Below are 57,671 nucleotides of genomic sequence, written 5' to 3'. Positions count from 1 at the left end.
AGGCGACGGCCGTGTCGGCTGCATAGTGCATGGCCAGCACGACGCCGGTCAGGATCTGGACGATCAGCATCACCGACAGCATCGCGCCGAAGGTGTAGGCATAGTTCAGGTTGCGCGGTACCGGATAGGAGACGAACGAGTCGTGGACGAGGCGCGGCAGCGGGAGACGGGAATCAACCCACTTCTCGATGCCTGTCGTTGGCGTGTAGGTTGAATGATCAGCACTCATTATCAGTAGTCCCCTCAACCGATCTTGATAACTGTGTCGGAAACGAACGAGAAGGTCGGCACGGGGAGGTTTTCCGGTGCCGGGCCTTTGCGGATACGGCCGGCCGTATCGTAGTGCGAGCCGTGGCAGGGACAGAACCAGCCACCGAAATCACCGGCCTGGCCGAGCGGAACGCAGCCGAGATGGGTGCAGGAACCGATCATGACGATCCAGTTTTCCTTGCCCTCGCCGGCCGAGCGGTCGAGATCATTGGCCTGGGCGTCGGTGGCGAGATTGGCGTTGCGCGCGACCGGATCCTTGAGGTCTTCGAGCGGAACGGCTTTGGCGTCTTCCACTTCCTTGTCCGTGCGGTTGCGGATGAAGATCGGCTTACCGCGCCACTTCGCCGTCAGCGACATGCCGGGCTGGAGGCTGGAAACATCGACCTCGATCGAAGCGAGCGCGAGCGTCGATGCGTCGGGACGCATCTGGTCGATGAACGGCCAGGCGGCGGCAGCGGCGCCGACGACGCCGGCCATGCCAGTGGCCAGGTATAGAAAATCGCGGCGAGTGGGCTCGCCCAAGGTCTCGCTTGAAGTGTCGTGTTCGCTCACGGCTAAACCATCCTCTCACGCAATATTGCGGAAACCGCATCCGGCCCGGCGCGATTCCTGTTCAGGCCTCCGCCCAAGCCAAGGAACCACGCCCTCTGAACTCGCTGGCGCCTAGCCGGCCTGCCGAGACAAGCATGGACCGGACACCAGTATCCGGAAAACTCTACGTGCGCACTGCACGCAGATTCCCCGTCAATCGGGCGCGTTCTATGCCTGATCGCAAATTATGTCCAGCCTTGACAAGGGGATGTGGGCAGATTGTCGCGGGTAAAAGCGCGACCAATTGGCACAAGGATTTGACGGGTTTGCGGGCCGTCTCCGGGATGGTGTCGCGGATGGCCCGCGAGCGGCATTCAAGCGCCCTATTCCGCCGCGTCTTCGCGCGCCAGAAACCCGCCCGACTGTCGCGCCCAGAGGTCGGCATAGAGCCCGCCGCGGGCGATCAGCTCCGCATGGGTGCCATCCTCGACGATGTGTCCCCTGTCCATCACGACAAGCCGGTCGAGCGCGGCAATCGTGGAAAGCCGATGGGCGATCGCAAGCACCGTCTTGCCCTCCATCAGGCGCTCCAGATTTGACTGAATGGCTGCTTCCACTTCGGAATCGAGCGCAGAGGTCGCCTCGTCGAGAACGAGAATCGGTGCATCCTTCAGCATCACGCGGGCAATCGCTATTCTCTGCCGCTGGCCGCCGGAAAGCTTGACACCGCGTTCGCCGACATGCGCGTCGAAACCCCTTCGACCACGCTGATCCTGCAGGTTCACGATGAACTCGTATGCCTCTGCCTTGCGGGCCGCTTCAATCAACTGCTGTTCATTCGCGCCGGGCCGGCCGAAGAGGATGTTGTCGCGGATCGACCGGTGCAGAAGCGAGGTGTCCTGGCTGACCATGCCGACATGGGCGCGCAACGATTCCTGACGGACCCCGGCGATATCCTGGCCGTCGATCAGAATGCGGCCACCCTCGAGGTCGTAGAAGCGCAGCAGCAGGTTAACGAGCGTCGACTTGCCGGCGCCGGACCGACCAACGATGCCGACCTTCTCGCCTGGCCGAATGGTGAGCGAGAAATCGTCGATGACACCGCCGCCTTTTCCGTAGTGGAACTTCACGTGCTCGAAGCGGATCTCCGGCCGGCTGATCTCCAGCTTCGGCGCGCCCGGTTGATCGACGAGGCCGATCGGCTGCGAGACGAGTTCGGCCGAATTCTGGATCGTGCCGATATTGCGCATGATTGCGTTGAACTGCGACATCATGCGGCCGAGCAGCATATTGAGGCGCAGCACCAGCGCCAGCGTGAACGCTACCGCGCCGGAGCTGACGGAGCCGGCGAGCCACAGATGGATCGAATAAACGGCGATCGCCGTGATCATCAGCCCGGAAAGCAGCGCCAACGACGACCGCACAGCCGTCAGCAACCGTGTGAAGGGGATCACCGCTCCCTGGAACCGGTCGAAGCCGGCGCGAATATAGCGGTCGTTCTCCTCGTCACTGCCGAAGAGCTTCAACGTCTGGATGTTCGAGTAGGCATCGACCATCCGGCCATTGAGCATCGACGCCATCTCGGCCGTGTCACGGGCATGCTTGCGCACCCGGGGGACGAAATATCGGGCAAGCGCCAGGAAGACCACAATCCAGAACGCCACCATTGCCGCGAGCCGCCAGTCGAGCTGGGCGATCAGCGCCATTGTCGAGGCCGTGTAGATGACGATGAACCAGACGACTTGCAGGAGCGAAACGATGAGGTCGCTCGTAGCCTGCGCGCCGGACCAGACCTTGGTGACGATGCGGCCGGAAAAGTCGTTCTGGAAGAAGGTCAGCGACTGGCGCGCCACGTGGACGTAGGATTGCCAGCGCACCAGGTTGAGGAAACCGGTGATGATCGCCTGTTCCTCGACGAGCGCGGCGAGCGCAACCGCAAGAAAGCGGAACACCAGCACCGTCAACAGCATGAAGAGCAGTTCCGGTCCATTGGCGGCAATCAGCCCGCTCCACCCGGCCTCCGGCTTCACCGTGTCGAGGACATCGACGAGGCGGCCGACGAAATAGAAAAGCCCGGCCTCCAACATCGCCACCAAGCCGCCAAGCGCTGCCATGGCCAGGAACGGCCCCTTTGCCTGGCTCGCATAAAACCAGGCGAACGCCCATAGGGATTTTGGTGGCTGCAGCCTCTCACGCGGCGCGAACGGCTTGATCCAGTTCTCGAAAATGGTGACGATCGCGCGCAGCATGTTTTCCGATATAGGTGGTTATGAAACAGCGGCAAACGATTTCCGGTGCCCGCTACATTACAAATGCGTAAGTTCCGCAGCGCCACACGCGCAACGAGCTTGAGAAAAACGCTTTAACCAATTGCTATCAAACGGCAATGGAAGCGGCGGATTATTCCGCCGCTTCTTCCTTCTCCAGATCGTCGGCAATGAAGCCGCCGGACTGGCGCGACCAGAGGTCGGCATAGAGTCCGCCCTTGCCCACGAGCTCTTCATGCGAGCCGGTTTCGACGATTCGTCCGGCCTCCAGGATCACCAGGCGATCCATCTCGGTCAACGTCGAGAGCCTGTGCGCGATCGCGATCACCGTCTTGCCGGCCATAAGCGCGAACAGGTTTTCCTGGATCGCGGCCTCGACCTCGGAATCGAGCGCCGAGGTCGCCTCGTCCAGGATCAGGATCGGTGCGTCCTTGAGGAAGACGCGCGCGATGGCGATGCGTTGGCGCTGGCCGCCGGAAAGTTTGACGCCCCGCTCGCCGACCTGTGCATCGAGGCCGCGCCTGCCTAGGTTATCCTCCAGCGTCTGGATGAAGTCCCAGGCATTCGCCTTCTTCGCCGCCGCGATGATGTCCGCGTCGCTGGCTTCCGGATGCCCGTAGGCGATGTTGTCACGTATCGAGCGATGCAAGAGCGACGTGTCCTGCGTGACGACGCCGATCTGGGAGCGCAGGCTATCCTGGGTGACGGTGGAGATATCCTCGCCGTCGATGAGGATTGAACCGGACTCCAGATCGTAGAAGCGCAGGAGCAAGTTCATCAGCGTCGTCTTGCCGGCGCCAGACCGCCCGACGAGGCCGATCTTCTCGCCCGGGCGAATGTCGAGCGACAGCCGGTCGATCACGCCCTGCGCCTTGCCGTAGTGGAAGCGGACGTTGTCGAAACTGATCGCGCCCTTGTCCGCCTTCAGCATGGTCGCATTCGGCTGGTCCACGATGTCGTGCGCCTTGGTCATCATGCCCATGCCGTCATAGACCGTGCCGATATTCTCGAATAGTGCCGAGACCTCCCACATGATCCACTGCGACATGCCGTTGATGCGCATCGCAAGGCCGATCGCGATGGCGATCGCGCCGACGGAAATCGCGCTCGTCAGCCACAGGTGGATTCCAAGGGCGCTGATCGCGAAAAGCGCCAGGCTGTTATTCGTATAGACGAACACATGAAACAGCGTGACCTTACGCATCTGCCGGTGAACGGTGTCGAGGAACTCGTCCATCGCCGCGCGGGCATAGGTCTCCTCGCGGCCTGCGTGCGAGAACAGCTTGACTGTGCCAATGTTGGTATAGCTGTCGACGATACGGCCCGTCATCATCGACCGCGCGTCAGCCTGTTCCTTCGAAATCCTCTGCAGCCGTGGCACGAAGTAGGTGACGATGGAGATATAGACCACGAGCCAGACAGCCAGCGGCATTACCAGCCGCCAGTCGGCCGTTGCGACGACGATCAACATCGTCACGAAATAGCTGACGACATAGACAAAGACGTCGAGGATCTTCATCACCGTCTCGCGCACGGCAAGCGATGTCTGCATGACTTTCGTCGCCACGCGTCCCGCGAACTCGTTGGCAAAGAAGGTCATGCTCTGGCGCAAGAGGTAGCGGTGCATCTGCCAGCGCGCGATCATCGGGTAGTTGCCGAGCAGCACCTGATGCATGACGAAGGAATCGAGAGCGACCAGACTCGGCAGGCCGATGAGGACGAGCGCCGCCATCCAGAAGAGCTTACCACCCTCGGCAGCCAGGAAGGTTTCGCGGTTGGCGCTGGAAAGCCAATCGACCATGTTGCCGAGGAACTGGAACAGTGCCACCTCGCCGATCGCGATCAGCATCGTGCAGACCGACATGATCAGGAGCCATGGAACCGCAGGCTTCGTGTAATGCCAGCAGAATGCAAAAAGACCCTTCGGCGGGAGCGTCGGCTCTTCCGTCGGATAAGGATTGAGGCGGGATTCAAACCAGCCAAACATTGTCGAGCTCCTTCAGAGTATTTTGAAGGAAGGCGGGTCGCCCCGCATTCTTATCTTGAAAAATTGAAACCGGAAATGGTCCTGCAAAACAGGCTACGACCTCCGGAGAACCGGAGCGCGCGTCAATCGATCGATAGAAAGAAAAGGCGCGGAACCGGTCAGACCAGGAAAGACCCGGCCCAGAGGCGTGTCATCACGGGAATATGCATGCATGCCTCCATCGGTTCGCGTTGAAGATGAGTGAGCTTTAAACCCATTCGCGCGCCCGCGCCAGATTGTCGCGGGCATTTTCTTGCCCATTTTGTGATCATCGTGCCGGCTGTTGCCGATACGGCACAAATTAGCGAGCGCAAATCGAGCGACATGAAATGTACCCTCCGATGGCGTGGCCGCGGGTGGATCGCGGCGCGATTCACTGTCATAGAAGCCGTCGCTTTTCCACGTTCGCTTAGGTTCCGGTGAAGGCCCATGAACAATCTCCGTATCGCGCTCTACCAGCCGGACATTCCGGGCAATACCGGCACGATCCAGCGGCTCGCCGCCTGTCTCGGCCTCGCGGTCGACATCATCGAACCAACCGGCTTCGATCTGTCGGACCGCAACCTCAAGCGCGCCGGCATGGACTACATTGCGGCCGTCACCCTCACCCGCCACGTCAACTGGGAGCGCTTCGAAGCGTGGCGTGCGACCACCGGCAGGCGGCTTGTGCTGGCCTCGACCAAGGCGGCGCGGCCCTATACGCGCTTCAGCTTTCGTCCGGACGACATCCTGCTGTTCGGACGTGAAAGCGCTGGCGTGCCGGACCACGTGCACGAGCGGGCCGACGGCCGCGTCGTTATCCCGATGGCGCCAGGCCAGCGCTCGCTCAATATCGCCATCTCGGCCGCCATGATCGTCGGCGAAGCGATCCGCCAAACCGAGACTGAGTGACCGGCCGGCGAAACGCGTCATACCCTGTCCTCCTGTTGCCGGAGACGCACGGCGAGCAGCACCCGGCTTACCAGGCAGATCAGGCCGAGCGCGCCGAGCAATGCGCCAGCGCCGGTGAAGGCGGCCGCATAGCCCCAGTCGCGGATAAGCGGCTGACTTGCAAGCGGTGAGACGAATTGGCCGGCAAAGATACTGGCTATCAAGGCGCCCGAAAGTCGCCCGCGTAGTGTCGGCGGCGCGATCGCCAGCAGCGAAGCCGAGAGGTTCGGCGTCATCAACCCCATGCTTATCCCGGTAATCGCCGTTGCGACAAGGATGCCGGCATAGGATTGGGCGCTTCCCAATCCGATATAACCGGCGCCAAGCGCTGCGAAACCGAGGGCAAAGACGCCCATTCGACCGATGCGGCCCCTCACCCGCGAAAAGGAAAGCGCAGCCAGGACGCCGACGACCTGCCCTGCTCCGATTGCGATACCGGCGCGGCTTGGCTGGGTGATACCGAGGCTTTTCAGATAGAAGGGCAGCTGTGTTGGCAGCATGTAGAAGATCGCAAAGTGCAGGCATGCCGCCAGCAGCACGAGGACAAGCGGCAAAACGAAACCGGAACGTGGCTCCTGTTTGACCCCTGCAACCGGCGTAGCACCAGTTCTGCGCGGCTCCGGGATCAGCGCCAACACGGCCGGTAACAGCACAAAAGCCAAGCAATAGATCGCAAACGGCCCGCGCCAATGGATGTCGGCGAGCAGACCACCGCCCGAGAGGAAGATGGCACCACCGATACCAACGAAGGCAGCCTGAAACCCCATGTAGCGGTCGCGCGCGGCTCCTTCGAAGAAATCGCCGACAAGCGCGGTCGCCGTCGTCATGATGCCTGCGACGGAGATGCCGAGGACCGCACGGCCGACAAGCAAGGCCGGCAGGCTGTCAAGCATGAGGCCGGATGATCCAGCCAGCGCGAAGACGACGAGTGAAAGAAGCAGCAGCCGCTTTCGGCCAAACCGGTCGGCAATGACGCCGGCAACGGGCGCGAGTCCGGCGATGAAGATCGCCGGGAGCGTCAGCATCATGCGGCTAAGCAGCGCCGCGCCTTCAGTGTCGGCGAAGCGAGCCTCGATGCCGGGCAAGGATGCGGAGATCGTGGCGCCCGACATGATCGTCAAGGCGCTCACGCACAGAAGCGTGAGATTGCGCCCGCGGGTGCCGGGGGAAAGAACCCCCTGGGCGCCAGCCGCCACGTTGAAGGTTGGACCGCTCATGCTGCGATCTCGCTGTAAGGTGTCGTCTTGCGGGCGGTCTTCAATGTCCGTGCCCACCAGGTCAGACGATCCATCATCAGGAACAACGGGGCGCGCATTTCATCGGGCTTGTAGAGATTTCCAGCCGCATCGAATTTCGACCAAGCTTTCGGGAAAGTGATGCCGTCGCGCAAGGTGACCGTATGCAGTTCCCCAAAAACTTGGCGTAGCTGCTCTACGGCTCTGATGCCACCCGATGCGCCGCCATAGGAGACGAAGGCAACCGGCTTGGCGTGCCACGGCTCATAGACCGAATCGATCAGTTCCTTCAGCGCGGCGGGATAGCCGTGGTTGTATTCGGGCGTGACGACGATGAAGGCGTCCGCCTCGGCGACCTTTCGCTCCATCCATTCCGCCGGATCGAGCGCCTTTTCGGCGCCACGAGAGGTCTTGAATCTCACTGGATCTATGATCGTCAGACTGAAAACGCTGGATTCCGAAAGCTCACGGATAAGCCAACTCGCGACGGTATCGCAAAACCGGCCCTGCCGCGCGCTGCCATAGATCACGGCGAGGGTCATTTTCTCTGTCATGGGGAATCAGCTCCTTGTTGTCGCTATCAGGGAGCTCATGCTATAGAACCTCAACCATAGTTGAGGTCAATAGCATCCATGGAAAAAGGCAAGGTCGGTGATATTTCGCGCGAGTTAACGGTCGGCGAGGTCGCGGAACGAAGCGGTCTAGCGGTATCGACGCTCCATTTCTACGAAACGAAAGGGCTGATCCGAAGCAACCGGAGCCGCGGCAATCAACGGCGCTATCCGCGTGCGGTGCTGAGGCGCGTGGCCGTCATCAAGGTGGCTCAGCGCACTGGCATCCCGCTGGCAGAGATCCAGTCGGCGCTCTCGGTCTTGCCGCATGATCGACCTTTGACCGTTGAGGACTGGACGAAACTCTCCATGACTTGGCGGCACCAACTGGACGAGCGGATCGCCAAGCTGACGGCGTTGCGCGACCACCTGACTGGATGCATCGGCTGCGGCTGTCTCTCGATGCGCGAGTGTCCCTTGCGCAATCCTTTCGACGTGCTCGGCGGCGAAGGAGCCGGCCCGCGCCTGATCGATCCGATGGAGGGAACGGGTTAGCGCTGCGCCGGTCTCAGGCGTTCGAGAGTAACCATGCTTGCCAGCGTGCCAAGGGAGCAGAGAAGCGCGAAAGACAAAGCCCACCAGTTTCCCGCCGTGCCGAGAATGAAGGAAAAGAAGGGTGGAGCGGCGGCGAAGGCGAGATTGAGGGGCAGACCCAGGCGCGCCATGACCGACGCGTACTGTCCTGAGGTGAAGAATACGAGCGGCATCGTCGCCCGGCTGACCGACATGGCGCCGCTCGAAAGGCCATAGAGCACGAGAAACAGAATGATCGACCATTCGGCTCCGTTGCCGAAAATCAATGCTAGCAGGGCGAGAGGCATGATTGCCGCCGCGACGAGGCCGGTCGTCAGGCCATCCCAGCGGTTACCGCCCAGAAAATCAAAAAGCCGCGCGGACAATTGGACGAAGCCGATCGCCGAACCAAAGCCAACGGCGAGATATTCCGGCAATGCGAAGCTGCGGAAAAGGTCGATAACCACCAATTGGAAACCCCAGGTGACGAATCCATTGAGTGCAACAGCGGCCGTAATCAGCGTTGCGACAAGCCGGTCGCGCGCGATTTGCTGCCTGGTCGAAACCTGCGGCGTTCGGCTTCTGGGTGTGTTGGCATGTGCCACGGTTCTTGGCAGAGCAAAGAAATGCAGCGGCGCGCAGACAAGCAGCATCACCGCGCCATATAGCACGAACGTGTTGCGCCAACCGAACAGCCCCTCAAGATAGACGGTGGCAGGCCAGGAAAGGCTCGGCGCGAGTGCCATGGCGAGCATCTGTGCCCCGATCGCTCGCCGGGCACCCTCGCCCGCCACCTCGTTCAGGAAGACATGGGCGGAGGTCGTCAAGGTTGCTGCGCCCGCCATGCCAAGGATGGCCCAGGCGGCAAAATAGGAGAGCGTTCCTTCCGCTCCGGCAAGCAGCCAGAGACCGGGTGCTGCGAAGAGCGAGCCGAGCGCCAACACCTGCCGAGCACCGTGGCGGGCATAGAACCCGGCGAGTGACGGCGAACACAGCGCCATCGCCACCAGCATGACCGTTGGCCCGAGATAGACGCTCGACGGGTTGAGGCCGAGATCACCGGCCATTTCTGCTGCCGTCACGGAAACGGCCATGAACATGGCGCCCCAGGCAATGATCTGCGTTGCGGACAGAACTACGACTGAGCGGAAGACGAGCATGAAATAACGACGCCGGAATGAGCGAGGACGGAACGGCCCTGAGTAGGTGCCGCCTGGCCTTGTAGCGTACTGGTTGCGTCATGGCGACCAGTTTTCCCGGATGCGCTCCGACCCCGCCACGAGCGGAATATGCGAGGAAAGCAGCGATCTCTTCGATGCAAAGCGCAGTCGCGGGTGATCAGTCTGCGCTTGGCAGCCGGCGCATGGTGAATTCGATTTCATCGCCATCGAGCTGGCGCCAGCTTTCCACCTCGGTCCAATAGGCCGCCTTGGGCCAGGTCTCGAACCACTCGCGCGCCTTGGCGCGAGCCGCGCTTCGCTCAAGTCGAAAAGTCTCTCGCACGAAGAGCTTGTCGCTCCGTGTGGGTTTCTCCCGGCGGTGCCGGGCAATCTGACGCCGCAAGCCTTCAAGCGGCGGTCCTGCGGGTATTCTTGCCATGGGCCATACCTCTGCAAGGAAGATAGGATGACAGCCTCCCGATTGCCAGCCCCTCGCCCGGCCGCGAGCCCGGACCTTGGTCCGCCCCACTGCATGAGGGGATCGGCTCAAGAGATCATCCTCATCTGGGGCTTATTCCTGCGGTAGACTATTGACGGGGTCGCGCCGCCGTTGCCATTCGGGGAAAAATATGAACTGTGGCGAAACCACTCGAATCGGCGGCTTCTCCCGCGCGAGACGCCGCGAATGGAAGCTGAATTCCCATGGAAAGACCGCAGTTGCCGCAGGGTCTGCCTGCTGACATCGAAGACAAGAAGGCCGAGGCAAAGGCGTGGTTCGAAAGCCTGCGCAACACGATCTGCACGGCTTTCGAGGCGCTTGAGGACGACTTGACCGGACCGCTCTCCGATCAACCTCCAGGCCGCTTCGTCGGCAAGGACTGGCTGCGCGACGGGGGAGCCGGCGGTGGCGGCCGTATGTCGATGATGGAAGGTCGCGTCTTCGAAAAGGTGGGCGTCCATACATCCACCGTCCATGGCGAGTTTTCGCCCGAGTTTCGCGGCCAGATTCCCGGTGCGAGCGAAGATCCGCGTTTTTGGGCGTCTGGCATTTCGCTGATTGCCCATCCGGTCAACCCCAACGTCCCCGCCGTGCATATGAATACGCGCATGGTCGTGACGACCAGTCACTGGTTCGGCGGTGGTGCCGATCTCACGCCGGTTCTCGATCGTCGGCGGGTGATGACCGATCCGGACACGATGCTCTTCCACCGGGCCATGGAGATCACCTGCAACCGACACGCGGTCGCCGATCACGCGAAGTTCAAGGCATGGTGCGACGAGTATTTCTTCCTGAAACACAGGAACGAACCGCGCGGTACCGGCGGCATCTTCTACGACTGGCTGCACTCACCGGATGAACTCGGCGGCTGGCAGGCGGATTTCGCCTTTACCCGAGACGTTGGCAAAGCCTTCTCTCTCGTCTATCCGAAGATTGTCCGCGCGAATTTCAACACCTCGTGGACGGAAGAGGATCGCGACGAGCAGTTGGTCCGTCGCGGACGTTACGTCGAATTCAACCTGCTCTACGATCGTGGCACGATTTTCGGCCTCAAGACGGGCGGGAACGTCGAATCTATCCTCTCCTCCCTGCCACCGGTTGTGCGCTGGCCTTGACAGCAGCCGGGCGTCGCACAGCGCCGCGCCAATCGGACGTGCAAAGATCGCTGTGGCACTTTGACTTGCTGTAGCCTCGAGCGCGACCGAACAAATTCCTGCGACCGGCGTTCTTTCCGCGAGAGGGAGAGAAGGACCGGCGCATGATTTTCAAGCAACGGACATTCTTCGGCGAGGCGCCGGAGCGACAACCAGCCGAGCACCCTGCCGAACTCGAACGCCGCATCGCGCACTATCTCGCGGTCTCGCCGGGGCTCGACGCTATCGACGTCACGGTCACCTGCAGCGGCAACACGGTCGTGCTCGGCGGAACTGTGGCAACCAGCGAGGAAGCCGCCCGCGCGGAGGAAGCGGCGGCCGCCGTCGAGGGCGTTGCCGAGGTGATCAACCACATCGAGATTTCGAAAGTCGGCACAGGGTGAGCGGCGCCAGCTGAGCCGTCATGCGCCTAAAACGGCAAAGAACCGAAATCGAAGTTCAGATGGAGCTGAGGGTCCAGCTGACGATGTCCGCGGCGACCTGAGCAAAAGCCGCATCGAGGGCAGCGACAAAGGCGGGGCTGTTCGGGGCTCGCGCAGGCACAGCGGCACGGAAGTCCTTCTGCGTCAGGACAGTGCCGTCCCGATCGTTGAGCAGTTTGGCGTAGATCTCGACAACCGCCGTGTCCGCCCCTTCTGTGGAGACTTCGAAGGAACGGATTTCGGTAATGAGCTGGTAATCGATCGCCAAGCCCTGCCCCGGCTTGCCGACACCCTTCACGTTTCCGGTATTATCGAAGGTCTGGACGAGCTTGTCCTGCACCATCCTCGGGAGACGGTCGCCCCACTGTGCCTTGGCGAGAAATTGCAGTTCCGACCTGGACAGCCGGATTACGATCCGATCGTTGTTGATGGTCTGGAGCGCGGTCGGCTCGGGCACGAGGATTTGCCTGTTGGTCGACGCCTGCCCTTTGACAATGGGCGCCGTTGCAAGACTGAACGTATCGTTGACGGCGGCGCGCGTGCCGCAACCCGCGAGCGCCATGGCCAATGAGAAGATAACGGCAGACCGGGTCGCCCTCCCCTTACGCACAACTACCAGCCCCCGAAAATCCATACTGCCAATATCCCCATCCACTTCGGCGCAATACAGTCTACCCGTCGGGTGCATGCTGCCTGCAAACACTCGATCGACGCGAATCACCGCCGCGTGCGGCCATCATACTGCTTTACCGTTTCGCCCCCGAAAAGCAGCCTCTGCGGATTTCTATCGAAGTTTGAAATCGTACTCTCCAGGCCCTGTACCGTACGGCGCGTCTCGGTGACCAGAGCCTCCACGTCGCGCAGTCCCGAATTCGAGAAACGCCTCAGGTTCTCGGTGATCGGACCGATCTGCGCATTGAGGCTATCGGCCACCTTACGGAACGCCTCGAGCGTCGAACGCGCCTCGGCGGAAAGCGACGGCGCGTTGGCATCGCCCAGGAAGCCGTCGATCTTCACCAAAATGCCGTCGACCCGGCTCGATGCCGCGTTCAGCTTGTTCGACATCTGCGTGAAATCGGTAATCGCCTGGTCGATATCCTCCTGCCGTGCGGAGATCTTCGATGCGAAGTCCGATATCCGCGCGACGGTCTGGCGGGCATCGGCGCTTGCGGCCGAGATGTCGTTGACGACCAGTTTGACCTTCTGGGTATCGACCGATTCGATCAGCGTATCGACGCGCTTCAGTGTCTGCTGGGCGTTCCTGCCAACGTCCTGATAGGTCTCCACGGTCCGCCGGAAGGAGGCGATCGTCTCGGAAACTCCGCCGGAGGCGTTCTTGAGGTCATTGCTTACCTGTTCGACATTGCTGACGATGCGGTCGATTTTCTTCGGGTCAACCGATTTGATCAACGTGTCGGCGGCCGCAAGCGTCGAGTCGAGTTTCTGGGAAGCGGCGCTGACCGTTGTCGAGAGTTCCCCGACACTCTTCAGGAAATCGTCGATTGCGCCCGAATTGTCGGCAAGCGCCTTGGAAAAGCGCTCGGCATTGCCGATCGTCGTGGTGAGCGGGCCGCGTACGTCCGTGACGAAGCCTTGTATGTCGCCAATGGCGCTGTTTGCCCGGTCGAGAATCGCGTCCGCGGTTGCCAGCAGGCTGGTAACGCTCGACTGATCAGCGAGGATCCGCGCCTGTGTTCCGTTTTCAAGGGCGGTCTTCAGGATGTTCTCGTCGCCCTTTTTGCCGCCACTGAGCTCGATATAGGCGGCGCCGGTCAACCCCTGCACCTCAAGGGTAGCCCTGGTGGATTTGAGTACGGGCGCGTCAGCCGAAACCTCGGTGATGGCGAGCGAAAAGCGCGGATCGTTGGCATCGATGGCGAGATTGCGGACGGTGCCGACGTTGATGCCGTTGAATCGCACCGGCGAGCCGACCGAAAGTCCGTTGGCCGAGCCCGGGATGTTGACGATCAGGTCGACCATCTGCCCGCCTCGTCCATACTGCGACATCCAGTAGACGAATCCGAATGCGGCCGCGATGACAAGCACCGTGAAGAAGCCAACAATGGCATAATTTGCTTTGGTTTCCATTGGCTCTGACTACCTTCGCGACTTCCAGCCGCTCATCCACACTGCTTCGACAACCGGGCTTGCCTGAAGCTTGTCACCATTCACCCTGTGAGCATCAGCCATGCTCGCGAACGATCGACCTTGCTCGTTTGCCCCGGAAATAGGACTTCACCCATGGCTCTTCACAGGCAAGCATATCTTCGATCGTGCCGGAAACCAGAACGCGCTTCTTTCCGAGAACCGCAATCCGGTCGCAGACCGAGAACAGGCTGTCCAGATCGTGAGTCACCATATATACGGTCAATCCAAGCGTGTCGCGCAACTTGGCGATCAACTCATCGAACTCCGCAGCACCGATCGGATCGAGGCCCGAGGTCGGCTCGTCGAGGAAGACAAGATCCGGATCGAGCGCCAGCGCCCGCGCGAGTGCTGCGCGCTTGATCATGCCCCCCGACAGCTCGGACGGATACTTATCCGCGGCCTCAGGCGCGAGGCCCACCAATTCGACCTTGAGCCGCGCAAGCTCGTCCATCAGGTCCTGCGGCAGATCGAGATATTCGCGCATCGGCACCTGAATATTCTCCCGCACCGTCAAGGCGGAGAAGAGCGCGCCATGCTGGAAAAGGACGCCGAGCCGCATGTCGAGTGCGATGCGGTCGGCCTCGCTCACTTTGTCGTATTCGGCTCCAAGGATCTCGATCGTGCCTGAACGCTTCGGCAGGAGTCTCAGCACCGTGCGCATCAGTACCGACTTGCCCGTACCGGAAGCGCCGACGAAGCCCAGGATCTCGCCGCGCAGCACCTCGAGGTTGAGCTTGTCGAGAACGATGTTGTCGCCGAAACCGACCGTAAGGTCGCGAACGGAAAGCACGGCTTCGCGCTGTTCCACCGCGTTGTCCGGTTGTGTTTCCATGACTGCCTGAACCATGTTCCGTCCGCCTCAGAAGTCGATTGCCGCGTAGAACATGGCAAATAATCCGTCGATAAGAATGACGACGAAAATCGATTTGACGACCGATGAGGTAACGCGACGTCCGAGTGACTCGGCGCTCCCGCCGACCTTGAGTCCTTCGACGGCGGCAACGACGCCGATGATCAGCGCCATGAACGGCGCCTTGATCATGCCCGCGGCCACCGACGAGAAGTCGACGGCTTCCTGCAGCCGCGACAGAAACGTCGCGAACGTGATGCCCGAATAGCTCCACGCGACGAGGGCCGCACCGGCGAGCGCCGCGAAGTTCGCGATGATCGTCAGAAGTGGCAGCGCGATCGTCAACGCCACCAGGCGCGGAAAGACAAGAACGCCGACGGGGCTCAAGCCCATGACCTTCAGCGCGTCTACCTCTTCGCGCATCTTCATCGAACCGATCTCGGCGGTGATCGCACTGCCGGATCGGCCGGCAATCATGATCGCGGTCAAGAGCACGCCGATTTCGCGCAACTGCAGAATGCCGACAAGGTCGACGACGAAGATCTCGGCGCCGAACGATCGGAGTTGGAATGCTCCCTGCTGCGCAATGATGGCGCCGATCAAAAACGACATGAGGGTGATGATCGGCACCGCCATGACGCCCATGCGGTCGATCTGGTGCACGATCGCGGCTGGAGAAACCCCCGCATGACGCCCGAGCTTCAACTGGGCGCCGCGCACGGCCGAGCCGAGAATGAACATCGCGGCGACCGTGTCGGTCCATATGGACACGGTTAACTCGCCGATCGGCGCAAACAGCCGCTGGAAAAGCGGAAGTCTCGTGGTGTCGCGTTCCGGCAAGCGCAACTTTTCCGGAAGTGCCTGCACGAGTTCGACATAACGCTGGCCGCCGCTCGCGAAATGCACATCCGCGCCCGCCTCGCCGCCAATGCCGTTCATGAAGCGGCGGATGATCCAGGCGCCCGCCGTATCCATCGCCGTGACGCCGGAAAAATCGAACTCATGCCGTCCCCCCGAGGGGCGACCAAGCTTCTTCAGCTTCGCGGCCATCGCCTCGGCTGTCTCATGCCGCCAGTTGCCGCTGAAAACATAGCGGCGGCCCTCTACGCCGGCACTCTCGTCGAGCGTGACATCTGCAACGATCTGGGATTGGGAATGCGTCACGTGATCTTGGTCTTCCGGGTTGGCCCTTGCATAATTCCTTAAACCAGATTCGATTTAAGGACCAAATCGTGCAGAAATTCAAAGTCATAATGCGCGCTTTGTGCGGCTGAAAAGCTACACTGCTCAAATAAGTTCCAAAAACGCAGAACATCATGGCGGGTGATGGTCGAGATATCGTGCATCGACCCGACGGAGAAGATCCAATGCCACTTTCGCTTACCGCCACCGTCCAACACTTTCCGATCGCCGGCGCCTTCACGATTTCCCGTGGCTCGAAGACGACGGCGAGCGTCGTTACCTGCCAGATCAGCGACGGCAAGGTGACCGGCTGGGGAGAATGCGTACCCTATGCCCGGTACGGCGAGTCGCTCGAATCGGTTCTGGCTGCAATAGAAGCCGTGCGCTCGTCGATCGAAGCCGGCTTGACGCGCGCTGATCTGCAGAAGGCGATGTCGCCTGGCGCGGCCCGCAATGCCGTAGATTGCGCCCTCTGGGACCTGGAGGCAAAAAAAAGCGGCAAGCGTGTCCATGAGCTGGTCGGCACCACCGCTCCCGGCGCTTTGACGACCGCCTACACCCTCTCCCTCGGCGACCCCGAGCAGATGATGGTGCAGGCACAAAAATATTCCCATCGGGCGCTGTTGAAGGTGAAGGTCGGAACTGCCGACGACGCATCGCGCATTCGCGCCGTGCGCCAGGGGGCGCCGGAAAGCAAAATCATCCTCGACGCGAACGAGGGCTGGACGGAGGACAATCTGGCCGCCCATTTCGCGGCCTGCGCGGAAAACGGCATCTCTCTCATCGAGCAGCCGTTGCCTGCAGGCCGGGATCAAGCGCTCGCGTCAATCGCGCACCCGGTGCCGGTCTGCGCCGACGAAAGCGTGCACGGAACCGACGATCTCAAGGGATTGGCCGGACGCTATGATGCGGTCAACATCAAACTCGACAAGACCGGCGGGTTGACCGAGGCGCTTCGCATGCGCGCCGCAGCCGAAGCGCTGGGGCTCAAGATCATGGTCGGCTGCATGGTCGGCAGCTCGCTCGCCATGGCGCCGGCGATACTCGTCGCCCAGGGCGTCGATTTCGTCGATCTCGACGGTCCGCTCCTGCTTGCTGAAGACCGCAAGCCCGGCCTGCGCTACGAAGCCTCTCTCGTCTTTCCGCCCGAGACCAGCCTCTGGGGCTGAAGATACCAGCCGGCAAAAGCGAAACAACAGCCCGCAAAGGCGACGGCCGACATTGAATAGAAACCGTTGACGCCGAACCACGCGTAGAAATAGCCCGAAAGGAACGTGAATATCGCCGTGAAGAAGCCGGTGTAGAAGAAGTAGAGGCCCTGCGCCGAAGCCTCCTGCTCTTCTGCAACCCTTTCGACCAGCTTGTGCTGCATGCCCGTGTGCATGATCGCATAAGTGAAGGCGTGGAAACACTGCAGGACGAAATAGCCGGGAAAGCCGAGATCCATCGGGAAGATCAGCCAGCGCACGACGGCAAGTCCGCAGCCTGAGAAGATCATTGTCCACACGCTGAAGCGCCGAATGATGGCCTTTGCGAAACAGAACATCAGCACCTCGGCTGCCACGCCGGCGCTCCAGAGTACTCCGATCTGCGTGCCGCTGTAGCCGATATGCTGCCAGTAGATGGCCGAGAAGGCGAAGAGCATGGCATGGCTGCTGTTGACCAGTGTGACGCCGACCAGCAGCAATTGCAGGTCGGGCTGGCGGAGCGATTTCGGCGGCGGCTCGGTCAGGGCGGTGATCGGCGATGGACGGCGCGGCCGGCCGACGCGCGGGGCCGCCAAGGCCATGAGGATCATCAGCCCAAAACCCATGGCCATCGCCGGCAAGACCATCGGGCCGCCAAACCTGCCGATCATCCAGCCGCCCAGCATGGTCGCGCCGATAAAGGCGACCGATCCCCATACGCGCATATGAGCATAGTCGAAGCCCCAGCGCCTCACGCCCGAGAGCGCGATCGCCTCGACGATCGGCACATAGGGCGAATAAACCGCCGACTGCAGCGCGTAGACGACGAGAACCGGCCAGAAACTGTGCGCGTAGAAAAGAATGAAGGCCGTTGCGAGGGAGAGCACGGCGGACCAGATCAGCACGATCACCCGCTCTCCGATCCGATCCGCAAGCACACCGGCGAGCGGCGCGGTAATCACGCGAATGAACATGGGGATGGCAAGGACGACGCCGATCTCGAAGTCGGTCATTGACAGGGTGCTCAGCCAAACCGGGAAATACGGCATGGCAAAGCCGTTGACGATCAACGGCGCACAAAAGAGCAGCGCTATGCGGAGCGCGAAACGACGCGGCGGAGGCCCCACATTCGAGGGCGCGGATGAGGGAATCATGGAGTGACCTGATGGATGCAAGCCATCCTCTAGCACAACCGCGCCGCCGCTCACCATAAGCCAGTTTTCGCCACAGGTGTTTGTCTGAAAACAGTGTGGGAAAGCTACGAAACCGTCCCGCGCCGCGCCAAATCAGGCGGCCTGCGGCGCGAGGACACGCGCCAGCATCTTCTCGGCCTCGTCGGAGCTTTCCACCTCGACCATGCCGCCGCGCATGCGGTGCCAGGTGATAAGCTCCATCCGGCCGTCGTAATGCTCGGCGATTGCCGTGCAGCTTTCGACCCAGTCGCCGGTGTTGATATAGCGGACATCGCCGATGTCCTCGATCACCGCGTGATGAATATGCCCGCAGATGACGCCCTGCGCATCATGCCGGCGCGCCTCCTCGGCAACGACCTTCTGGAACTCGCCGATGAAATTCACCGCGTGCTTGACCTGCAGCTTTGCCCAGGAGGAAAAGGACCAGTACGGCATGCCGAGACGACGGCGGATTGCCGCGAGCCCGATATTGATCGCGATCGCCATGTCGTAGGCCCAGTCGCCCAAATAGGCGAGCACGCGCGCATTGCGCACCACGACGTCGAATTCGTCGCCATGCAGGACGAGATAGTTGCGCCCGTCCGCGGCTTTGTGCATGTGGCGCTGGGCCACCTCTATGCCGCCGAAGTGCACGCCCGGGAAATCCCGCATGAACTCATCATGATTGCCGGGAATGTAGATGATACGTGAGCCTTTACGGGCCTTGCGCAACAGTTTCTGGACCACGTCGTTGCAGGGTTGCGGCCAATACCAGCTGCGCTTCAGGCGCCAGCCATCGACGATATCGCCGACGAGGATGATGGTTTCCGCCTCGTGATGGCGCAGGAAGTCGAGCAGGTAATCGGTCTTGGCCGCCTTCGAGCCCAAGTGGACGTCGGAGATGAAGAGAGTCCGCAGTTTCCGAACCGAGTTCTGTTGGGATACCGATGCTGCGGTCATGCGAGCCTCGTCTTGGTTGATCCTTTTGACGCCCGTCAAAACCAGACTCGTGTTTCAGGAAGATGACACGCGGTGCGCGTGCGACAAATCGGGCGTCGGAAATGAGCCAGAGCATAACTGTACGCCGCCCGCAATTCATGCCAAAAGGCCCCGATCAAGAACGAGGAATGCAAGGCATGAATACGGGCGACAAAGCGAAACCGGTCCCGGCAAGCGGGGACATCGACCAGCAGGCACTTTTCTTCCATCGCTACCCGCGCCCGGGCAAGCTTGAGATCCAGCCGACCAAGCCGCTCGGAAACCAGCGTGATCTGGCGCTTGCGTATTCGCCCGGCGTCGCCGCGCCCTGTATCGCCATCAAGGACAATCCCGAAACAGCCGCCGATTTCACCGCGCGCGCCAATCTGGTCGCGGTAATCTCCAACGGCACGGCTGTTCTCGGCCTCGGCAACATCGGCCCGCTTGCCTCCAAGCCGGTCATGGAAGGCAAGGCCGTGCTCTTCAAGAAATTCGCCGGCATCGACGTTTTCGACATCGAGATCGACGCACCGACCGTCGATCGCATGGTCGATGTCGTCTCGGCATTGGAGCCGACCTTCGGCGGTGTCAATCTCGAGGACATCAAGGCGCCGGAATGCTTTGAGGTGGAGCGGCGCCTGCGCGAAAAGATGGAGATACCGGTCTTCCACGACGACCAGCACGGAACCGCGATCATTGTTGCTGCCGCCGTTCTGAACGGCCTCGAACTCGCCGGCAAGGATATTGCCAAGGCGAAGATCGTCACCTCCGGCGCGGGCGCGGCGGCGCTTGCCTGCCTGAACCTCCTCGTTACGCTCGGTGCCAAACGGGAGAACATCTGGGTCCACGATATCGAGGGTCTGGTCTACACGGGGCGTGAAGCGCTGATGGACGAGTGGAAGGCCGTCTATGCGCAGGACAGCGACAACCGCGTGCTAGCCGACAGCATCGGCGGCGCCGACGTTTTCCTCGGCCTCTCGGCCGCCGGCGTCCTCAAACCCGAACTGCTTGTGCAAATGGCCGAGAAGCCGCTGATCATGGCGCTTGCCAACCCGACTCCGGAGATCATGCCGGAACTGGCCCGCGCGGCGCGCCCGGACGCCATGATCTGCACCGGACGATCCGATTTCCCGAACCAGGTCAACAACGTTCTCTGCTTCCCGCACATCTTCCGCGGCGCGCTGGATTGTGGTGCGCGCACGATCAATGAAGAAATGAAGATGGCGGCGGTGCGCGCAATTGCCGGACTTGCGCGCGAGGAGCCTTCGGATGTCGCCGCACGCGCCTATTCCGGCGAGACGCCGGTCTTTGGACCGGACTATCTCATCCCCTCGCCGTTCGACCAGCGGCTGATCCTGCGCATCGCCCCGGCCGTCGCGAAGGCAGCGGCCGAAAGCGGCGTCGCGAGCCGCCCCATTCAGGATTTCGACGCCTATCTCGACAAATTGAACCGCTTCGTCTTCCGCTCCGGCTTCATCATGAAGCCGGTCTTCGCGGCCGCCAAAAACGCCGCGAAGAACCGGGTCATCTTTGCCGAAGGCGAAGACGAACGGGTGCTGCGCGCCGCGCAGGTGCTGCTCGAGGAAGGCACCGCCAATCCCATCCTCATCGGCCGCCCGCAGATTATCGAGACGCGTCTGCGGCGCTACGGCCTGCGGATCCGCCCGGATGTCGATTTCGAGGTCGTCAATCCTGAAGGCGACCCGCGCTACCGCGACTACGTTGACGACTATTTCGCACTCGTCGGCCGACGCGGTGTCATCCCTGAAGCGGCCCGCACGATCGTGCGCACGAACACGACGGTGATCGGCGCCCTTGCGGTCAAGCGCGGCGAGGCGGATTCGCTGATCTGCGGCGTAGAAGGGCGCTACAGCAGACACCTGCGCGATGTTTCGCAGATCATCGGCAAGCGGGCGGGCGTTCGCGATTTCTCGGCGCTGAGCCTGCTCATCTCGCAGCGCGGCGCGACCTTCTTCACCGATACCTACGTGAGTTACAATCCGAGCGCCGAGGAGATTGCGCAGACGACCGTGATGGCGGCCGGAGAAATCCGCCGCTTTGGTATCACCCCGCGTGCGGCACTCGTGTCGCACTCGAATTTCGGTTCGCGCGACTCCGAAAGCGCATCGAAAATGCGTGCGGCCCTGCAGCTCGTGCGTGAACTGGCGCCCGACCTCGAAGTCGACGGCGAGATGCACGGCGACTCGGCGATCTCCGAGATCCTGCGCCAGCGTGTGATGCCGGACAGCGCGCTCAACGGCGAGGCCAACCTGCTCGTGTTCCCCAATCTGGATGCCGCCAACATCACGCTCGGTGTGGTCAAGACCATGACGGACAGCCTGCATGTCGGGCCTATCCTCCTGGGTTCCGCCCTGCCCGCGCATATTCTTTCGCCGTCGGTCACATCACGCGGCGTCGTCAACATGGCTGCTCTTGCGGTCGTCGAGGCAAGCCATCCGGTGTAACGGAAAGGCACACGTCGGGCCGCTGACCCGGGCGGCCCTGACGTTTACCCCGATCGAAATTCAACCATGAATTTAGAAAGGGCAATAGTTTGCAGCGTTTACGAAATATTGCACTAGACAAAGCATGCCCCCATTACCATGCTTATCTAGGGGCAAGATTCGGTGTTGGGCATGACGGATCAACAGGCTGTCCTCGATCTATTGGACATTGTGGAGTACGGGGGCTGCGCCGAACCCGAGCAATTCTTCGCGTTGATGCGCCGCACTTTCAAGATCGCGCATCTGCTATACTTGGAAGCGGAGCCCCTTGCCGACGGACTAAAGGTATGCCGTCTACACCACACGTTCGGCGCCTATGCCGCGGAAATCTATCGAACGAGAGCCCTCTACCGCATTGATCCCATCCTGCGGCTTGCGCTTGGTGGCGTGAGACCTGTCGAATGGACGACCGCCCGCAGACGATTCCCCGAGTGCGAACCGCTCTTCCATGCAGCGGAGGAAATCGGGCTTTCGACAGAGGGCGTTGCGCTGCCGCTGCCGTCACCTGCCGGGCGCATGGCGCTTCTCGCCATCAACGCCAACATGTCGCCTGCGGAATGGTCGATCTATCGGCGCTGCCATTTGCGTGACTTCCAGCTGGCCGCCAACCTCTTCCACGCATCGATGTTGGAACATGCGGCCACGGCAGGGGCGATCGATGAGCGCGACATGCGGCTGACGGGCCGCGAAACCGAGGTGCTGACCTGGTCGGCGGCCGGCAAGAGCTATTGGGAAATCGCCACGATCCTCGGCATATCCGAGCGTACCGTCCGCTTTTTCATGACCAACGCGCGCCGCAAATTGAATGTCGTCTCCAATACGCAAGCCGTGGCGCAGGCGGTTCGCCACGCCCTGATCCCCACCATCTGACGGGTTCAAATTAACCATTGCGGTAGCCTCTGGACAAAAGCCCCGCAAATTTAGTGGGAAAAAATCTCCTTTTGAACTGTCACTACCGACAGTTACATGTGTCGGTTCAGCCTGACAGCATTTGCCCATCGCGCAAAAACGATGGAGCGAAAGATGATCAGGATTGTGAACGGTAACGCTCGCGGACAGCACCCGCGGGCCATCGACGAAATGTTCCGGCTGCGCAAGCGCGTGTTCCATGACTTCCTGAAATGGGACGTGAAGACGGACGGCGAGTGGGAAATCGACCATTACGACAAGGCGAACCCCCTTTATGTAATGTCGTACGCACCGGATACCGGAAAGCTACGCGGATCGCTGCGGCTGCTGCCGACGCTTGGGCCGAACATGCTGGACGATACGTTTCCGATTCTGCTCGGCGACAATCCCGAGATCCGTAGCGCTTCCGTGTGGGAATCGAGCCGCTTCTGCATCGATCCGGATATCTCGCAGGATCGCTCGTCGAACCAGGTAACGGTCGCCGCTGCGGAACTCATGTGTGGTGTGGGCGAACTGGGCCTTGCCTCCGGCGTCAGCCATATCGTCACGGTCACCGACGTCTTCCTGGAAAGAATGTTCCGTCGGATGGGTTGCCCCGGCGAGCGCATTGCCGATCCTCACCGGATCGGCTCCGTCTTCGCCGTGGCAGTCGCGTGGGAAGTGACGCGAGAACTACTTGAAACGATGAAGCATGTCGCCGCAATCGAGGGCACCGTGCTCGAACGCCCGATGTCGCTCGAAACAGCACGGGCCGCCTGATCCGTCTCGCCGGGCCGCCGTCGCGGCCCGGCCAATTCTCTCTTGCTGCGGTGCCCTGTTAACGCAAACTCTCCCTGGACGTTGCGCTGTTACGTCAACGCCTTATGATATGGAGAAACAGGAGTTGGCGGTCGCGAAAGTCCTCGAAGAACGGATCGCGCACCAAGGCAGAAGAGACGAAAGCCAGTGCCCCGGATCGTCATATCCCGGAACTTCAAATCCGTGGTGGTGGCCCTGCTCCCGCTGCTGTTGGCGGGCGCTGACGGTGCGTCGGCCTCGACTGTTTGCGAACGCCTGAATGCACGGCTCACTGATCTCTCCACGGCCGTCAACCCAACCGCTAACCTGCGCGATTTCACGGGTGCCGTTTCCCGCCAGAACATCGAGCTCCGCCGGGCGAAGAACGAGCGACGCCGGATGGAGTGCGGCACCGGCAGTGTCGTCGTCATCGGTGGTGACAATGATGAGGCATGCGCGGCGCTGGATGAGACCATCGCCCGCATGGAGGACAACCTTCAACGGCTCAAGGCGCACCGCCACTCGTTGATATCTGGCGACACGGGCGACACGCGCCGGCGCATTCTCGCGGCGCTGGAACTGAACGGCTGCCATGACGGGGCCAATGCCCAGGATCCAGTCGAGGAGCAGGACGAGTTCGCGAGTGCTGCGGTCGATGATGCCGAGCTCCCCCGCAATATCCTCAGGGATCTTCCGCCGGACAGCGAAGATTATCCGCTGCTGGGTGACGACAGCGAGACGCAGGATTTTCCCCTGCTGCACGAGGAGCCCATGGGCAGCCTCAGGACAATGTGCGTCCGCACCTGCGACGGGGCCTTTTTCCCGATCTCGTCAAATGCGACGCCCGCGGACTTTGCCCGTGACGCCGAGCTGTGTCAGGCACGCTGCCCCGGTGCGCAGACGGAACTCTACTACCACGTTCTCGCCACGGAAGAGAGCGACCAGATGGTCTCGGCCTTGACCGGAAGGCCTTATACCGAGCTGCCGACGGCCTTTGCCTACCGGACGCGCGGCGTCGGTGCGCCAGGAGTTTGCGGCTGCCGAATCCCGGCTAGTGCGGCAACAGAAAATGGCAGGAAGGCGACGACCGGCAGCGAGCCGTCGGTCATCACGATCAATGGCGACCTGAAGCCGGCCGCGGGATCGGTACAAGCAAAGCCGGTGCGGGAAAGGCCCTACGACCCGGCGAACAGCAAGGTCCGTGTCGTGGGCCCGGCATTCCTGCCGCAAGAAAAAAGCGCGATCGACCTCAAGCACCCGCTCGGTCCGGGTTACCAGCCGGTCCAGGGCAATTGAGCCCATCTGCCGCATGCTGTCAAAGCAGTGGAGATACTGCGCTTATCGTATTGAATTCAGATGCTGTTTGCCTGTGGGACGCCCCACGCTTCCTCGAAGACAAGGTCCTCGAGCGGCAGGCGCTGACGCCATCCCTTCACGGCGAGTTCCGGGTGCTGATAGAGCTGATCGACAAACCCAAGGCAGAGCCAGGCGACGATTTCGATGTGCTCGGGAATACCGAGGATCGACTTGATCTCCTGCTCGTGGAAAATGCTGACCCAGCCGACGCCGACACCTTCCGCGCGCGCGGCGAGCCAGAGGTTCTGGACCGCGCAGACGGTCGAATAGACATCCATCTGCGGATTGTGCGTCCGTCCGAGCACGACCGCGCCACCGCGCGTGCGATCGCATGTGACGCAAATGCTGAGCGGTGCCTTGCGAATGCCTTCAAGTTTCAGCGATCGGTATTGTGCCTGTCTCTCGCCGGAAAACATCAGCGCCGCTTCCTCGTTGGCGCGCTCGAACGCCTCCCAGACCTTCGCTCGCGTCACCTTTTGACGAACGAGCACGAAGTTCCAAGGCTGCATGAAGCCGACCGATGGCGCGCTATGGGCGGCACCAAGCAGACGGGTAATGAGTTCGTCCGGCAGCGGATCGGGAAGGAATTCATCACGCACATCGCGGCGTGTTTCAATGGCGCGGTAGACGGCGTCTCGCTCGTCCGGCGAAAAGGCTCCAGCCGCCGTCAGGCAGCCGCTCGGGTCAGGCCGCATCGTTCGATCCCCAACAATGCACAACCTCCCGCCGTCCGCGCGGGGCCGGTCTATCTCGCCAGGCCGGTCTTCTGACTCTGGTTCATCCAGCCGCGCCGCCTTCCCAAATCACTTGAGGATTCAGTGGCAATGTCCTGAACAAAATTCAGAACTTGTATTCGCGCGACCGTCCCCATCACAGCGTTGGGCACGTACCGGATTTGCACCGGCTTCCCGATTCTCCCGCCGTGGCGGGCACCTGACGGCCGCATATGGGCACAGCCGACGGCGAAAGGCAAGACGAGCCAAGCGGCTCGCCTCACCCAAAGCCTCCGCGCGGCATGGAGAACCGGCGCCGCGTCAAAGCGGCGCCGCCGGATGCGGGGAGCCATCGTAGGCGCCCCAGATTGATTGGTCGAAGCAGATCACCGAACCCGTCATCAAACCGGATTCCGCCGAGGAAAGATAGGCGCAGGCGCGCGCCACCTCGGCCGGATCGACAAGGCGGCCGAAAGGTTGGTTGGCTGCGGCCTTCTCCAGCCAGTCCGCAGGTGCATCGTGATATTCGCGTTGGATGCGATCCTCCCCCTCCGATGCCATCCAGCCGATATTGAGGCCGTTGACGCGGATACGGTTGCGCAAAAGCGCGTAGGCCGTGTTCTTCGTCAGCGTCTCCAGGGCGCCTTTCGAGGCGCAATAGGCGGCAATGAAGGGCTGGCCCGCCTTGGCCGACATCGAGCCAATGTTGACGATCGTGCCCTCGATCTTCTCGCGCCGCATTACCTTCACCGTCTCCTGCATGAGGAAGAAGGGCGCGCGCACGTTGACCGCGAACATGCGGTCGAAGAGTTCCGGCGTGGTGTCGAGGATCGTGCCACGGTCGGTGATGGCAGCGGCATTGACCAATGCGTCCACCCGGCCGAATTCCCTGTCGCAAGCCGCAACAACCTTGCGGGCGTCGTCGACCCACTCGAGATCGGCGGCCACGTAAATCACCTTGGTGCCGGTCGCCTTGCCAATCTCGGCTGCTCTTGCCTCGCCTTTGGCAGCGTTGCGCCCGCAGATGACGATGCCGATCGCGCCCCGTTCGGCAAAGAGCGCCGCGATCGTTGCACCGAGCCCCTGTGTGCCGCCTGTCACGATAGCGACCTTGCCATCAAGGCGGCCATAGTCCGTGCTCATGTAACTCCTCCTCTATTTCGCTTCCAAGCTCCCGCACTCCTTAGCGTCGGGAGTATCGCCCCGTCGCATTTCTCAGCTTCTCTTTTTCTCCGCCTGCGCGGCCAGTGCCTCCACGAAGGATTTGGTTTCCCAATCGGCCGCCAGCGCTTCATGCATCAGCTGTGCCTGCGTTTTCGGTGCCAGGCCGCCCAGCGGCGGGTCGCGATCGAGATTGGTCGGGAACGAGTAGCCTTCGGCGCAAGAAGCGATCGCATTGGCAATCTCGCCGGCCGAGAGCCTTCCGTCCGCTGCAAGAGCCTTCAGGGCCGGATAGAGCATGGCGCACATCCGCTCGCGATCGACCGTTTCCATCGCCCGTCCGAAGGCGGAGGAGACCTGGAGGAGATTTGCCACGCGCTTGATGTCTGCCGACCGGTTGGTGCCCGCCGCATGGAAGAGCGCCGGGTTGAAGAACACCGCATCGCCCTTCTCAAGCGGAAGCTGGACGTGGTTCTCGTCGAAATATGCTTTGAACTCCGGCCTTTTCAGCGCGAGATAGCCGGGCAAATAGCTCTGGCTGTAAGGCAGGAACAAGGTCGGCCCGCTTTCGACCGGCATGTCGCAATGGGCAACGGCGCCCTGCAGCGTCAGAACTGGCGAAAGCTTGTGCACATGTGCCGGATATTGCTCGATGACCGCCGACGTCTGGAAACCGAGATGATAGTCCCGATGCGCCGACTGTGCCGCGCCGCCCGGATTGACGCGGTTGACCTGCGCCGTCATCTGGTAGTTCGGCCCGAGCCAGGCCTCGCTGACGAGCGCGATGACCGCGTTGCCGTAGTAGGCCGCGAAATTTTCGGGAGAGCGCAGGCAATGCTTCTCCAGCGAATTCCAGATGCGGTCGTTGGCACCGGGCTTGGCGAAGTGGTCGCCGCCGCCACTGTTCGTGCGGTGTTGCTCCTCGATGATCTCGTCGAAAACACGGCTTGCTTCGTCGATAATGCTTGTGTCGGTGAAGGCGCGCTTGAACACCGCAACGCCCGGCCCTTCGGCCAGCACCGCGCAAATCTCCCCCAGAGCTGCGCGCCGACCGTCATCCGTCCTGCAATCGGCAACGAGGCTGGCACTGTCATAGATCAGGATGTTCTTTTGGCAATCGGCTGCATGCGGATAGTCGATCGGGTTGGTGCGGCGCTCGACCTCGGCGCGGAACGCCTCGATGCTGCAGGATTCCTCCGTCAGCCATACGCGTTCGACGCGCCTCCTCGCCGTGTTGTCGATCTTCATCCGGTCTCCTCCTCGAGAAAATACAGCACCGACTATACGTCTCGCCCGCTTCTGGGATAGAGCAGGAATCCATCAAAAAACCATCACAAGGCTTGTTCGTGGCACATCCGTTTCTGGTCAAGGATATCGCATTTCAGGCAGGTGTGAGCACGGCCACGGTCGACCGGGTGCTCAATGATCGGACGGGGGTGCGCCCGCAGACGGTAGCGCGCGTCAAGGCGGCGATCCGCGAGCTTGAGAAGCAACAGGCGGGCATGGAGATCCAGGGTCGGAAATATGCGATCGACGTGGTGATGGAAGCGCCGGAGCGCTTTACCGACGCCGTGCGACGCGCTTTCGAAAATGAAGCGACGACCTTCATGCCGACGATCTTCCGCTGCCGCTTTCATTTGGCAGAAACGATGCGAGCACAGGAGATCGCGCAATTGCTCGACCGGATCCGCCTGCGTGGCACCGATGGCGTCGTCCTCAAGGCACCGGATGTGCCCGAAGTGACCGCTGCCGTGGCGCGGCTCGAAAGCGCGGACATAGCGGTGGTGACGCTCGTCACCGATCTTCCACACTCCGCTAGAACGGCCTATGCAGGGGCCGACAACCGCGCGGCCGGCGAGACCGCCGCCTATCTGATCGGCGAGCGCTTCGCCGGTCAGGCGGCGACCGTATTGGTCACGCTCTCAAGCAACCGCTTCCGCGGAGAAGAGGAGCGGGAGATCGGTTTCCGCCGGATATTGCGCGAGCGCTACCCTTCGATTGGTATCGTCGAGATCGGCGAGGGTTTTGGCAAGAGCGAGGAAACCGGCGTCCTCGCCCTTGATGCGCTGACGCGTCACCCCGAGATCAACGCCGCCTATTCGATCGGCGGAGGAAACCGCGCCGTGCTTGCCGCTTTCCATCAGCTCGACCGGACTTGTTCACTCTTCGTCGCTCATGATCTCGACCAGGAAAATCTGGAACTCCTGAGGGACGGACGCGTGCATTTCGTGCTGCATCATGACTTGAAGACGGACGCGCGTACGGCGTTTCGCGCCATCATGGGAAGAAGAACGGCTGTCGCCGGTTCCGGAGGCCAGTGCCTTTCGGCGGTCGAGGTGATCACGCCCTACAATCTGCCGGTCGCCTGAGGCGACGTACATGCTGCGAGGGAATCACTCAGGCTGATACCGCACGAACGCAAATGCCTCGCCGGTCGGCGACCAGCTTGGAACATTCATCGTCCCCTGCCCGCCGAAGAGCTCGAACAGCACGCGCGCATTGCCGCCTTCCGGATCCATGAGGCGAAGCCTGACGTCAAGATCACGCGGGTGGTCGAAGACGTCGCCGTCATAGGAGAGCACCAGCAGGTGCCGGCCATCCGGTGAGGGATGCGGAAACCAGTCGCCATAAGGGCTGTCGGTGATGCGTTGCACATCGCTGCCGTCGGGGCGAACCCGCCAGATCTGCATGCGGCCGGTGCGGCTGGAATTGAAATAGATCCAGTGCCCATCCGGCGACCAGTCCGGCCCGTCATTGCGCCCTTCGCCGTGGGTCAGGCGACGCTCCTCGCCGCCTTCGGTCGGGATCGTGTAGATGTCGAAGACCTGATCGCGGATACCGCAGTAGGCAAGTGTCCGCCCGTCCGGCGACCAGCCGTGCCAGTAGGACGGCAGATTCGGCGTCACCAAACGGGGCACCCCGCCCTCGATCGGCAGGACGTAGATCGCCGACTTGCCGAATTCGCTCTTGTCGCTGATGACGAGCGTCTGACCATCCGGTGAAATGCCGTGGTCGTTGTTGCATTGGCGGGCAAAGCCGGTGTCGATCTCAACGGGTTCGGAGCCGTCAAGCGCGAGACGATAAAGCCGGCCATCACCGTTGATCACCAGATAGCGTCCATCCGGCGACCAGTTCGGCGCCTCGACCAGTCGCTCTGTCTGCCAGACGATGCGAGCCTCGCCACTGCCGATGTCGAAGATCTCCACCGAACTGCGCATTGCTATCCCCTGTCACGGAAACGATTGGTAATCGGATAGCGCCGGTCGCGACCGAAGTTCTTCTTGGTGATTTTCACGCCCGGGGCTGACTGGCGGCGCTTGTATTCGGCGATGTAAAGCAGGTGTTCGACGCGATGGACTGTCGGTTCGTCATGCCCGCGGGCGACGATTTCCTCCGTGCTCATCTCCTTTTCCACCAGGCACTCGAGAATGTCGTCGAGCACCGGATAGGGCGGCAGCGAATCCTGGTCGGTCTGGTTCGGCCGGAGTTCGGCAGAAGGCGCCTTGTCGATGATGTTCTGCGGAATGACTTCACCGGAAGGCCCGAGCGCGCCAGGCGGCACCGCGCTGTTGCGCCAGCGCGAAAGCGCATAGACCTGCATCTTGTAGAGGTCCTTGATCGGGTTGAAGCCGCCGTTCATGTCGCCGTAAAGCGTGGCGTAGCCGACCGACATCTCCGACTTGTTACCGGTCGTGACCACCATCGAGCCGAATTTGTTGGAGATCGCCATAAGGATCGTCCCGCGCGTTCGGCTCTGGAGGTTCTCCTCGGTAATGCCGAGTTCGGTGCCCTCGAAGGCATCGGAGAGCGCGTTGAGGAAGCCTTCCACCGGCTCTTCGATCGCGACGATGTCGTAGCGGCATCCGAGCGCCTTAGCACAGGCCTCGGCGTCCTTCAGCGACTCTTGCGAGGTATATCGGTACGGCAACATGACGGTGCGCACCCGTTCCTCGCCGAGCGCATCGACGGCGAGCGCCGTGCAAATTGCCGAGTCGATGCCGCCCGAAAGGCCGAGCACGACATTCTTGAAGCCGTTCTTGTTGACGTAGTCCCGGAGACCCAGCATGCAGGCGCGGTAGTCCGCCTCGTCGCTTTCCGGTATGCGGGAATTTAACCCGTTTGACGAGGTCCAACCCTCCTCGCCCCGCCTCCATTCGGAGATCGCGACCGCCTCCTCGAACTGGCTCATCTGGAAGGCGAGCGACTTGTCCGCGTTGAAGGCGAAGCTCGCACCGTCGAAGACCAGTTCGTCCTGACCGCCGAGCTGATTTGCATAGATCATCGGCAAACCCGTCTCGATCACCTGCTTGAGGACGACCTGATGGCGGATATCGACCTTGCCGCGGTAATAGGGCGAACCGTTCGGAGAAAGCAGGATTTCGGCGCCGCTTTCCTTGAGTGTCTCGCAGACGCCGAGCTCGCCCCAGATGTCCTCGCAGATCGGTATGCCGATGCGCACGCCGCGGAAGTTGACGGGTCCGGGCATTCCACCGGCGTCGAACACCCGCTTCTCGTCGAACTCGCCGTAGTTGGGGAGATCCACCTTGTCGCGGATCGCAATGATCCTGCCCTCGTCCAGGACCGCGATCGAATTGTGACGGAGCGCTCCGGCCTGACGGGGAAAGCCGATGACGACGCCCGGGCCTCCATCTGCCGTATCGGCGGCGAGCCTCTCCACCGCCTGCAGGCAGGCCTTCAGAAATGCCGGTTTCAGAACGAGATCTTCCGGTGGGTAACCGGAAATGAAGAGTTCGGTGAACAGGAGCAAATCGGCGCCCTGGCGCGCCGCGTCCGCGCGCGCCTCGCGTGCCTTCGCCAGATTGCCGGCGATGTCGCCAACGGTCGGATTGAGCTGGGCCACGGCGATCCGTAGCGTTGAGGGAGCGGCTTTCTGTGCAGTCATGAGGGGGCCTGTGGTCTGTTCTCAGCGAATACATCTGACATACGCCCTGTTCTTAGCGCATACGGCGACAAAAAACCCACAGCCAATCGCATTCAATTCAAAAATTCCGAAAAATTCTGCATTTCCCGCCCTTTACGTGGCGAGATCACGGTCTTTTTGCGGGCATGGAACTCGCAACCATCTTAGCCGGTTTAGCCATTCATCCCCCGTTCAACATGACAGTCGTATGACAGTAAGACGAAAGATTTATGAAATTGGAGACGCCGTTGGCCAGTATCGATTCCGCCGCCGCGAGACGCTCCCAGACCTTTGTCGATAGGTCTGGGGCCTCCGTCAGGAACGCCAAGGCGCTGGCCGGCACGCGCAGCGCGTTTTTCTCCCTTTTTATAGCTGCGGCGCTCGTATTCGCGATCGAACTGATCGTGCGCCAGTCCCTCGCCGAGACCGTCGCCTATTTCATCGATCCCATGCGTCCGGCGTGGACGACCATCGCTGTTTTCTTCCTGGTTCTGCTTGCTGTCGACGCACTCTTCGGCCGCGAGCACAAGGCGGCCCTCCTTGTCGTGCCGCTCGCGATTTTGCCAGCATTCATCAGCGAGCAGAAGCAGGTCTTCCTCTCCGATCCGCTTTATCCGACCGATTTCCTTTTCGGACGGCAGATCATGGAATTGATGCCCGTCCTTGTTAAGGACCGCCCGTGGACCGCCGTCGCGGTCGTGGTGGGGTTGATCGCCATGATCGCCACCATCGGCCTGCTCATGCGCTATGCCTGGCGGAACTTTCCCAAGCTGACGCGCAGGGAGCGTCTCGTTCGCGTCGGCTTTGCGCTGCCGCTTCTCGTCGCCTTCTGGCACATCATGGACTACAACCAGTTCTCGTGGATCCGCGATCGCTTGCGGGTGATCCCGATCATGTGGGACCAGACCGAGAACTATCGCCACAACGGCTTTGCGCTCGCCTTTGCGATCAACCTGCCGATGGCCAATGTCAGCGCGCCGGCGGGCTACATGGCGGATGCGATCGACCGCATTCCGGTCAAGCCTCTGCCTGCCGGAACGACGCATCGCGGCAAGCCGGATGTGATCGTGGTCATGAGCGAATCCTTCTGGGATCCGACACGCCTGCCGAACGTGAAGCTTTCCCCCGATCCGATGCCGACGGTCCGCGAAATGCAGGTGGGTAACGTCTTCTCGCCGGAATTCGGCGGCATGACCGCCAATATCGAATTCGAGACGCTGACCGGCTTTTCGAATGCCTTCCTGCCCTATGGCAGCATTCCCTACCAGCAATATATCCGCAAACCGATCCCCTCCCTCGCAACCTTCTTCCGCAGCGAAGGCTATGTCTCGCGCGCCATCCATCCCTTCCAGGGCTGGTTCTGGAACCGCACAGCCGTCTACAAGGCCTTCGGCTTCGACACGTTCCGCTCGGAAGAGAACCTGCCGGCGATGCAGAAGCGCGGGATCTTCGCCTCGGACGAATCGCTGATGAAGGAGATCATCCGCCAAGCGGATGCCATGAGAGACCCCTTCTTCTTCTTCACGGTGACCTTGCAGGGCCATGGTCCCTACGAGCCGAACCGCTATGCGAGGAACACGATCAAGGTCGAAGGTAACCTCCCCGAAGGTGACCGCCAGGTGCTCGCCACCTATGCCCAGGGCATCAAGGAAGCGGACGACAGCCTGAAGATGCTGATGGACTGGGCGAAGAAGCGCGACCGTGAGACGATAATCGTGCTCTTCGGCGATCATCTCCCGCCGCTCAACACCGTCTACACCAACACCGGTTACATGAACGACGTGACCGCCTCGCGCAAGGGTACGAAGGAGCAGATGAAGGCGCAGCACGAAACGCCGCTCGTCGTCTGGTCGAACAAAACGGGCCCGAAAAAGAACATCGGGACGATCAGCCCGGCCTTCCTTTCCTATCAGATCCTGAAGCAGGCCGGTTACGAGCACCCCTATTACACCGGCTTCCTGGGCAAGGTTTACGATCAATACCGCGTCGTCGACCGCTATATGGTGATCCGCAAGAACGGCAAGGACATCGCAGAGTGGTCGCGACGGCCGAAGATACCCGCGTCGCTGCGCGATTACCGCTTCCTCCAGCACGACATGATGTTCGGCAAGCGGTTCAGCACGGATCGCTTCTTCAAGTCCCACGCCGAACTCTTCCCCGTCGGTTCCTGAATCCCGACGGCGGGGCACGAACTGCCCCGGCCGTCGTAGCCAGCCTCTGCGTGACAACCCGGCATACGCTCCTTCGAGCATCGCCAAGGCTGTTGACGGAAAACCGCTTCACAGATTTCCCGGCACTGTCCTAAATAGCCTCCGAGCCATTTCCGGAGGCCAACATGGCGCATTTCAACGAAATTTCCCAAATCCTGTTCGGCAAGCCCAGCAGCCAGTTGAGTGAAATCGAACACCGCATCCTGAAATACGCGAAGGAGCGACGGCCTCTTTCGACGGATACACATGCGGCATTCGACACCAGCCTTTCCTTCGGCGCCAGGCTTGCCGACGCCATCGCGCGCGTCGGGGGCTCCTGGACTTTCATCCTCGGCTTCTGCGCCTTCCTCGTCGCCTGGGTCGTCATCAACTCGATCCTTCTCGTGCAGGGCGCGTTCGATCCCTACCCGTACATCTTCCTCAACCTGGTGCTTTCGATGCTTGCAGCACTTCAGGCGCCGGTCATCATGATGTCGCAAAACCGACAGGCCGAACGAGATCGCTTTGCCGCCTCGAAGGACTACGAGGTCAATCTCAAGGCAGAAGTCGAGCTGATCGCGCTCCACCACAAGGTGGATGACGTGCTGCTCCGCGAAATCGTCGAACTGCGTTCCGAACTTGCCAGCCTCATTCGCCAGGTAGGGCAGTCCCTACCCGCGACGGATCGCGGTCAGGAAGGGACGGAAGAATAACGCAAACCGACGCGCTCATAATGCGACACGAAATAAAGCCGCGAACGAACGGGGCTACATCGCAACTTATTAGCGTATGAGAAAATTAACGTTTGAGGCGCACCCTGAAAATGCGGGGTATTGGAATGCAGCGACGATTCACGACAGCTGCGTCCTTCTGGAATGCCTGGTGGATCAGGCACCCTGCAATCGGCCCGCGATCAAGCGGGATTACGAGAACATGACGAGCTCTCCATTATCTTATTACGAACATCCGCCGCTGCAGTTTTAGCGGCGCGTGGAACTTCGCCTGAAACGAACAATGACCTTGCGCGCTAAGCGCAAGGTTGAAATGTTAGTGAATTGCCAGAGCAAGGCTGTGTGTTGCCCGGAACACGCATCGATGGCCGTGTTTCGTTGCAGCGCCATTGGGGGCATGCGCGTAGATGCAGCGGGCTGCGGGGAAGGAAAACGTTGAGCAAAAGGGTCCACCTGGTTTCACGGTGGAAGCGTTGCTGCAAAATCCGGCATTCCGGCCAGCCTTGCAGGTGGGTGCGCGCAACCTCATCTCGCTGAACGATCTCTTCCCGCGCGTCTCTCGCATGGTGGCGGCCCATCAGAAGTGGATACTTACGCAAGCGGCCTATGCCCTCCACCTCGAGCGCGACCGCGACGATCCCGACTCCGGCGTCACTGCGGCGCGCCTGCTGAAGCTGATGCGCGAAACCGGCGGCGCGAGCCGAAACACCGCGACTGCATTTCTTGCCGAATTGCTCGCCTATAAGCTGCTCCGGCCCGCCAGCGGCGGCCGAACCCGGAGGACGCGGCCGCTTGAGCCGACGGAGATCAGCCAACATGCGATGCAACTCTGGTTCAAAAGCCAGATGAGAACGCTCGACCTCCTGGACGGAGGAACCAGGGTCGAGCGCATCGAGGCCGACATCGCCATTTTCGAACGCGCTCAACCGATGGCCGCGCGGCGCCTGATCAACGACAGCAAGTGGACGCAGCCGCCGCAGGGCGTTGCCGTATTCGTCTGGTCGGAGTCTGGCGGAATACTGCTCGACGACCTTATGACGCGCCCGTCAGCCCTTGTTCCGGAAGACGGAAGAGTATGGATCAGCGTCAATCTGGCGGCACTCGCGGAGCACTACGCGATATCGAATACGCATGTCCGTCGCCTGTTTTCAAACGCGGAGAAGTCCGGCTTCATCGGCAGGCCCGATGACGGCACGCGGGGCCAGTTCTGGCTAAGCGAACGGTTGGTCGAGGAGTACGCCTTCTGGCAGGCGGTGAAGTTCGAAGCTCTGGCTATCGCTTTCGATCGGGCAGCGGCGACGCCGGGACTATAGGTGACTTCAGGCGCGGCCCTGGTCAAATTTCGGCAGTTCGTCTTCGATAGCGTAGTAGTCGCCCTTGTCGGCGCAATAGATATGGTAACCGGATTCAAGCCGCGTCGGCGTCTTGAAGGTACCCGCAAGAATTGATGTGTAGTCGAGTGCGTCGGCCTTCCAGAAAAGTGCCGATCCACAGAACCGGCAAAAGCCGCGCTGCGCCTCGGCGCTCGATCGATACCAGGTGATATTGTCCGCGCCTTCGACATCGATATCGTTGTTCGGCACGTTCGTGGCGGCGTAATAGAGGCCGGTTTGTTTCCGGCATTGCGAGCAATGGCAGAAGATGATCTCCCTGAGCTTCCCGCGCGTCTTGAACCGCACAGCGCCGCAGAGGCATCCGCCTTCATGAATTTCCATACTCGTCCTCCCGCCGTCCAATTTCGCACTCGAACAAAAAGCCGGGCCAGCTTTATCGGCTGGCCCGGCCCTGTCAAATTCAGATGACGCGCTGATGGATCAGAAATATTGAACCATGCGGACCGCGTCCCCAATCAGCCGTTGACGACCATTTTCTTCTCGTCGCGGCCGCCCTTCATGCGCTCGGCGAGCAGGAAGGCAAGTTCAAGAGCCTGATCCGCATTCAGGCGCGGATCGCAATGGGTGTGGTAGCGATCCGCTAGGTCGTCTCCGGAAAGCGCGCGGGCGCCGCCGGTGCATTCGGTGACATCGTTGCCGGTCATCTCGATGTGGATGCCGCCCGGGTGCGTGCCTTCCGCACGGTGAATTTGGAAGAAGCTTTCGACTTCCGAGAGGATCCGTTCGAACGGCCGGGTCTTGTAGTTGTTGAGCGTGATGGTGTTGCCGTGCATCGGATCGCACGACCAAACGACCTTCTTGCCCTCGCGCTCGACCGCGCGGATGAGGCGCGGCAGATGCTCGGCCACCTTGTCGTGACCGAAGCGGCAGATCAGCGTCAGGCGGCCCGGCTCGTTTGCCGGGTTGAGCAGGTCGATCAGTTCCAGGAGGCCGTCCGCCGTCAGCGATGGGCCGCACTTGAGGCCGAGCGGGTTCTTGATGCCACGGCAATATTCGACGTGCGCATGATCCGGCTGACGCGTGCGGTCGCCGATCCAGATCATATGGCCCGAGGTCGCATACCAGTCGCCGGAGGTCGAATCGACGCGGGTGAGCGCCTGCTCATAGCCGAGCAGCAGCGCCTCGTGGCTGGTGAAGAAATCGGTCTCACGCAGGCTCGGGTGGTTTTCCGAGGTGATGCCGATTGCTTTCATGAAATCCATGGTCTCGGAGATCCGGTCGGCGAGTTTGCGGTAGCGCTCGGCCTGCGGGCTGTCCTTGACGAAACCCAGCATCCACTGGTGCACGTTCTCGAGGTTGGCGTAGCCGCCCATCGCGAAGGCGCGCAGAAGGTTCAGCGTCGCGGCCGACTGGCGGTAGGCCATGACCTGCCGCTCCGGATTTGGCACGCGGGCCTCCTCCGTGAACTCGATGCCGTTGATGATGTCGCCGCGGTAGCTCGGCAACGTCACGTCACCCTGCTTTTCCACGCCCGAGGAGCGCGGCTTGGCGAACTGGCCGGCGATGCGGCCGACCTTGACCACCGGCTGCTGCGCACCGAAGGTGAGCACGACAGCCATCTGCAGGAAGGCGCGGAAGAAATCGCGGATGGTGTCTGCGCCGTGCTCGGCGAAACTCTCCGCGCAGTCGCCGCCCTGCAGCAGGAAACCACGGCCTTCGGCGACATTGGCAAGCGCAGTCTTCAGACGCCGCGCCTCGCCGGCAAAAACGAGCGGCGGATACTTCGCGAGGCGTGTTTCCACTGCCTCAAGCGCTGCGAGGTCCGGATAATCCGGCACCTGCTGAATGGGTTTCTGCCGCCAGCTGTTCGGAGTCCAAGTCTGTGCCATTTCCATCACCTGTTGTCTGACGCGGGAGCCCCGCGCACGTCGCGCCTGCGGTCCTTTAACCGCCGGGTGTTCGGATTTCCGTGATCCAAGCCGTCGCGCCCGCCCCCCGAGCCGATGACTTCGCGGATGCGGGCTTATAAACGTTAACGTGGGGCTTGGAAAGGCATTCTACCAGAAAACATCGGCGGTCGCGTGCCGCCTGCCGCAGTTTCAAGCGACCCGTTCGCCCTTCCTGATCCGGTACGAAGGTTGATACATGGTCACCAGTTCCTCCGCCGCCGTCGGATGCACGGCCATGGTGCGATCGAAGTCGTCCTTGGTGCACCCCGCCTTCAGCGAAATCCCGAGCAGCTGCGCCATTTCGCCGGCATCGTGGCCGAGGATATGTGCGCCCACCACCTTGCGATCGGCGGCGTTGACCACAAGCTTCATGATCATCTTTTCCTTCCGTCCCGAAAGGGTCGCTTTCATCGGACGGAACTCGGCGCGATAGACTTCGAGCTCATCGAATTTGCGTGCCGCATCCTCTTCCGTCATTCCGACCGTGCCGATCTCCGGCTGCGAGAACACGGCCGTCGCGATCTGGTCGTGATCCGGCGACGTCGGGTTGTTCTTGTACTCGGTTCGGATGAAGCACATGGCCTCATGGATCGCCACCGGCGTAAGCTGTACACGGTCGGTCACGTCGCCGAGCGCGTAGATGCCGGGTGCGCTCGTGCGCGAGAAGGCATCGACAATGATTGCGCCGCGCTCGTTGACCTTGACGCCGGCGTTCTCGAGGCCGAGACCCTTGGTGTTCGGCACGCGCCCCAGAGCGAGCATCACCTGGTCGACGACCAGTTCGCCGTGCTTCATCGTCTGAGCGACGCGTCGGCCCTGTGCATCGGTCGATACCTGCTGGATGATGTCCTCGCACAGGATGCGGATGCCCTTCTCTTCCATCGCCGCATGCAGGCCACGCCTGAGGTCCTGATCGAAGCGCGACAGAATTTCCTTGCCGCGATAAATCAGCGTCGTCTCAACGCCCAGCCCATGGAAAATATTGGCGAATTCGATAGCGATATAGCCGCCGCCGGCGATGAGGATCGATTTCGGCAGTTCGGCGAGATCGAAGGCCTCGTTGGAGCTAATGCAGAGCTCGTGCCCCGGAAGCGCGTCGTGCGGGCTCGGATGTCCGCCGACGGCAATCGCGATGCGCTCGGCCGTCACGGTCTTGCCGCTCGCCAGCAGTCGCACCGTGTTGGGCCCCGCGAGTTCGGCGCGGGTATCGAGGATTTCCGCGCCGGCATTGGCGAGCCCCTTGCGGTACAGGCCCTCGAGACGGGAAATCTCCTGTTCCTTGGCCGCGACCAGCTTCGCCCAGTCGAAACGGCTTTCGCCAACCGTCCAGCCGAATCCCGCCGCGTCCTCGAAATGCTCGGAACATTGCGAGGCATAGACATAGAGCTTCTTCGGAACGCAGCCGCGAATCACGCAGGTGCCGCCATAACGAAACTCCTCCGCAATCGCGACCTTCTTGCCGAGCGCCGCTGCCAGACGCCCGCTTCTGACGCCACCCGAACCGCCGCCGATCACGAAGAGGTCATAGTCGAAAGCGGTCATGGCGAGCTCCTGGTGTAAAAAATCGTATCAGTCGAAAATGTCGATGGATGGAAGGCACAAGCCCCGCCTCACCCCTCGCCATTGATATAGTATTGCGACGCAAAAAAAGAAAAGCCCGGATCGCTCCGGGCTTCGTCGATCGGTCGCCGGCCTTGCGGCAATTACTGCTGCGCCGGAGCTGCGGCACCAGCGTCTGCTGCAGGCGCGGCGCCGATGGTCGCGTCGAGCGACTTGGTCGCCTCCTGGGTCAGGTCGCGCGAAACGCCGGCGGCCCAGATATCGGCTGCCTTCAGCAACTCGCGGGAAGCAATCGGGCCGTCGTTCAGCAGCTTCTTGCCGGCCGCCGAGCTGTAGAACTCCGTGATCGCGTTCAGTTCCTCGACCGAGAAGGTCTTGGCATAAATGGCTGCGGCCTCACGCTCAAGGTCCGCGCGCCGCGCCGCAAGGGCGAGTGCCTTCTCATCGACCGTTGCGGTGATCAGTTCCTGGTGGTTCGGCGAGGACTGGATCAGCGTATTCTTCAGTCGCTCGGCGAGACGCGGCAGAATGTTGTCGAAAGTGTTGGTCACGCCGAGCGCCGCGATGGTCGCACGTGCCGCCTTGATCTGGTCTTCCGACACGTCCTGGGCGCGAACCGCCGGAACCGATACCGAAACGAGAACGGCAGCGGCTGCGAAAGTGCGGGCAAGACCTGTGAGTTTGTTCATTGTTATCCATGCTCCTGTGTTGGCACCTGTCGCCCGGCCCATTTGCCGCTGCCAGGCAGACATGTGCGGAAACCTATTTTCTGCGCCTTCCGTGACGCTTCATCAAAGCGGCGGGATCGGCTCAGGACGCCGTCAGGGTACGGGCTCCCTCCGGACCGGCGATGATCGCCAATGACGCAATCCCGATGAACAGGCCGTGCTCAACCACCCCGGGGATGCCATTCAGCTCTGCCGCGAGCGCATCTGCATCAGGAATACGGCCAAAAGATGCATCAAGAATGAGGTGGCCGCCGTCGGTCATGAAGGGGCCATCGCCCGACGCACGTACGACGATATCGCCTGTCATACCCATGCGGGCCGCGACCTTCTCTATTGCCAGCCGCGTTGCGACCTGCCCGAACGGATTGACTTCGATCGGCAGCTTGAAGGCGCCGAGCACGTCGACAACCTTCGTTTCGTCGGCAATGACGATCATCCGCTTGGAGGCGCTGGCAACGATCTTCTCGCGCAGTAACGCGCCGCCACCGCCTTTGATCAACCTCAACTTTCCATCGACCTCATCGGCCCCGTCGATCGTCAGATCCAGTTCCGGCAGCTCGTCGAGCGACTTCAACGGCACGCCGAGCTCGAGGCAAAGCCTCGCTGTGCGCTCGGACGTCGGCACGCCGGCGATCTGAAAGCCTGACGCAACCTTTTCGGCGAGCAGTCGAACGAATTCTTCCGCGGTCGAACCGGTACCGATTCCAAGCCGCATGCCGTTCTCGACATATTCAAGCGCCGCGGCTGCGGCCTTGATCTTCATCTGGCGGGCGTCCATGCGCCACTCGCTCCCTCATGATCACTCAGATGGCGAGGCCAAGCAGGCCAGCCACTGTAGAATTTCCGCTGAGACACTTACACGCCCGTCGCCGCAAACAAAAGCCAAAATAAGAGCCCCTTGCCGGATTCCGGCAGCAGGCTGCGCTGATCCGCGCCATTGCATTCTTCGCCCACTTCGCCTACCCGAACAGCTATGGTTTCCGCAACGCGAGGTTCCCGGTGTCTCCACCCATTGTCGTCTTCGATCTCGACGGTACGCTTGTCGACACCGCTCCAGATCTCGTCGCCAGTCTCAACCACGCAGTCACTCAGGCGGGCATCGAACCGGTCACCTATGCGGATCTGACCCATCTCGTCGGTCATGGCGCGCGGGCGATGATCGAGCGTACGTTCGCGCTGCGCGGCAAGGCACTCAGCGAAGAGGAGCTTGCCTGGCAGATGAAGGAGTTCGTGGATTTCTACCACGGCTCGATGCCGGGGGACTCGTTGCCCTATCCGGGCCTCGTCGCGGCACTCGATCGCCTGCAGGATGCCGGCCTGAAGCTCGCTGTCTGCACCAACAAACCGGAAATGCTGGCAACGCGCCTTCTGGAGGGGCTCGGCCTGCTCGGCCGGTTCGCAGCTGTCGCCGGGGGTGACACCTTCACGGTGCGCAAGCCGCATGCGGAACACCTGCTTTCGACGGTCGCCAATGCCGGCGGCATCGCCGAGCGCTCCGTGATGGTCGGCGACAGCCTCAACGACATTCTTGTCGCGCGGAACGCTTTGGTGCCTTCTATTGCCGTGCCGTTCGGCTATTCCGACGTGCCGATCGAAAGCCTCGCTCCCGATCGCATCATTCAGCATTTCGACGAGCTGACGCCGCATCTGGTCGAAACGCTTCTCACGCGAAAGCACAAATGAGAAGGGCCGCGTTTGCGGCCCCCTTCCCATTTATCCCTCGGCGCGGCGAGCGTTTCGCGTCGCATCCAATGCCCGGTTCACATACATGTCGCGGTCATAGACGTCGTTGAAATATTCAACGGTACCGGTCTTGTTCGGCCAAGCGGTAAAATAGGACACGTAGACGGGCACCTTCTGCGGCACCTGCAAGGCCTTGTTGCGGCCGCTCGCAATTTCCTTGCCGACGTCGTCGATGCTCTTACCGAGAACCGCCGCCGCCATTCGGCGCGGATCGGCGAGGCGCACGCAGCCGTGACTGAGCGCCCGCTGGTCACGCTTGAAGAAGCTCTTCGACGGCGTGTCATGCATGTAGATCGCGTGAGCGTTGGGAAAGAGAATCTTCAGTTCGCCAAGCGCGTTGTCGCTGCTCGGCGGCTGGCGCACTGCTACCGAGGTGGTCGATCCGTACCAGTTCACGGCGGACGACGGCACGACGCGGCCACCGACTTCGACCTGATACCCCATTCGATCGAGATAGCCGGGATCGCTTCTGAGCTTCGGCAGCATTTCGTTGACGATGATCGACTGCGGCACCCCCCAGTAGGGGTTGACCTCGACCGTCTGGATCTCATCCTGGAAGAAATAGGTCTGGTTCGTCTTCGAGCCGACAACGACGCGCATGGAGAACTGCTCCGTGCCCTGGTCGGTGTAGGAGGCCGTGAATGCGGGCTGGTTGATGAAGACGTAGCGGCTGCCCAATCCGTCGGGGAGCCAGCGCGCCTGCTCCATCGCGATTTCAATCTTGTTGATTTTGCTGTCGGTCGTCTCGCCACCCGTCAGCACACGGATCGAGGCCTGGCCGACGACGCCATCCGCTTTCAGGCCACGTTCCTTCTGGAAGGCCTCGACGACGGAAACCAACTCGGGCGTGTAGTCGGGCGTTCCCTGATAGCTCGCGAGCACGACGGCGTGTTCGGCCTTCAGCGATTCGGACGCCTTAAGCTTGATGCCGGCGATGACATTGGCGAGTTCCGGGTTGCTCTGGCCGGGCTTCAGCAGCGTACCCGGAGCGATTTCCACCCGCGGGGTCGCATCCGTTAGCGCGCGCAGGCGTTCCAATTCCGCCTTCAGGGCCAGAAATTGCGGGCTTTTGGGATTCTGGCTTTCAATCAGCGCCGCGGCGTCGTCGCTTCCTGCCAACTTGTCGAGGAATGCGAAGAGATCGACGCTCTTGCGCTTGAAGTCGTGATAACCGGAGATCTTGTTCGGATCGATGCGGCCGCGCACCGTATCCTGAACATAGGTCAGCGTTGCAACCGACATCGCCAGTTCGAACTGCACGAGTTCCTTTTCGCGGGCGATCATGTCGCCTCGATCGAAGGTGTCGGATGGCACGTCAACCGCGTAGTCCTGCGGATCGAGGCCGACCTTCGCGGCCTGCGCGAGCACCGCAAGGGCCGACTTGGCGCGCGTGTTGACGCCGGTGCTATCGATCCACACGAAGTCTGTCCGGCCGCCATAGTAGTTCTCGACCGCCTTTGCGACGGCGTCCGTAGCGCGGACGTTGATCTCGGGGAGAAACTGCCGCGCGTCCGAAAGCGGCGGGCGCAGCATCGGCGGCAGGGCACCGTTTTGCACCGAACCGGTCACGACGGGATCGAGCAACCGGTCCGTGGCGATCCGGCGCAGCGGCTCGGCCTTGTAGGTATAGTACCTTGGTCCGGTGACGCGCGGCGGCTTTGCAGCCATTCTCGGATCGATCTGCTGCGGCACGATCATGCCGACACCTGGCAGCGGCCGGGCAGGCTGGGCGTGCTCCGGCGACGTTCGCTTCTTGCCGCCCCGAATGAAGTCCATAAGGGTGAGCGCCGATGCCGGCCTTACATCCATGGTTGCAATCGCACACCCACACATGAGCGCCACAATCGCTGCCGACTTGATAATTCTCATTAGAACAAAGATCCCCGTATTGCGTTGTCGCCGAATTCGGCCGGTGCCAGATTCTCGCCACGCCCTCGTGCTCCACGACTTATAGAAAAGGATGGTGAATGAAAAGGAAACGGCCCGCCTTCCCTCGGCCGAAACCTGTCTCAGAACACCCAGTTGAAGGCCGCGTGAAGCGCCATAAAAATTTGATTCGTATTCACTTTGCGCCGGTTGCGCCTGCATCGGTGCTTCCCCGGTTACAATTCGCCGTGCATGAGGAAAACGCGGAATGTGACGGAAAGGCCACAACTCGCGACCGCGAATAGCCCGGATCAGCCGCGGCGGGCGCTAAAGCAGTTCGATTGCCGCGCTGCAATAATTCAAACGATTGTAGGCGGAGCCATGCCTTTGCCGCCCCTTTACAAGCTTGTATGACCGGGGCAGAGAGATGCCGGCACCGGGGCGTAGCGACCGGCTGAGACAGGGTTTCTCGCCTCGGCTTCATGAACCGCAGACGAAAGCAGGTATCACGATGACATCGACCCGCACCGAAACAGACACGTTCGGCCCCATCGAAGTGGCTAGCGACCGCTATTGGGGCGCCCAGGCGCAGCGTTCGCTTGGGAACTTCAAAATCGGCTGGGAAAAGCAGCCGGTCGCGATCGTCAGGGCCCTAGGCATCGTCAAGCAGGCAGCGGCGCGCGCCAACATGGCACTTGGTCGCCTCGACCCCGCGATTGGCGATTCAATCGTCAAGGCGGCGCAAGAGGTCATCGACGGCAAGCTCAATGATCACTTCCCGCTCGTCGTCTGGCAAACCGGTTCCGGCACGCAGTCAAACATGAACGCCAACGAGGTCATTTCCAACCGGGCGATCGAACTGCTCGTCGGCGTCATGGGCTCGAAGAAGCCCGTTCATCCGAACGATCACGTGAACATGAGCCAGTCGTCCAACGACACTTATCCGACGGCCATGCACATCGCCTGCGCCGAGCGCGTCATCCACGACCTGCTGCCGGCGCTGAAGCATCTGCACAAGGCGCTCGAAGATAAGGTGAAGGCCTTCGACCACATCATCAAGATCGGCCGCACCCACACGCAGGACGCGACGCCGCTGACGCTCGGCCAGGAATTTTCCGGCTATGCCGCGCAGGTCGCGTCCTCGATCAAGCGCATCGAGATGACCCTGCCCGGCCTTTGCGAACTCGCCCAGGGCGGCACGGCCGTCGGCACGGGTCTCAACGCGCCGATCGGTTTCGCCGAGAAGGTTGCCGAAGAGATCGCCGCGATCACCGGCATCGCCTTCACCTCGGCGCCGAACAAGTTCGAGGCACTCGCAGCTCACGATTCCATGGTCTTCAGCCATGGTGCGATCAACGCCACCGCAGCCGCGCTCTTCAAGATCGCAAACGACATCCGCTTCCTCGGCTCCGGACCGCGCTCCGGCCTCGGCGAACTGGCGCTGCCGGAAAACGAGCCGGGCTCGTCGATCATGCCCGGCAAGGTCAATCCGACCCAGTGCGAGGCACTCACTCAGGTCTGCGTCCAGGTGTTCGGCAACCACGCGGCCCTCACCTTCGCCGGCAGCCAGGGCCATTTCGAACTCAACGTCTACAATCCGCTGATGGCCTATAACTTCCTTCAGTCGGTACAGCTTCTCGCCGATGCGGCCGTTTCGTTCACCGACAATTGCGTCGTCGGCATCGAGGCGCGCGAGGACAATATCAAGGCGGCACTCGACCGCTCGCTGATGCTCGTCACCGCGCTGGCGCCGAAGATCGGCTACGACAATGCCGCCAAGATCGCCAAGACCGCACACAAGAACGGCACGACGCTTCGCGAAGAAGCCGTCGGCGGCGGCTATGTGACCAACGAAGAGTTCGACGCAATCGTCCGCCCGGAAACGATGATCAGCCCCGCCTGACCGATCTCGATTGCCGCGGCGCGCTCACCGGCGCCGCGGCGACACCCGCCGCCGTCATCATACGCGGCGCTACCGCATGTTTGCTTAAAATCAAAGTATTACAGCGCCCTTTGCGCGCCCGACAAGACGCATCGTGCCGTAGGCGCATCAACCCCAAATTGGTCGAATTGTACCGATCCGCTCAAGCAATCATTAAGACTTCACAAATCATTTCTCCCTATCACCAGACTTTAGCAATGAATAAATAAAGGAGGTTTGCATATGCAAACGGCAACCTCGAATAAGGCGCCCGCGCCGGATATCGCCGCGCAGATCACCCACGCCATGCGGATGATGGGAGTGGCGCCAATACCGCGCAACTACGAACTTTATTACGAGGCCTACCTCGGCTCGAACCAGCAATTGTCCAAGGAGCTTGCGGCGCTTGGCAGCCGGGCGACACAGGAAGAGCTCGACGCGATCGGCGCACAATATTTCAGCCACATTCACCATCCGCATGGCATCGAGCGGGCACACAACACGCTTGCTGCCAAACTGAGCGAGCTCGTCAACCTCTTGAAAGACGAGCAATACGCCCTCGAGAACTACAACAAGGTTCTCGACGAAGCCTATCTCAACATGACCAGCAAGAGCGCTGCGAGCGCGGACATTCTGCGCCACGCCATCGGGATCCTGACGGAAGCGACGGTGGACACCATGAACCAAGGCAAGGAGCGCGTTCAGACCGTCGTCCAGAAATCCGCTGAAATGGAGATCATTCGACAGGAACTCGACGAATACAAGCGCATCGCCAATACCGATTCATTGACGCGCCTCGCCAACCGGCGAGCTTTCGACGACGCCCTGGCCAGCGTGTACAACAGCGAACATCTGCGCAACTTCACGGGCCTGCTCGTCGCCGATATCGATCATTTCAAGAAGGTCAACGACACGTTCGGTCATCCGGTCGGCGACAAGATCCTTGCGACCGTCGCCAGTGTCATCCGCGCCAACTTGCGCCGGGATGCTTTTGTGGCGCGCACGGGCGGCGAGGAATTCGCCGTCATTCTCCACGACATCACCCAGGAAGAATGCCTGCAGACGGCTGACCGGATCCGCACCGTGCTTGCCGGCACGCCCTTCAAGAACTCCAAGACGGGCGTCAATTACGGCCCGATCACCCTCTCCGTCGGCGTCTGCATGGCGACCGAGGCGGAAGATCCGGTCGATCTCTATAACAAAGCCGATGTTGCCCTCTATTCCGCCAAGAATGCCGGGCGAAACCGGACAGTCCTCTTCGAGGAGGGAATGCGCAAGGATTCCGGCCGCAACTGGTTGATCTATCGCCGGTAGCCCGCCCCGGTATCCGCCGCCAGAAGGATCGGCCGCGCCTACCACATCGTTTTGGCGGCGCGCCCCGGCCATTCCCGGTCGTATGTCTCATTGTCGAAATCCGCCTTTGCGGCTTTCAGCAGCGTGCCAGGTGTCGGCAACGACGCCGGATCGACAAAGCGATCCGAATTCCAAAGCTGAGAACGGATGAGCGCCCGCGCGCATTGGAAATAAACCTCTCCGATCGTGATCACGATGACGCTGCGCGGATGCTTGCCGTCGACCTCGAAGGAGCCGGTGAGTTCCGGATCGACGCTGACGACCGCCGTTCCGTTGATGCGCATCGCGGTATTCGACCCGGGAACGAGGAACATCAGCGCCACCCGCGGATCGCGGACAATGTTGAGAAGCGAATCGACGCGATTGTTCCCGCGCCAGTCGGGCATCAGCACGGTCTTGTCGTCTGCGACGCGGACGACGCTCTGATCGTCGCCACGCGGAGAGCAATCGAGCCCCTCGGGCCCGACCGTCGCAAGCGCGGCAAAGGGCGAGGCCTCGATCATATGCCGATACTCCGTCGTCAGCGCCTTCGTCACTTTGACGACCGAGGCCTCGCTCGTCTCGCCATAGAGTGCTTTGAGTTCCTCGACCGTGCTGATGACTGTCATTCGATCCTCCGTGACGCCTGCCCTTGCATGCGCTTTCAACGGATAGCATGACGTCTTGATGACAGTATCAGGCGATTCTTCTCAAGTGAGTAGTTTTCTCGGCTTCGCCGAGGAAGGCCTTGATCCGGTCGATGACCGGTTCGGCGGAAACGATGCGGCGATGGCCGAAACCGTTCGCCCAGGACAACTCGACGTTCGGTCCGGCCGCGCCGTAACGACGGGCGTGGCTGGCGGAAACCTCCTTGTCGTCCTCTGCATGGATAACGAGCACCGGCTTCCTGAGCATGCCCAGTATACGGGCCGCGTCAAAGTCTTCGACCCGACGGCCGGAGAGGCGTTTTACCATGCCTTCAAAGGCGGTCTGGGTTGCCGGCGCGAGCGCCATCATCTTGCCGAAACCCTTGAAGAGCCAGGTCATTTCGCTCGGCGCGCCGATCAGGACCAGTTTTCCCGTCACCCGCGCCGGCACGTCGCAGACGACGGCGCCTGCCGCACACGCAAGGGCCGCGCCACCGAAGGAATGGCCGATCCCGACGTCGAATCCATCGAAATGGCGCCAGGCCGCATCGATTGCCCTCACCGCCTGCGGCATCGTCAGCGACCGTCCTGGCGAAGCGCCGTGCCCCGGCCAATCGAGCGCAACGACTTCCGCACCGGCGGCAAGCAGGCCATCGATCAAGGTCGCGAGATAGGCGCTGCGCGATCCCCAGCCGTGGGCGAGCAGGATACGGGGGCCCTCGGCACTCTGGCGCCGCGCGAAATGATGCGCGACAAACCAGCCACCGGCGAACGACAGCGTGACTTTTCGCGAGCGTTCCATGGTCGGCGCGGCCGCCTTCAGCAAGGCTGCTTCCTTGGCGCTGTTCGGCTTGCGGCTCGGTGTGAGACAGAAGATCCTGAAGGCGAGCCTGCCGGCGGCCTCGGCGGAGACGGCGGCTACGGCCTTCAGCGCGAGACGGACGACCTTGACCGCAAGGGATGCCATAGTGAAACTCTCTTGAAATGTTCAACTATGAACATCATTGTACAACGATGAACAAAAAGCAAGTGACAACAAAACATCATCACTTTCCCTGGGATCATCCGCGTTTTCGAAGCTGGATCGCGGTGGCTCGCGCCTGCCAATTGATGCAGCAGACTTTGACACGGGAGCTCGCCGATCTCGACATCAAGCCGCCGCATCTCGATATCCTGATCAATCTCTATCGCTTCGACGGCATCACACAGCAGGAACTCGCCCGCAAATTGCTCGTCGGACGCTCCAACATGAGCATGCTGTTGCCGCAACTCGAGAAGCGCGGCCTGATAGAGCGACGCGGAGACGAGCGCGACAAGCGCGTCCTGCGGCTCTCGTTGACGCCGGCCGGCCGCACGCTCAGCGAGGAGGCAATGGAGATCCAGACGGCGCTAATCGAGAGGTCGTTGACGGGCTCGCCGATAGAGGACTGCATGACGGTTGCGCAGTCGATGGAGCGGATCATCGCCATCCTGCTGAAGGAAGACAGCGATTGAGAACGCGGCCATGCAGCGCCACGCTTCCAATCAGACGTTCAACGGACGCTGTAGCCCTTTGAATTTGTGCCTGTTTGGTCCTGAAGCCGGGCCGACTTAGGGAAACACCCTACGGTCAGCGCGGCTTTTCCGACTTGTCGCGCGACATGCCCTTTTCGGCTAGTTCCTGCTCATAGCCAGCGAAGAGTTCCGCGCCCTTTTCTCCCAGTTCGCGCAGGTAGGTCCAGGTGAAGATGCCAGTGTCATGAAAATCATCGAAGCCGATGCGCACGGCGTAGTTGCCGGTCGGCTGCATCGAAATGATCTGGACATTGCGCTTGCCGGGCACGGTCACCCGCTGGCCCGGCCCGTGCCCCTGCACCTCGGCCGAAGGTGAAAGCACGCGCAGCAGTTCGGCGGACAGGTCGTAGGAGGCGCCATCGTCGAAAGTGACGGTGAGGCGGTGACGGTCTTTCGAAACACGCAACTCAGTCGGCCAGAATTCACTCATGATACTCACTCCGCATTCATCCCCCGAGCACTACCCCAGTTCATGCCGAAGGCCTATTAAATTCGTCGGCCAGAGCAGATGTTCGCCTCTGAATGATTAGGAAGACAGGCTGAAAAAGCCGAAACATTTTCAAATCTTAAAGCCCTGTTCGGAGGTAAATGCACGTTATCGATCGGATTCAGCCCGCTTGAACTCCGATCGACCGCGGCCTTCACCGAAATTTGCGACAGTATGCGCCTTGACGCGGGGGTTTTTGCCCACGACATTGAAAGCACCGGGAGAAAAGCCTTGAATAATGCAGCGATAGACAGAACCGGCGCACAGCCGCTCGACAGTTCCGCAACGCCCATGATCGACCCTTTCGGTCGGACGATCACCTATCTGCGCGTGTCAGTCACCGACCGCTGTGATTTCCGCTGCACCTACTGCATGGCGGAGCACATGACCTTCCTGCCGAAGAAGGACCTGTTGACGCTCGAGGAGTTGCACCGGCTCTGTTCCGCCTTCATCGCCAAGGGCGTGCGCAAACTCAGGCTCACCGGCGGCGAGCCGTTGGTGCGCAAGAACATCATGTTCCTCGTTCGCGAACTCGGCAGGGAGATCGAGGCTGGTCGCCTGGACGAGCTGACGCTGACGACCAACGGCTCGCAGCTTTCGAAATTCGCGGCCGAACTTGCCGACTGTGGCGTGCGTCGGATCAACGTTTCTCTCGATACCCGCGATCACGATAAATTCCGCCACATCACCCGATGGGGCGAGCTCTCGAAGGTCCTCGAGGGCATCGACGCGGCTCAGGCCGCCGGCCTCAAGGTGAAGATCAATACGGTCGCGCTCAAGGGCTTCAATGACGCCGAGATCCCCGAATTAATGCGTTGGGCGCACGGGCGCGGTATGGAACTGACGCTGATCGAGACGATGCCGATGGGTGAAGTGGACGAAGACCGGACCGACCACTACCTGCCGCTTTCCGAGATGCGTGAGCGTCTGGAAACCCAGTTCACGCTCAAGGATATTCCCTACCGCACCGGCGGCCCTGCACGCTATGTCGAGGTGGCGGAGACCGGCGGACGCCTCGGACTGATCACGCCGATGACCCACAATTTCTGCGAAAGCTGCAATCGCGTGCGTCTCACGTGCACCGGCACGCTCTATATGTGCCTCGGCCAGAACGATGCGGCTGATCTGCGCACGGCGCTGCGCTCGACGGACGACGATGCCTATCTCTCCCGCGTTATCGACGAGGCGATCTCCCACAAGCCGAAGGGCCACGACTTCATCATCGATCGCGAACACAACCGCCCGGCCGTCGCACGCCACATGAGCGTAACCGGCGGCTGACGTTTCCCCGGACCCAGAAAAACCGGAAGGCTCCGCAGTCGTCGACGACCGCGGGGCCTTCTGCTTTCAAATAGGTCAGGCGGCGTAAGTCGAGCCGTAACGAAGCTGACCGTGATCGCTCAGCCCACCAGTGCCAGTCTTGAAGCGCTCGATCTTCTCGTTGAGGACTTCCACCTGCCGGCGCAGGCCGTGGATCTCCGCCGTGTTCTCCTCGACCATCGCAGCGTTCTGTTGCGTGATCAGCTCGACCTCGTGAACGGCTGAATTGACCTCGCTGAGACCGGTATACTGTTCCGCTGCGGAAGCCTCGATATTGCTGACGAGCTGGTGAATGGTGGCGATATGGCCGTTGATGACGGTCAGCGCTTCCCCGGTCTCCTGCACCAGCGCCACGCCGCTGCGCACCTGGGCTGAGCTTGCCGAGATCAGGCCCTTGATCTCGCGGGCTGCCCCCGCGCAACGCTGCGCCAGCTCGCGCACCTCCTGGGCGACGACCGCGAAGCCACGGCCCGCCTCGCCGGCGCGCGCCGCCTCGACACCCGCGTTCAGCGCCAGAAGGTTGGTCTGGAAGGCGATCTCGTCGATCACGCCGATGATGGTGCCGATCTTCTCGGACGAGCGATTGATTTCGGCCATGGCATCGATCGCCTTGGCGACAACCTGGCCGGAATGCTGCGCATAGTTGTTCGTCTCATCGACAGATACCGTGGTGCGCCGTGCGCTCTCTGCGGTCGAACGCACGAGTTCGGTGAGTTGACGGAGCGCGCGCGAGCTCTCTTCAAGCGCTGCCGCCTGTTGCTCGGTCCGGCGTGCAAGATCGTCGGCCGAGGCCGAGAGATTGCTCGTCCCGCCGGAGATCTCTTCCGCGACGAGACGGACATCCGTGAGCGTCGCACGCAGCGCCTCGACGGCGTTGTTGTAGGTGCGGGCCATGATGACATAGTCGGCCGGCAGGTCTTCCGCCATGCCTTCCTCGAGATTGCCGGCAGCAAGCTCGGCAAGAACATCGGATAGAGCGTTGAGCGCCTGCATCTGCTCGGCTTCGATGCGCGCGCGTTCCTGCGAGCGCCGGGCCTCTTCCTCGGCAGACAATGTCCGCGCCGCCTCGGCCTCGCGTTCCAGCCGCACGTTTTCGAGTGCGTTGTCGCGGAAGACGGCGACGGAGCGCACCATGTCGCCGATTTCGTCACCGCGGTTGCGGCCTTCGATCGCTACTTCGAGGTCGCCGTTGGCAAGCCGTGTCATGGTTTCGGTGACGCGTTTCAGCGGGCCGCGCAGCGTCTCGACAAGCATCAGGCCGCCGATGATCGCCAGCAGCGTTCCGGCGACCATCGCGATGATTGATACCGTCGCCGAGCGCTGGCTGTCCTGCTTTCCGGCTTCCTGCGCGCTGCTGACGAAGCCTTCGAGCGTACGGCTCGCATCGGCGACCAGCGTTGCGGCTTCGCTCTTGGCGGCCTGCCAGCGGCCGCCGACGTCAATCAGCGCGGCGGTGCCCTTGTCTATGTTGTCGAGCGAGGGGCCGAGCTTCACCGGCAGGTCGCGGAGTGCCGCGTTCTTGCCGCCAAGCTCGGAGAGCTTCCCGGCTGCTTCGCGTACGGCGCTAATATCTGCAATCACGAGGTCGCGGCTCTCCGCATCGAGCGAGCGGTGCAGTTCGCTGATATGGAAGCGGGTGTTGTCGAGGCCTTTGAAAGTATCGCTCATCAAAGAGATCAGCGTCTTCAGCGTCGAGATTTCGCCGTCCATGCCGACGAAGCGCTTGGCGGCGGTGTCCGAATTCTTGACCGCCTCCTTGGCAAAATCAGCCTCATATTTCGAGAGCTTGCTGAGGATCGGCACGAGTGCGTTCTTTTTCGCCTCGTTGTCCTCGGCGCCTGCGAGGATCGCCTGGATCTTCAGCGCCTGTTCCTTGAGTTCGCCGATGGGCTTCTGGACCTTTTCCGAAGCGATCTTCTCGGCTTCCCCGATCTGCTTCAGCAGATGCGGCAGCAGCTTGTTCGCCTGATCGATCTTGGCGTCAGGATTGACCGCCATGGTTACCGGCAAGCGGAATTTCTTGATGCGTTCGGCGACACCCTGGTAGGCGGCAGCATCGAACAGCAGCGCCTTGGCGAAGGCTTCCTTTTCACCCGATTCACTCCGGATGATATCGATCTGCTTGTAGGCGCTGTTGCCTTTCTCGGTCATGTCGGCAAGCGCCGCTTCCAGCGACGTCGTTACCGCGTCCTGCTCGACCTTGACCGCCCAAAGTTTGTCGGTCTGGCTGCGCATCTGGCCACCGAGGGCAACCACCGACGCGATCTGAGCCTTGTCCGCGTCACGCGCGAGCAACGCTTCAAGAGTTCTGACGCCCTCTTCCTGCTCGCCGACCTCTTTCGCAAGGATATCGCGCGTTTCCTCGCTCGGTTTGTCCGCGAAGGCCTGCAAGGCACTGCGCAAAGCCTGGAAATCCGAGAGATTGTTGATTGTCTCGCGGGTGACGGTCATGTGCCCATTGAGCGTACGAGCGGTGAAAAAGCCGACGAGTCCGATCCCGGCGATCAGGGCCACGAGCGGAACCACGAAAAGGAGGACTTTTGTGACGATACGCAGGCGCTGCAGAAGGCGATCGATCAAAGACATTGCGGACCCCAGGTTCTTATTATGAGGAACATGCCCGCACGGTGGCTTCTCTTTACGGAAGTGGCAATGAAATGCCCTCGGAAGCACCTCCCAGGCTCCGGCGGACATTTCGCGGATCGACGGCGCTGCAAATTCGATGACCGTCATCCACCGATCGCTTCATGCGATTGCACTGCGGAATCGTGGCAACGATAGGCAGCGAAACTTAAGATTCAGCGAATAACGCTGCGAGGCCGCGGTTGCGCCCATCGAATCTAAAGGGAAAACAATCTTGCACAAACGATGCTTGAGTTTGCGCGCAATGGCAGTCAATGCTTGGACAAGGGGCGCACCATCCAAGGAAATGGATTCGCCACCTCCCGCCAAACATTGGCCTCGGCCGGGGCCATCAGGAAAGACGAATGCATTCTTCTGCCAATTTCCGCGGCATCGTTTTCATGTGCCTTGCGATGATCAGCTTTGCCTGCAACGACGCGCTCGTAAAATCCGTGACGGGCGTCATGAACACCGGGCAGATCATGTTCGTCCGCGGCTTACTCACCACGTTGATGGTGCTGGTGTTCGCTCTCCATTTTCGCGCATTCCGCCCCATCCGAACGATCCTGCGTCCAGCGATCCTCCTGCGCATCATCATGGAGGCGCTGGCTTCGATCACCTATATTTCCGCGCTCGGGCAGATACCGCTCGCGAATGCTTCGGCGATCATGCAGGCGCTGCCGCTGGCCGTCACGCTCGGCGCCGCGCTTTTCCTGCGCGAACCTGTCGGCTGGCGGCGCTGGGCAGCGATCTCCATCGGCTTTCTCGGCGTGCTGATCGTGCTCCGACCCGGACCGGAAGGCTTCACACCGGCCGCCTTGACCGTCGTCGCCTGTGTTTTCTGCACGGCAACACGCGACCTTTGCACCCGCCGCATCGGCAGCGACGTGCCCTCGCTCTTCATTACGGTCACCACCGCCATGGTGACGACGCTGGTCGGCGCTTTGCTGATCGTGCCTTTCGGAGGCTGGCAGCCGATGTCGACCACCTCGCTCAGCCATATTGCCGGCGCGAGCGTACTCCTGATGCTCGGCTACCAGACGATCGTGCTGGCAATGCGCGATGGCGACATCTCGGTCATCGCGCCGTTCCGCTACACGAGCCTGCTCTGGTCGATCGCAATCGGCATATTCTTCTTCCTGGAAACGCCGGATCTCTGGATGCTCACGGGGGTTGCGGTCATCGTCGGCTCGGGCCTCTATACCTTCTATCGCGAGAGCCTGCGCGGCAGGAAGGCGGTCGCCCAGCGCTCCCTTGCAGGCCCCCTCGAATAGAGGAACGCGCCGATGGCCACGAATGCGCCGGAAACACCGACACGCCCACCCGCCGTCATCCTTGCCGGCGGACGATCGATGCGCATGGGGCGCCCGAAGGCCGGCCTCGTACTCGATGGCAGGCCGATCCTCGACCATATCGTCGAGCGGCTCGCCCCGCAGGTGGGAAGCATCGCGCTCAACCTCAATGCCGATCCCGGCATCACCCTGCCCCCGGGCCTTGCTGTGCTGGCCGATACGGTGCCCGGCTACTTCGGCCCCCTCGCCGGCATCCTCACCGCCATGCGCCACGCTGCAGAGGTCGCACCGCATGCGCCTCATGTCCTGACGGTGGCGACCGACACGCCATTTTTTCCAGACGACCTCGTTGGCCGGCTGTCCTCGATACCCGATCTGGAAGGGACGATCGCCGTCGCCTGGTCCGACGGGGAGATGCATCCGCTATTCGCGCTCTGGCCGGTCGCGATAGCCGATGATCTGGAAGCCTGGATCCGCACCGACGCCAAGTTGCGCGTGCGCGCTTTCATTGCGCGCCACCCTTCGGCAGCGGTAGACTTCCCGATGATCGCGACGAAGGCGGGTCCACTCGACCCCTTCTTCAATATCAACACGCCGGATGAGCTTCAGCAGGCCGAATCTTGGCTGCAACGCCTCAAGGATCCCAAACCATGAACCAAGCCAGGATATTCGGCATTGCCGGCTGGAAGAACTCGGGCAAGACCGGCCTTATGGTCCGCCTTGTCAGCGAAATGACACGGCGCGGCTATGTCGTGTCGACGATCAAGCACGCCCACCACGACTTCGACATCGACAAGGTCGGCGCCGACAGCTACCGCCACCGGGAGGCCGGCGCGCAAGAGGTGACGATCGTCTCCTCGACGCGCTTCGCAATCATGCACGAACTGCGCGGCGCGCCGGAACCGTCCTTCGAGGAAATCCTGGCGCGGCTCGCTCCCTGCGATCTCGTCCTCATCGAAGGCTACAAGCGCGAGCCGATCCCGAAGATCGAAGCGCGGCGGACGGACTCGGCCAACCGTGAGCCGCTGGCGCCGACCGACCCGCACATTGTTGCCATCGCCGCGGATCATCCCGTGACCGATACTGATCTTTCAGTCTTCGACCTCGACGATACGGCCGCAATCGCCGATTTCGTGGAAAAGGTTACGGGGCTCCGCGGCTGATTCTCTGGCGCGCTTTCCGTTGACGCTGCAGACGCTTCCGACGCAGCACATAAGAACGGGGCCGGTCTCCCGGCCCCGTATTCATCAAGCAACGCTACCGCGATTACCGCTGCGCGACCGGCCGCACGAGCGGCGTCACGCGGCGAATGGTCACGCGCCGGTTCTCCTGCTCTGCCTCCGGTGTGCGCACCTTGAGGAAGCGCTCGCCATACCCTTGCGTCACGAGGTTTTCGGCCGGGATGCCATAGGCTTCGGTGAGGAGCACGGCTACCGACTCGGCACGCTGGTCGGAAAGGACCAGGTTGTCGCGGTCGGAACCGACGGCGTCCGTGTGGCCCTCGATGAAGAAGGTTTCGCCGGGATCCTTCTCAAGGATCTTCGACATCGCGTCCGCGACGCCACGGAGCGTCTTGGCCTGCGTCATCGACACTTCGGCACTGCCCGTCTCGAAGTGGATCGTATCGAGATCGATGCGGCGAACCTTGTCACGCAGTCGGGCGGAGTTGCGCACCTCATCGATCGTGTAGACGCGCTCGACTTGCTCGACCGGTGGCTCGGACAGGAACTCGTAGTAATCCCGGTCCGGATCATCGGCCACGTCGACTATATAATCCTCTACCGGTATCGTCAGACGCATCGGCGGCAGGTCGTAACCGACGTCGACGATAGCCGGACGGTTATCATCTTCTTCGTACTCGGGCGCGTAGACCATCAGATATTCGTTGCCGTCGCTGTCAATACGCGAGCGCTGCACGATATCGCCGTAGCGGTTGTAGATCGTGACGATCCGATAACCACCGGGGCGAACGATCGTCTCGCGAACGCGATCGCGCGGCAGTTGGTCGTAGAACGTTTCCTCCGAGTCGCGCCGCAGCCGCGGCCGGTCGTCGCCTCGGACGAATATGCGATCGCCGACGCCGAGGATCACGCGGTCCTCAACTTCGTCGACCACCTGCACCTCGGTGACTTCGTTCGTGTTGTTGTTGATCGTCGTGTTGTTGACCGTCGTGTTGTTGATCACCGTGTTGTTGACGATGTTGGTCGTCTGAGGCACCGCGAAGGCCGGTGCTTCGTCGATGCGCTGCCCCTCTTCCTTCAGATTGGCCTCGACCCTTTGCGGAAATTGCTTCCGGACCTCGCTCGACATTGCCGCCTGTGCGGTGGCATCGTCCGTCGGAGGCGCTACGCTTTCTTCCTTGGCGCGCAATTCCTCACGCTGCTTGCGCCGCGCTTCGCGCGCACGGTTGCCGCCGACATTGTCGGCATCCTTGTCGCTGTCGAGAATGGCCGCACCGTTTTCGACCGGAAGCACGACGGTGTCGTCCGTTGCCGCCGGGTCCTTGGCGATCTTGACCTTCTCTTCCTCAGTGCGCTTATCGACCACTTCAGGTGCGGGCCGGGCCTGCTGCTGTTCGCCTGTGCCCTGCCTTGCCGTTGCCGGTGCCTCGGCGCCTGGAACAGGCTGCCTGCCCTCACCGGCCTGGTCGGCTGGCTGTTCGGTCTGGCGCTGTTCCTCAGCCTGCTGCTGACGCTTCTTGCGCGGAACCTGCTGCTCTTCGGCCTGCTTCGGAGCGCCCTCCTCAGTGGCGGGTTGCTGTTCCTCAGCCTGCTGCTGGCGCTCCTTGCGCGGAGCCTGCTGCTCCTCGGCCTGCTTCGGAGCGCCCTCCTCGGCGGCGGGTTGCTGTTCCTCAGCCTGCTGCTGGCGCTTCTTGCGCGGAGCCTGCTGCTCCTCGGCCTGCTTCGGAGCGCCCTCCTCG

At 61.6% G+C, this 57,671-nt stretch carries 51 protein-coding genes and 1 riboswitch (1 of these 52 running past the window's edge); of the genes, 21 read left to right on the top strand and 30 right to left on the bottom strand.

Going from position 1 to position 57,671, the window contains the following annotated elements:
* The 4 genes from GHK62_RS20170 to GHK62_RS20155 form a co-directional block, all read right to left on the bottom strand.
* A protein-coding gene (locus GHK62_RS20170; protein WP_153440891.1) for a cytochrome b crosses the window boundary here: on the bottom strand, positions 1–229 show its 5' portion. Its footprint begins 1,052 nt before the window's first position; the window shows 229 of its 1,281 coding nt (coding positions 1–229); it begins with the start codon at positions 227–229; its stop codon lies off the left edge, out of view.
* A 14-nt stretch (positions 230–243) separates the two neighbouring features.
* Positions 244–822, bottom strand: a complete 579-nt coding sequence (gene petA / locus GHK62_RS20165; RefSeq protein WP_184108749.1) for a ubiquinol-cytochrome c reductase iron-sulfur subunit — start codon at positions 820–822, stop codon at positions 244–246.
* A 362-nt stretch (positions 823–1,184) separates the two neighbouring features.
* Positions 1,185–3,050, bottom strand: a complete 1,866-nt coding sequence (locus GHK62_RS20160; RefSeq protein WP_153440890.1) for an ABC transporter ATP-binding protein — start codon at positions 3,048–3,050, stop codon at positions 1,185–1,187.
* A 151-nt stretch (positions 3,051–3,201) separates the two neighbouring features.
* Positions 3,202–5,055 (bottom strand): ABC transporter ATP-binding protein, encoded by a 1,854-nt coding sequence (locus tag GHK62_RS20155; protein WP_153440889.1) that lies wholly within the window; start codon positions 5,053–5,055, stop codon positions 3,202–3,204.
* A gap of 468 nt (positions 5,056–5,523) precedes the next feature.
* On the opposite strand from GHK62_RS20155, the gene GHK62_RS20150 reads away from it, so the two are divergent.
* Entirely contained in the window at positions 5,524–5,985 is a 462-nt protein-coding gene (locus tag GHK62_RS20150; RefSeq protein ID WP_153440888.1) for a tRNA (cytidine(34)-2'-O)-methyltransferase, read from the top strand.
* 17 nt (positions 5,986–6,002) lie between these two features.
* Here the strand turns inward: GHK62_RS20150 and GHK62_RS20145 are convergent, their stop codons facing one another.
* Positions 6,003–7,241, bottom strand: coding sequence for an MFS transporter (locus tag GHK62_RS20145; RefSeq protein WP_153440887.1), 1,239 nt, complete (start codon positions 7,239–7,241; stop codon positions 6,003–6,005).
* Positions 7,238–7,813: an NADPH-dependent FMN reductase gene (locus tag GHK62_RS20140; RefSeq protein ID WP_153440886.1), complete on the bottom strand. Its 576-nt coding sequence runs from the start codon at positions 7,811–7,813 to the stop codon at positions 7,238–7,240. The genes GHK62_RS20145 and GHK62_RS20140 overlap by 4 nt, the downstream gene beginning before the upstream one ends.
* Before the next feature lie 78 nt (positions 7,814–7,891).
* On the opposite strand from GHK62_RS20140, the gene soxR reads away from it, so the two are divergent.
* A complete protein-coding gene (gene soxR, locus GHK62_RS20135) occupies positions 7,892–8,365 on the top strand; it encodes a redox-sensitive transcriptional activator SoxR (protein ID WP_153440885.1) in 474 nt (157 codons plus the stop codon).
* Here the strand turns inward: soxR and GHK62_RS20130 are convergent.
* Complete coding sequence (locus tag GHK62_RS20130) at positions 8,362–9,543, bottom strand: MFS transporter (RefSeq protein WP_153440884.1); 1,182 nt, start codon at positions 9,541–9,543, stop codon at positions 8,362–8,364. The two genes, soxR and GHK62_RS20130, sit on opposite strands and share 4 nt — an antisense overlap.
* Before the next feature lie 178 nt (positions 9,544–9,721).
* Positions 9,722–9,982 (bottom strand): hypothetical protein, encoded by a 261-nt coding sequence (locus tag GHK62_RS20125; RefSeq protein ID WP_153440883.1) that lies wholly within the window; start codon positions 9,980–9,982, stop codon positions 9,722–9,724.
* Between the two features lie 263 nt (positions 9,983–10,245).
* Here GHK62_RS20125 and hemF point away from each other — a divergent pair, with 263 nt between their 5' ends.
* Both hemF and GHK62_RS20115 read left to right on the top strand, forming a co-directional pair.
* Positions 10,246–11,157 carry an oxygen-dependent coproporphyrinogen oxidase gene (gene hemF / locus GHK62_RS20120; protein ID WP_153440882.1) on the top strand — a complete coding sequence of 304 codons (912 nt, stop codon included), beginning with the start codon at positions 10,246–10,248 and terminating at the stop codon, positions 11,155–11,157.
* 143 nt (positions 11,158–11,300) lie between these two features.
* The gene (locus GHK62_RS20115) at positions 11,301–11,579 is read left to right on the top strand and encodes a BON domain-containing protein (RefSeq protein ID WP_153440881.1); all 279 of its coding nucleotides are present in this window, start codon (positions 11,301–11,303) and stop codon (positions 11,577–11,579) included.
* A gap of 55 nt (positions 11,580–11,634) precedes the next feature.
* Here GHK62_RS20115 and GHK62_RS20110 read toward each other — a convergent pair whose 3' ends face one another.
* The 4 genes from GHK62_RS20110 to GHK62_RS20095 all read right to left on the bottom strand — a co-directional run bounded on the left by GHK62_RS20110 (position 11,635) and on the right by GHK62_RS20095 (position 15,780).
* The gene (locus tag GHK62_RS20110; protein WP_153440880.1) at positions 11,635–12,252 is read right to left on the bottom strand and encodes an ABC-type transport auxiliary lipoprotein family protein; all 618 of its coding nucleotides are present in this window, start codon (positions 12,250–12,252) and stop codon (positions 11,635–11,637) included.
* A gap of 83 nt (positions 12,253–12,335) precedes the next feature.
* Positions 12,336–13,706 carry an MlaD family protein gene (locus GHK62_RS20105; protein WP_153440879.1) on the bottom strand — a complete coding sequence of 457 codons (1,371 nt, stop codon included), beginning with the start codon at positions 13,704–13,706 and terminating at the stop codon, positions 12,336–12,338.
* 94 nt (positions 13,707–13,800) lie between these two features.
* Complete coding sequence (locus GHK62_RS20100) at positions 13,801–14,613, bottom strand: ABC transporter ATP-binding protein (protein ID WP_153440878.1); 813 nt, start codon at positions 14,611–14,613, stop codon at positions 13,801–13,803.
* Between the two features lie 12 nt (positions 14,614–14,625).
* Positions 14,626–15,780 (bottom strand): ABC transporter permease, encoded by a 1,155-nt coding sequence (locus GHK62_RS20095; RefSeq protein WP_184108751.1) that lies wholly within the window; start codon positions 15,778–15,780, stop codon positions 14,626–14,628.
* Between the two features lie 203 nt (positions 15,781–15,983).
* On the opposite strand from GHK62_RS20095, the gene dgcA reads away from it, so the two are divergent.
* Entirely contained in the window at positions 15,984–16,967 is a 984-nt protein-coding gene (dgcA, locus tag GHK62_RS20090; RefSeq protein WP_153440877.1) for an N-acetyl-D-Glu racemase DgcA, read from the top strand.
* Here dgcA and GHK62_RS20085 read toward each other — a convergent pair.
* Together GHK62_RS20085 and GHK62_RS20080 are read right to left on the bottom strand one after the other, a co-directional pair.
* Positions 16,919–18,139 carry an MFS transporter gene (locus GHK62_RS20085; RefSeq protein ID WP_153440876.1) on the bottom strand — a complete coding sequence of 407 codons (1,221 nt, stop codon included), beginning with the start codon at positions 18,137–18,139 and terminating at the stop codon, positions 16,919–16,921. The two genes, dgcA and GHK62_RS20085, sit on opposite strands and share 49 nt — an antisense overlap.
* 132 nt (positions 18,140–18,271) lie before the next feature.
* A complete protein-coding gene (locus GHK62_RS20080) occupies positions 18,272–19,117 on the bottom strand; it encodes a UDP-2,3-diacylglucosamine diphosphatase (RefSeq protein WP_153440875.1) in 846 nt (281 codons plus the stop codon).
* A 176-nt stretch (positions 19,118–19,293) separates the two neighbouring features.
* Here GHK62_RS20080 and GHK62_RS20075 point away from each other — a divergent pair, with 176 nt between their 5' ends.
* The 4 genes from GHK62_RS20075 (at position 19,294) to GHK62_RS20060 (ending at position 24,621) form a co-directional block, all read left to right on the top strand.
* Positions 19,294–21,600, top strand: coding sequence for an NADP-dependent malic enzyme (locus tag GHK62_RS20075; protein ID WP_153440874.1), 2,307 nt, complete (start codon positions 19,294–19,296; stop codon positions 21,598–21,600).
* A 171-nt stretch (positions 21,601–21,771) separates the two neighbouring features.
* The gene (locus tag GHK62_RS20070; RefSeq protein WP_153440873.1) at positions 21,772–22,509 is read left to right on the top strand and encodes a helix-turn-helix transcriptional regulator; all 738 of its coding nucleotides are present in this window, start codon (positions 21,772–21,774) and stop codon (positions 22,507–22,509) included.
* A 153-nt stretch (positions 22,510–22,662) separates the two neighbouring features.
* Positions 22,663–23,307, top strand: a complete 645-nt coding sequence (locus GHK62_RS20065; protein ID WP_153440872.1) for an acyl-homoserine-lactone synthase — start codon at positions 22,663–22,665, stop codon at positions 23,305–23,307.
* A 186-nt stretch (positions 23,308–23,493) separates the two neighbouring features.
* Positions 23,494–24,621, top strand: coding sequence for a DUF2865 domain-containing protein (locus tag GHK62_RS20060; protein ID WP_184108753.1), 1,128 nt, complete (start codon positions 23,494–23,496; stop codon positions 24,619–24,621).
* 56 nt (positions 24,622–24,677) lie between these two features.
* Here the strand turns inward: GHK62_RS20060 and bluB are convergent, their stop codons facing one another.
* From bluB to GHK62_RS20045, 3 genes are all read right to left on the bottom strand, one after another.
* The gene (gene bluB / locus GHK62_RS20055; RefSeq protein WP_153440871.1) at positions 24,678–25,376 is read right to left on the bottom strand and encodes a 5,6-dimethylbenzimidazole synthase; all 699 of its coding nucleotides are present in this window, start codon (positions 25,374–25,376) and stop codon (positions 24,678–24,680) included.
* A gap of 44 nt (positions 25,377–25,420) precedes the next feature.
* Positions 25,421–25,633, bottom strand: a riboswitch (cobalamin riboswitch).
* An 82-nt stretch (positions 25,634–25,715) separates the two neighbouring features.
* Positions 25,716–26,537 carry an SDR family oxidoreductase gene (locus GHK62_RS20050; RefSeq protein WP_153440870.1) on the bottom strand — a complete coding sequence of 274 codons (822 nt, stop codon included), beginning with the start codon at positions 26,535–26,537 and terminating at the stop codon, positions 25,716–25,718.
* 72 nt (positions 26,538–26,609) lie between these two features.
* The gene (locus tag GHK62_RS20045; RefSeq protein WP_153440869.1) at positions 26,610–27,803 is read right to left on the bottom strand and encodes a phytanoyl-CoA dioxygenase family protein; all 1,194 of its coding nucleotides are present in this window, start codon (positions 27,801–27,803) and stop codon (positions 26,610–26,612) included.
* 98 nt (positions 27,804–27,901) lie between these two features.
* On the opposite strand from GHK62_RS20045, the gene GHK62_RS20040 reads away from it, so the two are divergent.
* Positions 27,902–28,924 (top strand): LacI family DNA-binding transcriptional regulator, encoded by a 1,023-nt coding sequence (locus GHK62_RS20040; protein WP_184108755.1) that lies wholly within the window; start codon positions 27,902–27,904, stop codon positions 28,922–28,924.
* 24 nt (positions 28,925–28,948) lie between these two features.
* Here the strand turns inward: GHK62_RS20040 and GHK62_RS20035 are convergent, their stop codons facing one another.
* Both GHK62_RS20035 and GHK62_RS20030 read right to left on the bottom strand, forming a co-directional pair.
* Positions 28,949–29,773 (bottom strand): TolB family protein, encoded by an 825-nt coding sequence (locus GHK62_RS20035; RefSeq protein ID WP_153440867.1) that lies wholly within the window; start codon positions 29,771–29,773, stop codon positions 28,949–28,951.
* A 2-nt stretch (positions 29,774–29,775) separates the two neighbouring features.
* A complete protein-coding gene (locus GHK62_RS20030; RefSeq protein WP_153440866.1) occupies positions 29,776–31,458 on the bottom strand; it encodes an NAD+ synthase in 1,683 nt (560 codons plus the stop codon).
* A 266-nt stretch (positions 31,459–31,724) separates the two neighbouring features.
* On the opposite strand from GHK62_RS20030, the gene GHK62_RS20025 reads away from it, so the two are divergent.
* From GHK62_RS20025 to GHK62_RS20015, 3 genes are all read left to right on the top strand, one after another.
* Complete coding sequence (locus tag GHK62_RS20025; protein WP_167528312.1) at positions 31,725–33,647, top strand: LTA synthase family protein; 1,923 nt, start codon at positions 31,725–31,727, stop codon at positions 33,645–33,647.
* A 164-nt stretch (positions 33,648–33,811) separates the two neighbouring features.
* Positions 33,812–34,378 (top strand): DUF1003 domain-containing protein, encoded by a 567-nt coding sequence (locus GHK62_RS20020; RefSeq protein WP_153440864.1) that lies wholly within the window; start codon positions 33,812–33,814, stop codon positions 34,376–34,378.
* Between the two features lie 482 nt (positions 34,379–34,860).
* Positions 34,861–35,709, top strand: a complete 849-nt coding sequence (locus GHK62_RS20015) for a hypothetical protein (protein ID WP_283064655.1) — start codon at positions 34,861–34,863, stop codon at positions 35,707–35,709.
* 6 nt (positions 35,710–35,715) lie between these two features.
* On the opposite strand, the gene GHK62_RS20010 is transcribed toward GHK62_RS20015, so the two are convergent.
* The 5 genes from GHK62_RS20010 to rpiA all read right to left on the bottom strand — a co-directional run bounded on the left by GHK62_RS20010 (position 35,716) and on the right by rpiA (position 40,745).
* Positions 35,716–36,111, bottom strand: coding sequence for a GFA family protein (locus GHK62_RS20010; protein ID WP_153440862.1), 396 nt, complete (start codon positions 36,109–36,111; stop codon positions 35,716–35,718).
* A 134-nt stretch (positions 36,112–36,245) separates the two neighbouring features.
* Positions 36,246–37,619, bottom strand: coding sequence for a class II 3-deoxy-7-phosphoheptulonate synthase (locus tag GHK62_RS20005; RefSeq protein ID WP_153440861.1), 1,374 nt, complete (start codon positions 37,617–37,619; stop codon positions 36,246–36,248).
* 210 nt (positions 37,620–37,829) lie between these two features.
* A complete protein-coding gene (gor, locus tag GHK62_RS20000; RefSeq protein ID WP_153440860.1) occupies positions 37,830–39,221 on the bottom strand; it encodes a glutathione-disulfide reductase in 1,392 nt (463 codons plus the stop codon).
* A 161-nt stretch (positions 39,222–39,382) separates the two neighbouring features.
* A complete protein-coding gene (locus GHK62_RS19995) occupies positions 39,383–39,928 on the bottom strand; it encodes a DUF2059 domain-containing protein (RefSeq protein WP_153440859.1) in 546 nt (181 codons plus the stop codon).
* A gap of 121 nt (positions 39,929–40,049) precedes the next feature.
* The gene (rpiA, locus tag GHK62_RS19990) at positions 40,050–40,745 is read right to left on the bottom strand and encodes a ribose-5-phosphate isomerase RpiA (RefSeq protein WP_153440858.1); all 696 of its coding nucleotides are present in this window, start codon (positions 40,743–40,745) and stop codon (positions 40,050–40,052) included.
* A gap of 221 nt (positions 40,746–40,966) precedes the next feature.
* Here rpiA and GHK62_RS19985 point away from each other — a divergent pair, with 221 nt between their 5' ends.
* Positions 40,967–41,650 (top strand): HAD family hydrolase, encoded by a 684-nt coding sequence (locus tag GHK62_RS19985; protein ID WP_184108757.1) that lies wholly within the window; start codon positions 40,967–40,969, stop codon positions 41,648–41,650.
* 30 nt (positions 41,651–41,680) lie between these two features.
* On the opposite strand, the gene GHK62_RS19980 is transcribed toward GHK62_RS19985, so the two are convergent.
* Positions 41,681–43,579 (bottom strand): L,D-transpeptidase family protein, encoded by a 1,899-nt coding sequence (locus GHK62_RS19980; protein WP_153440857.1) that lies wholly within the window; start codon positions 43,577–43,579, stop codon positions 41,681–41,683.
* Positions 43,580–44,087: 508 nt separating this feature from the next.
* Between GHK62_RS19980 and fumC the strand changes: the two genes are divergently transcribed.
* Complete coding sequence (gene fumC / locus GHK62_RS19975; RefSeq protein WP_153440856.1) at positions 44,088–45,479, top strand: class II fumarate hydratase; 1,392 nt, start codon at positions 44,088–44,090, stop codon at positions 45,477–45,479.
* 261 nt (positions 45,480–45,740) lie between these two features.
* Positions 45,741–46,811, top strand: coding sequence for a GGDEF domain-containing protein (locus GHK62_RS19970; RefSeq protein ID WP_153440855.1), 1,071 nt, complete (start codon positions 45,741–45,743; stop codon positions 46,809–46,811).
* 38 nt (positions 46,812–46,849) lie between these two features.
* Here the strand turns inward: GHK62_RS19970 and GHK62_RS19965 are convergent, their stop codons facing one another.
* Both GHK62_RS19965 and GHK62_RS19960 read right to left on the bottom strand, forming a co-directional pair.
* Positions 46,850–47,458 carry a pyridoxamine 5'-phosphate oxidase family protein gene (locus GHK62_RS19965; RefSeq protein ID WP_153440854.1) on the bottom strand — a complete coding sequence of 203 codons (609 nt, stop codon included), beginning with the start codon at positions 47,456–47,458 and terminating at the stop codon, positions 46,850–46,852.
* A 67-nt stretch (positions 47,459–47,525) separates the two neighbouring features.
* Positions 47,526–48,443, bottom strand: a complete 918-nt coding sequence (locus tag GHK62_RS19960; RefSeq protein ID WP_153440853.1) for an alpha/beta fold hydrolase — start codon at positions 48,441–48,443, stop codon at positions 47,526–47,528.
* Positions 48,444–48,490: 47 nt separating this feature from the next.
* Between GHK62_RS19960 and GHK62_RS19955 the strand changes: the two genes are divergently transcribed.
* Positions 48,491–48,970, top strand: a complete 480-nt coding sequence (locus tag GHK62_RS19955) for a MarR family winged helix-turn-helix transcriptional regulator (protein WP_167528311.1) — start codon at positions 48,491–48,493, stop codon at positions 48,968–48,970.
* Between the two features lie 115 nt (positions 48,971–49,085).
* Here GHK62_RS19955 and GHK62_RS19950 read toward each other — a convergent pair whose 3' ends face one another.
* Entirely contained in the window at positions 49,086–49,460 is a 375-nt protein-coding gene (locus GHK62_RS19950; protein WP_153440851.1) for a gamma-butyrobetaine hydroxylase family protein, read from the bottom strand.
* Positions 49,461–49,748: 288 nt separating this feature from the next.
* Between GHK62_RS19950 and moaA the strand changes: the two genes are divergently transcribed.
* Complete coding sequence (gene moaA / locus GHK62_RS19945; RefSeq protein WP_153440850.1) at positions 49,749–50,798, top strand: GTP 3',8-cyclase MoaA; 1,050 nt, start codon at positions 49,749–49,751, stop codon at positions 50,796–50,798.
* A gap of 75 nt (positions 50,799–50,873) precedes the next feature.
* Here moaA and GHK62_RS19940 read toward each other — a convergent pair whose 3' ends face one another.
* Positions 50,874–53,423 (bottom strand): methyl-accepting chemotaxis protein, encoded by a 2,550-nt coding sequence (locus GHK62_RS19940; protein ID WP_153440849.1) that lies wholly within the window; start codon positions 53,421–53,423, stop codon positions 50,874–50,876.
* A 401-nt stretch (positions 53,424–53,824) separates the two neighbouring features.
* Here GHK62_RS19940 and GHK62_RS19935 point away from each other — a divergent pair, with 401 nt between their 5' ends.
* Genes GHK62_RS19935 through mobB form a run of 3 tightly spaced genes read left to right on the top strand, consistent with a single transcriptional unit; the run spans position 53,825 to position 55,914 of the window.
* Positions 53,825–54,733 (top strand): DMT family transporter, encoded by a 909-nt coding sequence (locus GHK62_RS19935; protein ID WP_153440848.1) that lies wholly within the window; start codon positions 53,825–53,827, stop codon positions 54,731–54,733.
* Between the two features lie 12 nt (positions 54,734–54,745).
* Complete coding sequence (gene mobA, locus GHK62_RS19930) at positions 54,746–55,405, top strand: molybdenum cofactor guanylyltransferase MobA (RefSeq protein WP_153440847.1); 660 nt, start codon at positions 54,746–54,748, stop codon at positions 55,403–55,405.
* The gene (mobB, locus tag GHK62_RS19925) at positions 55,402–55,914 is read left to right on the top strand and encodes a molybdopterin-guanine dinucleotide biosynthesis protein B (protein ID WP_153440846.1); all 513 of its coding nucleotides are present in this window, start codon (positions 55,402–55,404) and stop codon (positions 55,912–55,914) included. Before mobA ends, mobB begins: the two co-directional genes overlap by 4 nt.
* Before the next feature lie 103 nt (positions 55,915–56,017).
* Here mobB and GHK62_RS19920 read toward each other — a convergent pair.
* Positions 56,018–57,671, bottom strand: a 1,654-nt coding sequence (locus tag GHK62_RS19920) for an OmpA family protein (RefSeq protein ID WP_153440845.1), incomplete at its 5' end; no start/stop codon positions are given.

The sequence above is a fragment of the Sinorhizobium terangae genome, from assembly GCF_009601505.1.
In the GTDB taxonomy this organism is placed as follows: Bacteria; Pseudomonadota; Alphaproteobacteria; order Rhizobiales; family Rhizobiaceae; genus Sinorhizobium; species Sinorhizobium terangae.
The sequence above is the reverse complement of the archived record's forward strand: the minus strand, read 5'-3'. Positions and strand labels throughout refer to the sequence as shown.

Coding starts and splice junctions, on each gene's coding strand:
- bluB (WP_153440871.1), bottom strand. CDS start 25,376: ATGCGGCCTGACCCGAGCGGCTGCCTGACGGCGGCTGGAGCCTTTTCG.
- GHK62_RS20105 (WP_153440879.1), bottom strand. CDS start 13,706: ATGGAAACCAAAGCAAATTATGCCATTGTTGGCTTCTTCACGGTGCTT.
- GHK62_RS20080 (WP_153440875.1), bottom strand. CDS start 19,117: ATGACCGCAGCATCGGTATCCCAACAGAACTCGGTTCGGAAACTGCGG.
- GHK62_RS19955 (WP_167528311.1), top strand. CDS start 48,491: ATGAACAAAAAGCAAGTGACAACAAAACATCATCACTTTCCCTGGGAT.
- GHK62_RS20085 (WP_153440876.1), bottom strand. CDS start 18,139: ATGATTCCCTCATCCGCGCCCTCGAATGTGGGGCCTCCGCCGCGTCGT.
- GHK62_RS20125 (WP_153440883.1), bottom strand. CDS start 9,982: ATGGCAAGAATACCCGCAGGACCGCCGCTTGAAGGCTTGCGGCGTCAG.
- GHK62_RS20070 (WP_153440873.1), top strand. CDS start 21,772: ATGACGGATCAACAGGCTGTCCTCGATCTATTGGACATTGTGGAGTAC.
- GHK62_RS20140 (WP_153440886.1), bottom strand. CDS start 7,813: ATGACAGAGAAAATGACCCTCGCCGTGATCTATGGCAGCGCGCGGCAG.
- mobA (WP_153440847.1), top strand. CDS start 54,746: ATGGCCACGAATGCGCCGGAAACACCGACACGCCCACCCGCCGTCATC.
- GHK62_RS20035 (WP_153440867.1), bottom strand. CDS start 29,773: ATGCGCAGTTCGGTGGAGATCTTCGACATCGGCAGTGGCGAGGCTCGC.
- gor (WP_153440860.1), bottom strand. CDS start 39,221: ATGACCGCTTTCGACTATGACCTCTTCGTGATCGGCGGCGGTTCGGGT.
- GHK62_RS20010 (WP_153440862.1), bottom strand. CDS start 36,111: ATGGAAATTCATGAAGGCGGATGCCTCTGCGGCGCTGTGCGGTTCAAG.
- GHK62_RS20110 (WP_153440880.1), bottom strand. CDS start 12,252: ATGGATTTTCGGGGGCTGGTAGTTGTGCGTAAGGGGAGGGCGACCCGG.
- GHK62_RS20145 (WP_153440887.1), bottom strand. CDS start 7,241: ATGAGCGGTCCAACCTTCAACGTGGCGGCTGGCGCCCAGGGGGTTCTT.
- GHK62_RS19965 (WP_153440854.1), bottom strand. CDS start 47,458: ATGACAGTCATCAGCACGGTCGAGGAACTCAAAGCACTCTATGGCGAG.
- GHK62_RS19935 (WP_153440848.1), top strand. CDS start 53,825: ATGCATTCTTCTGCCAATTTCCGCGGCATCGTTTTCATGTGCCTTGCG.
- GHK62_RS19940 (WP_153440849.1), bottom strand. CDS start 53,423: ATGTCTTTGATCGATCGCCTTCTGCAGCGCCTGCGTATCGTCACAAAA.
- GHK62_RS20005 (WP_153440861.1), bottom strand. CDS start 37,619: ATGGCACAGACTTGGACTCCGAACAGCTGGCGGCAGAAACCCATTCAG.
- GHK62_RS19995 (WP_153440859.1), bottom strand. CDS start 39,928: ATGAACAAACTCACAGGTCTTGCCCGCACTTTCGCAGCCGCTGCCGTT.
- hemF (WP_153440882.1), top strand. CDS start 10,246: ATGGAAAGACCGCAGTTGCCGCAGGGTCTGCCTGCTGACATCGAAGAC.
- GHK62_RS20155 (WP_153440889.1), bottom strand. CDS start 5,055: ATGTTTGGCTGGTTTGAATCCCGCCTCAATCCTTATCCGACGGAAGAG.
- GHK62_RS20045 (WP_153440869.1), bottom strand. CDS start 27,803: ATGAAGATCGACAACACGGCGAGGAGGCGCGTCGAACGCGTATGGCTG.
- fumC (WP_153440856.1), top strand. CDS start 44,088: ATGACATCGACCCGCACCGAAACAGACACGTTCGGCCCCATCGAAGTG.
- mobB (WP_153440846.1), top strand. CDS start 55,402: ATGAACCAAGCCAGGATATTCGGCATTGCCGGCTGGAAGAACTCGGGC.
- GHK62_RS19960 (WP_153440853.1), bottom strand. CDS start 48,443: ATGGCATCCCTTGCGGTCAAGGTCGTCCGTCTCGCGCTGAAGGCCGTA.
- GHK62_RS20065 (WP_153440872.1), top strand. CDS start 22,663: ATGATCAGGATTGTGAACGGTAACGCTCGCGGACAGCACCCGCGGGCC.
- rpiA (WP_153440858.1), bottom strand. CDS start 40,745: ATGGACGCCCGCCAGATGAAGATCAAGGCCGCAGCCGCGGCGCTTGAA.
- GHK62_RS19980 (WP_153440857.1), bottom strand. CDS start 43,579: ATGAGAATTATCAAGTCGGCAGCGATTGTGGCGCTCATGTGTGGGTGT.
- GHK62_RS20075 (WP_153440874.1), top strand. CDS start 19,294: ATGAATACGGGCGACAAAGCGAAACCGGTCCCGGCAAGCGGGGACATC.
- GHK62_RS20115 (WP_153440881.1), top strand. CDS start 11,301: ATGATTTTCAAGCAACGGACATTCTTCGGCGAGGCGCCGGAGCGACAA.
- GHK62_RS20160 (WP_153440890.1), bottom strand. CDS start 3,050: ATGCTGCGCGCGATCGTCACCATTTTCGAGAACTGGATCAAGCCGTTC.
- dgcA (WP_153440877.1), top strand. CDS start 15,984: ATGCCACTTTCGCTTACCGCCACCGTCCAACACTTTCCGATCGCCGGC.
- GHK62_RS20130 (WP_153440884.1), bottom strand. CDS start 9,543: ATGCTCGTCTTCCGCTCAGTCGTAGTTCTGTCCGCAACGCAGATCATT.
- GHK62_RS20100 (WP_153440878.1), bottom strand. CDS start 14,613: ATGGTTCAGGCAGTCATGGAAACACAACCGGACAACGCGGTGGAACAG.
- GHK62_RS20030 (WP_153440866.1), bottom strand. CDS start 31,458: ATGACTGCACAGAAAGCCGCTCCCTCAACGCTACGGATCGCCGTGGCC.
- GHK62_RS19970 (WP_153440855.1), top strand. CDS start 45,741: ATGCAAACGGCAACCTCGAATAAGGCGCCCGCGCCGGATATCGCCGCG.
- GHK62_RS20150 (WP_153440888.1), top strand. CDS start 5,524: ATGAACAATCTCCGTATCGCGCTCTACCAGCCGGACATTCCGGGCAAT.
- soxR (WP_153440885.1), top strand. CDS start 7,892: ATGGAAAAAGGCAAGGTCGGTGATATTTCGCGCGAGTTAACGGTCGGC.
- GHK62_RS19950 (WP_153440851.1), bottom strand. CDS start 49,460: ATGAGTGAATTCTGGCCGACTGAGTTGCGTGTTTCGAAAGACCGTCAC.
- GHK62_RS20020 (WP_153440864.1), top strand. CDS start 33,812: ATGGCGCATTTCAACGAAATTTCCCAAATCCTGTTCGGCAAGCCCAGC.
- GHK62_RS20050 (WP_153440870.1), bottom strand. CDS start 26,537: ATGAGCACGGACTATGGCCGCCTTGATGGCAAGGTCGCTATCGTGACA.